Source organism: Streptomyces sp. NPDC006624 (assembly GCF_040611555.1).
GTDB lineage: Bacteria > Actinomycetota > Actinomycetes > Streptomycetales > Streptomycetaceae > Streptomyces.
Genome location: NZ_JBEXOM010000033.1, coordinates 15,159 through 62,785 on the forward strand (window position 1 = coordinate 15,159; position 47,627 = coordinate 62,785).

The following is a 47,627-nucleotide window of genomic DNA, read 5'->3' on the forward strand; positions in this document are numbered from 1 at the left end:
GGCCGGTACGCCTTCGCGCTGCTGCGCACGGAGGACGGCTGGCGGCTGAGCGAGGTCACCGTCCGGGAGAAGTGGCGGCGCCTTCCGTAGCGGCCGGTACGCCTTCGCGCTGCTGCGCACGGAGGACGGCTGGCGGCTGAGCGAGGTCACCGTCCGGGAGAAGTGGCGGCGCCTTCCGTAGCGGCCGGCGGCACCTGTGGTCCACTGACCCGGCGTCCCCTGTCCTAGATCGTCCGCAGGGCGCACACTGGAGGCACCGCGGGGTAGGAGGCGCCTATGAAGACGCTCGGCCACTGGCTCGCCTCCCCCTGGCGGCGTTCGGCCGCCGCCGCGGTCGCGGGCGCCCTCCCGGTCCTCGCCTTCCCCGCCCCCGCCCTGTGGTGGTGGGCCTACGTGGCCCTGGTGCCCTGGCTCCTGCTGCTGCGCACCGCTGCCACCGGCAGGCGCGCCCTGTACGACGGCTGGTGCGGCGGCTTCGGCTTCATGCTGGCCATGCACCACTGGCTGCTGCCGAGCCTGCACGTGTTCACGTTCGTCATCGCCGCCCTGCTCGGCGCGCTGTGGGCACCGTGGGGCTGGCTGGTGCGGCGCCTGCTGGGCGGCAGCCCCGCGCGCAGCCGGGTCGTGGTGGCGCTCCTGGTCCTGCCGTCGGGCTGGCTGGCCGCGGAGCTGGTCCGCTCCTGGCAGGGGCTCGGCGGCCCCTGGGGAATGCTGGGCAGCAGCCAGTGGCAGGTCGCACCGGCGCTGCGGCTCGCCTCGGTCGGCGGGGTGTGGCTGCTGAGCTTCCTGATCGTGGCCCTGAACGTCGCCGTCGCCGTCCTGATCGCGGTCCGCGAGGCGCGGGTGCCGGCCGTGGCCGGACTCGTCGCCACCGCCGCCGTCACCTCGGCCGTCTGGACCCTCGCGCCGCGCCCCGCGGTCGACGGCCGGGTGCGCATCGCGGTCGTCCAGCCGGGCGTCGTCGACGGCCCCCGCAGCGCGGAGCGCCGCTTCGCCCGCGAGGAGCAGCTCACCCGGCAACTCGCCGGGCAGGACCTCGACCTGATCGTCTGGGGCGAGAGCAGCGTGGGCTTCGACCTCGGGGACCGGCCCGACCTCGCCCGGCGGCTCGCGGACCTGTCCCGCGAGACGAACACCGGCATCCTGGTCAACGTGGACGCCCGGCGCTCCGACAAGCCCGGCATCTACAAGAGTTCCGTGCTGGTCGGGCCGGACGGCCTGACCGGCCAGCGCTACGACAAGATGCGGCTGGTGCCCTTCGGCGAGTACGTCCCGGCCCGCTCCCTGCTCGGCTGGGCCACCTCCGTCGGCAAGGCGGCCGGCGAGGACCGCAGGCGCGGCTCCCAGCCGGTCGTCATGGACGTGGGCGACGGCCTGCGCATCGGCCCGATGGTGTGCTTCGAGACCGCCTTCCCGGACATGACGCGCCACCTCACCGCGGAGGGCGCCGACGTGCTGGTCGGCCAGTCGGCGACCTCCACGTTCCAGCAGAGCTGGGCCCCCGCGCAGCACGCCACCCTCGCCGCCCTGCGCGCCGCCGAGACCGGCCGTCCCATGGTCCACTCGACGCTGACCGGCGTCTCGGCCGTCTACGGTCCGGACGGACGGCGCATCGGAGCGCCTCTCGGCACCGACGCCTCCGCCACGAGCGTCCACGAGATCCCCCTGGCCCACGGCACCACGCCCTACGTGCGGCTCGGCGACTGGACCGTGCACGCGGCCATGCTGATCCTCGCCGCCTGGGCCGCCGGGGAGGGCGTCCGGGCGCTGCGGCTCAGGCGTCCGGCTCCTGAATCGCCCGTACGACCCGCTCGCACAGGTCGTGGGTCTCCAGCGCGTCCCGGGCGCTGAGCACCCTGCCCGCGCGGACCGCGTCCAGGAACGTCAGCACCGCCTGCTCGATCCCGCGCTGCCGGGCCACCGGGACCCAGTCGCCGCGCCGCCGCACGGTCGGCTGGCCCTTGTGGTCGACGACCTCGGCGAGGTTCACGACCTGCCGCTTGGTGTCCTGCCCGGACACCTCCAGGATCTCCTCGGCCGAGCCGCTGAGCCGGTTCATGACGCCGAGCGCGGTGAAGCCGTCACCGGCGAGCTGGAGCACCACGTGGTGCAGCAGGCCGTCGCGGACCCGGGCGCGCACGGTCACGTCGTCGATCGGGCCGGGCGCCAGGAACCGCAGGGTGTCGACGACGTGGATGAAGTCGTCGAGGATCATCGAGCGCGGCTCCTCCGGCAGCCCGACGCGGTTCTTCTGCATCAGGATCAGCTCGCGCGGATGGTCGGCGCACTGGGTGTAGCCCGGGGCGTGACGCCGGTTGAAGCCCACGGCCAGGCTCACGCCCCGCTCCTCGGCGAGCTCCACCAGCCGCGTGGAGTCGTCGAGTGCGTAGGCGAGCGGCTTGTCGACGTAGGTCGGTACGCCCGCCTCCAGCAGCCGCGTCACGATCTCCGGGTGGGCGACCGTGGGCGCGTGCACGAAGGCGGCGTCGAGACCGGCCGCGAGCAGCGAGTCGAGGGTCGTGTGCCGCCGCTCCGGCGGGATGTGCAGCCCCTCGGCGACCCGGTCGAGCGTGGCGGGCGTACGGGTCTGCAGATGCAGCTCGACGCCCGGCTGGAAGGCGAGGACCGGGAGGTAGGCCTTCTGCGCGATGTCGCCGAGTCCGATGCAGCCGACCTTCACCTGGTGCTCTCCTCTAACGGTTGCCTGCCGTGGCCTGCCCGGAAGCATAGTGCGGCCGCGGGGGACGCCAGCCGGCGATGCCGTCGAAGCCGCGCAGGAACAGGTCGGGCGCGGCCTTGGAGAGCGCGGCCATGGCGCTGTCGCGTACGGCGATGCCCACCCGGCCGCTCATGAGGTTGAGGCGGGCGACCCGCACGGCCTGGCGTGCGACGGCCGTCGTGCGGGGCAGCCGGGCGGCCGTGTAGGCCGGGAGGTCGTCGCAGTGGTGGGCCAGGACCACCGCGTCCTCGATGGCCTGGTTGCCGCCCTGGCCCAGGGTCGGGGGCATGGCGTGCGCGGCGTCGCCGAGCAGGGCGACCCGGCCCCGGTGGAAGGCGGGCAGCGGGTCGGCGATGTGGTGCACGTCGTGGCGCAGGACGTCCTCGGGGCGGGCGGCGGCCAGGACGGCCGGGACGGGGTGGTGCCAGTCGCCGAAGCGCCGCAGCAGCTCCGCCCGCTCGTCGTCCGGCGCGTGCTCGCCGGCCGGGGTGACGGCGGCGGCGTAGGCGTAGACACGGCCGTCCTTGAGCGGGTGCGTGCCCCAGATGCGGCCCCGGCCCCAGGTCTCGTGCGAGGCGAACTCGGCGCCGGGGACGGGGATCACGAGCCGCCAGGTGGTGAAGCCGGAGTAGACGGGCCCCGGGTGGGCGGGGAAGAGCGCGTGGCGCACCGCGGAGCGGATGCCGTCGGCGCCCACCACCAGGTCGGCCTCAAGTTCCCCGTCCGCGGTGCGCACGCGGGCGGGCCGGCCGGCGTCACCGGGGTCGGCGAGGGTCGCGGCGGCGTCCGTGCGGACGGCGTCCGAGGGGAGCCGGGAGGCCAGGCTCGCGATGAGGGTGGCGCGGTGCAGCAGCACCAGCGGGCCGCCGAAGCGCTCGGCGACGGCGTCGGCGGAGGAGCGCGAGAGCCACCGGCCGCTCGGCGTGCGCACTCCGCCGTCGCCCGCCCAGGCGGCGAGGTCGCGGATCTCGTCGCCGAGGCCGATGACGTCCAGCGCGCGCAGGGAGTTGGGCGCCAGCGAGATGGCCGCGCCGACCGGCTCCAGTGAGCGGGCGCGCTCCAGCACGGTCACCTGCCAGCCCCGCGTCCGCAGCGCCGCCGCCGCGGTGAGCCCTCCGATCCCGCCGCCGATCACGACGGCCCGCCTCGACTCGGCCATGGCTCCTCCTCGACTGGTGACTACATCTGTAGTACGCCGTCGAGGCTACTACAGCCGTAGTGAGAGGGGTAGCGTGACGCCATGTCCGTACGCACCACCTCCGGCCCCTCCCGCTCGGACCTCGTCGCCGACGCCGCCCTCGCCCTGCTCGCCGAGCGCGGGATGCGCGGTCTCACCCACCGGGCGGTCGACGAGGCGGCCGGACTCCCCCAGGGCTCCACGTCGAACCTCGCGCGGACCCGGCAGGCCCTGCTGGAACTGACGGTGCGGCGGCTGGCCGACCGCGAGGCACGCGTCCTCGCCCTGCACGAGATGCCCGGCCCCCGCGCCGGGACCGACTCCCTCGTGAACGCCCTGGCGCTAGCGGCGCACCGGGCCCTGACCCGGCACCGGGCCCTCACCCTCGCCCGTTACGAACTGGCCCTGGAGGCCACGCGCCGCCCCGAGCTGCGGGCCTACTTCGACGCGGCGGGCGCCCGTTTCCGCGACCAGCTCACCGCGCTGGTCACCGGGATGGGCTCGCGGGACCCGGCCCGGCACACGCTGTCGCTGATCGCCTGGGCGGACGGGCTGATGTTCCAGTGCGTGGCGGGGTCGTTCAGCACCCGGACGCCGAGCCTGGAGGACGTGCGGGCCGGGCTGCGGGAGCTGCTGGACGGGATGCTCCGCGGCTGAAACCTGGTGGTGCGTCAGGGGGTGCTCGGACAGGATGTGTGCATGACCGACGAACGCCGCGTGCCCGCCACCACAGCCGACGAACGCACCATGCTGGAAGGGTGGCTGGACTTCCACCGGCGGACCCTCGCGTGGAAGTGCGATGGACTGACCGACGAGCAGCTCAGGTCCGCCGCGGTGCCCCCCTCGGACATGTCCCTGATGGGGCTGGTGCGGCACATGACGGACGTGGAGCGCCACTGGTTCCGCCGGGTGCTGGCCGACGAGGACGCCCCGCCGCTGCACTGGAGCGACGAGGACCCGGACGGCGATTTCCGGCTGGCCGGGACCGACACCTGGCAGGAGGCGTACGCGGCCTGGCAGTCGGAGATCGCCACCGCCCGGCGCCACTCGGCCCGCTTCGGCCTGGACGACATCTCCGAGGGCAGGCACCGGCGCACCGGCGAGCGGTTCAACCTGCGGTGGCTCTACACCCACATGATCGAGGAGTACGCCCGGCACAACGGCCACGCCGACCTGCTGCGCGAGCGCATCGACGGCGCGACCGGCGACTGACGTCAGCCGCCGCGGGCCGGCGCCCTCCCTGCGGGGCCGGACATCACCCGTGCGGGGCATCCTGCGCCCGTCCGCCGTCCGGTTGCGGGCCGGACGCAGCAGAGTTGCGCGGGTGCATCGAACGACCACCACAGCGACACTCCTGGTGACCGTGGCTGTCGCGGCCCTCTCCGGCTGTACGACGGTCCCGCGCCCCTCCGCACCCGGGCCGACGGCGGCCCCGTCCCGGCCGCCTGCGCCCCGGCCGGAGGGACAGGCGGAGACCCAGATCGTGCAGGCACCGGCCCGGGAGGCGCTGCAGCTCATCGAGGAGTCCCGCCGCCCGGAGCCGGACGCCCCGGCGTCCCGTCCGGCCGCGCCGCCTGCGGCCGCCCCACCGGAGCGGGGGCGACCGCCGACCGGCGCCCGCCCCCGCCCGGACCACCCCGCCCCCGCGCCACGCGCCCCCGGACGCCGGCGCACCGACCTGCCGGACCTCTCGAAGCCGATCCGCGAGGACGTCCAGCGGCAGGCCCCCGGCAGCTCCGACGTGTGCGCGCTGGGCAGACGCTACGGCGGCTGGCGGGCGGACAGCCCGGAGGCGACGATCTGCCGTGACACGTATGGGCGCTGAGCCCGGTCAGGGGTGGCCGAAGCGTCGGGGCCGTCGGGTTCGTGGCGTGAGAGCACGCCGGACGGCAGTGGCGTCAGGCCGCGCCGGACGGCAGTGGCGTGGGGACACGCTGGACGGCGGTGGCAGGCGGGGTGCGCTGCTGCGCGCTGCGGTGGGCGGGCGCCCCCGGGGGGGGACACGGGACCCGGGTTGCTCCGGTGTGCGCCGGACCGCAACAACACAGCGGGCTGCGGACCCCGGTGCCGGTTCCACAGCGGGACGTCGGACCGCTGCCACCCGGCTCGGCGCCAGCCAGCGGGGACACGCATGGACACCGAGGCACGGCCACGCGCGGGCTCGTCGGACCGCTGCCACCCGGCTCGGCGCCGGCCACCAGGGACACGCATGGACACCGAGGCACGGCCACGCACCGGCACGCCGGACAGCGCTGATCCCGGTGGACGCCGAACCGCCGCCCCCTCCCCAGGCGGGACGCCGACCCTCCGGTGCCTCAGGTGAGCGCCGGCAGCCCGCCCCGGGCGAGGACCAGACGCCGCGCCCGAGGCCCGAGGCCTGACCGCGGAGCCACCGGCCCCGCCCCGCGGCCGGGCGCCGTCAGGGCCGCTGCCGCGGCGGCGTCCGCATGCCACCGCCGCCTCCGCCCAGCCGGGACGCCAGCCGGCCGATGGCCGCCCGCACGCCCTGCCCGTAGCGGTCGTCGGGGAGGGCGGCAGCGGCCTCGCGGGCCCAGCGCAGATGGCTGCGGGCGGCGTCGCCGCGGCCGAGCCTGTCGTAGACGTCGGCCAGGTTCAGATGCAGGGACGGGTAGAACGCGCGGACCGCGAGTGCCCCCGTCCCGGCCTCCTCCGCCGCTGTCAGCGCCCGCAGGTCCCAGGCCAGTTCGTCCGCGGGTTCGTCCTGGGTGTCGGCCAGGTAGTGGGCGAGGGTGCAGCGGTGCAGGGGGTCGCCGTGCTCGCCGATCTCCGCCCACAGGTCGAGGAACCGGTGCCGGGCCTCCTCGCGGTCCCCCGCGTGGTGCAGCATCACGACCTGCCCGATCCGCGTCAGCACGGCGTCCGGCGCCGTCTGCCCCTGTCGCTCCGCCACCGCGCCCTCCGCACCCTCGCCGGCTGTCTCGCCGACGCTAGCCGCAGGAGGGGGCGATCCGGCTGAGGCCGCTCCGTACGTCCGCGGCCTCGCCGGAGGGGGCTCCGCACCTGCCGGTGCTCACCCCAGGTTCGGGATGGTCCAGTCGATGGGCTCGTGGCCCTGTGCCGCCACCGCCTCGTTGATCTGCGTGAACGGGCGGGAGCCGAAGAACTTCTTCGCCGACAGGGGCGAGGGGTGCGCCCCCTTGACCACGATGTGCCGCGACTCGTCGATCAGCGGGAGCTTCTTCTGCGCGTAGTTGCCCCACAGCACGAACACCGCCGGGTCGGGGCGCCCGGCCACCGCGCGGATGACCGCGTCGGTGAACTTCTCCCAGCCCCGGCCCTTGTGCGAGTTGGCCTCGCCGCCGCGGACCGTGAGCACCGCGTTGAGCAGCAGCACGCCCTGGCGGGCCCACGGCATCAGATAGCCGTTGTCCGGGATCGGGGTGCCCAGCTCCTCCTGCATCTCCTTGTAGATGTTGCGCAGGGACGGCGGGATGCGCACCCCGGGCCGGACCGAGAAGCACAGGCCGTGGCCCTGGCCCTCGCCGTGGTACGGGTCCTGACCGAGGATCAGGACCTTCACCTCGTCGAAGGGCGTGGCGTCCAGCGCGGCGAAGACCTCCTCGCGCGGCGGATGGACGGGACCCTTCGCCCGCTCGTCCTCGACGAACTCCGTCAGCTCCTTGAAGTAGGGCTGCTGCAGCTCGTCACCCAGAACCCCGCGCCAGGACTCGGGCAGCATGGCGATGTCGGTCACGTCAACGTCCTCACGATGTGTGGTCACTTGCAGGCCTCAGAACCTACAGGCGACCACTGACACCGTGCCCCGGGAAGCCGCTGCCCGCTCGCCTACCAGGCGGTCTTGCGGTGCAGCTCCCACAGCATCATGATCGTCGACGGATCCAGGGCCCGCTCGGCGCCCGAGATGTCCCGGCTGGCCGCCACGTACTGCCGGCCCTGCCACAGCGGCAGCAGCCGCGCGTCGTCCACGAGGATCCGCTGGGCCTCCTCGAACTCCTTCTCCACGTTCGCGCGGTCGCTCTCGCGGCGCGAGCGGGGCAGCAGGTCGCCGGTGATCTCGGGGGCCGGGTAGGGCGTACCGAGGGCGTTCTGCTCGCCGACGAACGGCGCGATGAAGTTCTCGGCGTCCGGGAAGTCCGGGAACCAGCCGCGCCCGAACACCGGGTACTCGCCCTTCTGGTAGCCCTCGACGTAGGTCTTCCAGGGGCGGCTCTTGAGGCTGATGGTGAACAGCTCGGAGGCCTCGAGCTGCCGCTTGAGCTCCTTGAACTCGGCGGCGGTCTCGGAGCCGTAGCGGTCGCTGGTGTACCAGAAGGTCAGCGGGACCTTCTGGTTGATGCCGGCCTCGGTGAGGATCTTGCGGGCCTTGGCCACGTCGGGGTCGCCGTAGTCGTCGAAGTAGCCCGTGGTGTGGCCGGTGAGGCCCTTGGGGACCATCGAGTACAGCGGGTCGACGGTGTCCTTGTAGACCTTGTGCGCGATCGCGGCCCGGTCGACGACCTGCGCGATGGCCTGGCGCACCGCCTTCTTGTTCGCCCAGCTGTCCTTGGGGTTGAACACCAGGTAGTTGATGTCGGTGCCGGTGCCCTCGACGAGCTGGATCTCCTCCTCATTGGAGGTCTTGCTCTGCAGGTCGACCACGTCACCGGCGGCCAGACCGCGGTAGGTCACGTCGATCCGCTTGTCGCGCAGCGCCTTCACCATGGTGGCGGAGTCCTGGAAGTAGCGGATGGTGACCGCGTCGTTCTGGCGCTTGGCGAATCCGGTGTAGGAGTCGTTGCGCTTCAGGACGGCTTCCTTGCCCTCCTCGTACGAGCCGAGGGAGTACGGCCCGGAGCCGACCACGTCGTTGTCCTCGCGCAGCGCGTCCGGGGGGTAGGCGTCCGGGGCCACGATCGACATGGCCGGGGTGGCCAGCACGAACGGGAAGGTGGCGTCGGGCTTGTTGAGGTGGAAGACCACCTCGCGGTCGTTCGGCGCCTGGACCCGCTCCAGGCTGCCCAGCAGACCGGCGGGGCCGCCGTTGACGTTGATCCTGCGGATCCGGTCGAAGGAGTGCTTGACGGCCCGGGCGTCGAGCGCGTCGCCGTTGGAGAACTTCAGCCCCTCGCGCAGCTCACAGCGGTACACCTGGTTCGAGGCGTCGCTGAAGCCGCACTTCTCGGCCGCGTCGGGCTGCGGCTCGGTCGCACCCGTGGGGTAACTGAGCAGCGTCTGGTAGATGTTGCGGAACAGTTCCCAGGAGCTGTCCCACGAGGCGGCAGGGTCGAGCGTGCTGGGAGAACTGGTGGTGCCCACGACGATCGGCCCCTCGTCGTCCGGGGTGTCGGACGACAGCACGCCGCACCCGGCGAGAAGGGTCGATATGGACGCGATGGCCGCCACCCGCCGCAGGCATCGGTTCCGGTTGAACACGCGCACGCTCCTCGATCTGCCATACCAAGGGTCGGCAGACCATACCGCAGTGCTGAGCCTGCTGACCCTCCCCGGTTCACGGTTCCTTGATCGATAAACATCTGACGACGTTGTCATGGCGCAATCGGCGGCTTTTGCACCGATACGGGCGCCCTCCTGCATAGCAGGGCGCCCGTACCCGACCGTGTGCGCGCCGCCGTCAGCCGGTGCCGGCGTTGAGGAAGATGCCGCCGTCCACGACGAGCGTCTGGCCGGTGACCCAGTCGGACTGCTCGGAGGTGAGGAACGCGGCCGCTCCGCCGATGTCGGAGGGCACGCCGAGGCGGCCGAGCGGGTAGGCCGCGGCGGCCTCCTCCTCGCGGCCCTCGTACAGCGCCTGGGCGAACTTGGTCTTCACGACGGCCGGGGCGATCGCGTTGACCCGCACCTTGGGCGCGAACTCGTGCGCGAGCTGCACCGTCAGGTTGATCATCGCCGCCTTGCTGACGCCGTAGGCACCGATGAACGGCGAGGGCGACAGGCCCGCGACGGAGGCGATGTTGACGATCGCGCCGCCGTTGTCCTTCTGCCAGGCGTGCCAGGCCCTCTGGGCGAAGCCGAGCGCGGAGACGACGTTGGTCTCGAAGACCTTGCGCGCGACGTTCAGGTCCAGGTCGGCGATCGGGCCGAACACCGGGTTGGTGCCGGCGTTGTTGATGAGGAAGTCGACGCGGCCGAAGACCTCCATCGCGCGCTCGACGGCGACGGCCTGGTGGGCCTCGTCGTGCGCCTTGCCGGCCACGTACACCGCGCGGTCGGCGCCGAGCTGCTCGACGGCCTCCTTGAGGGCGTCCTCGTTGCGGCCGGTGATGACGACCCGGTCGCCGCGTGCGACGAGCGCCTCGGCGACGCCGTAGCCGATGCCGCGGCTGGCGCCCGTGACCAGGGCGACCTTGCCGGAGAGTTCTGCGGAAGTCATGTCGTTCGTCCTCTAGTCGAGCGGTCCGCCGGCCACGTACAGCACCTGGCCGGAGACGAAGCCGGCCGCCTCGCCCGTGAAGAAGGCGATGGCGTTGGCGATGTCCTCCGGCTCGCCGACGCGGGCCACGGGGATCTGGGTGGCGGCGGCGGCCTTGAAGTCCTCGAAGCCCATGCCGACGCGGTCGGCGGTGGCCTTGGTCATCTCGGTGGCGATGAAGCCGGGGGCGACGGCGTTGGCGGTGACGCCGAACTTGCCCAGCTCCTTGGCGAGGGTCTTGGTGAAGCCCTGGAGTCCGGCCTTGGCGGCGGAGTAGTTGACCTGGCCGCGGTTGCCGAGCGCCGAGGACGACGAGAGGTTGACGATCCGCCCGAACCCGGCGTCCACCATGTGCTTCTGGCAGGCCTTGGACATCAGGAAGGCGCCGCGCAGGTGCACGTTCATGACGGTGTCCCAGTCGGAGACGCTCATCTTGAACAGCAGGTTGTCGCGCAGCACGCCCGCGTTGTTGACGAGGATCGTCGGGGCGCCGAGCTCCTCGGCGATCCGCGCGACGGCCGCCTCGACCTGCGCCTCGTCGGAGACGTCGCACCCGACCGCGATCGCCTTGCCGCCGGCCGCGGTGATCTTCTCCACGGTGTCCTTGCAGGCCGCCTCGTCGAGGTCGAGCACGGCGACCGCACGGCCTTCCGCGGCCAGCCGTACGGCAGTGGCGGCACCGATCCCGCGCGCGGCACCGGTCACGACGGCGACCCGCTGCTCAGTGGTGGACATGTCTCGTTCTCCTCAGGTGAGCGACCGCTTAGTACCTTCCGTGGAGGTGACGCTAGAAGCCCTGGCACCCGGTGTCAACGGCCGGAAGCGGCATGTGATCCATCACCCGCGCCCACCTGCCCGGCGGGGCCCTTCGCCACACCCGAACGGCCCACGCCCGCGGGTCGCCGCGTCCGGTGCCGCCATAGCGTCGGAGCGCGAGCCACCCGTGGCCGGAAAGGAGGCGCTCCATGCGCCGTCGCCGCCGTACCGGTGTCATCGGCACGCTGTTCGCGATCGCCGCGATCGTGCCCCTGTCCGCCCCCGCTCATGCCCAGCCCGACCGGGACTGCCGCGATTTCGCCTTCCAGGAGGACGCCCAGGCCGTGTTCGACGCGGATCCGAGCGACCCGTACCGGCTCGACGAGGACCAGGGCCCGGACGACGGCATCGCGTGCGAGGCGCTGCCCCGCCGCGACACGGGGATCATCTCCCCCACGACCTCCGCCCGCCCGACCGCCTCGGTGACGCCGACGCCCACCGCTACGGCGCCCGGCGCCACGGCCTCCGTCACCGCCACGGCGTCGCGGGGCGTGCGCGGCGGGATCGGAGGCGCGGTGGCCGCCGGCCCGAGCGACTGGGACATCGGCCTGGGCCTGACCTTCGCCGCGGGCGCCGCACTGATGGCCGCCTACGTCGTGAGACGCCGCCGGAGACGCTGACAGCCCCGCGCGCCCCCCGCCGCCGACAGCGCCGACAGCGCTGACAGCCCGGCGCGGCCCGCTCTCGCCGGCTACCGCACCAGCAGGTCCAGCAGCCGTTCCGTCTCCGCGGCCGGATTCACGGTCAGGCCCGTGTGGACGGGACCGGGCTGGACGATCGTGGAGCGGGGGGCGACGAGCCAGCGGAAGCGGCGGCCGGGGTCGTCGGCCGCCGCCTGGCCGGCGGCGGGGCCGCCCGCGCAGATGCCCTCCACGGCCCGCAGGGCGGCGCGCACGCCGGCCACGTCCGCCTGCGGGTCGAGGGCGAGCAGGCGTGCCTCGTCCAGGTGGGTGCGGGCACCCACGTAGGACTCGGCGCGGCAGTAGACCAGGACGCCGGCGTTGACGCACTCGCCGCGTTCGATGCGTGGGACGACGCGCAGCACGGCGTATTCGTAGATCTGGCGGTCCCGGGTGCCGCCCCTGATGATGTGCCGGTCGTTCACTTGATCCCCTGGATGCGTTCGTGGATGGCTCCGGCCCGGCTCAGCAGCGCTCGCGCGTAGGCCTGCCTGAGGTCGTCCGGGGTGGCGAAGCCGGGCTCGTCCGCCAGCCAGGCGTCCGGGATCTGGGCGGTGACGTCGGCGAGGAGGTCCCCGGTCACCCGGGGCGCCAGCGCGGCGGCCGCGGCGGCGACGTCCGGTGCGAAGGGCGCCAGGGCGTGGTCGGAGGCGTCGTAGGGGCGGGCCGCCGACGCCTGTGCACCCGGCCAGTTGTGGTGCCAGATCATGGTCGCCCCGTGGTCGATGAGCCACAACTCGCCCCGCCACATGAGCATGTTGGGGTTGCGCCAGGACCGGTCGACGTTGTTGACGAGCGCGTCGAACCAGACGATCCGCCCGGCCTCCTCGGGGTCCACCCGGAAGGCGAGCGGGTCGAAGCCCAGCGCCCCGGAGAGGAAGTCCATGCCGAGGTTGGTGCCCGCGCTGGACCGGAGCAGACCCTGCACCTGCTCGTCGGGCTCCCCCAGCCCCAGCTCGGCGTCGAGGTCCACGGTGACCAGCCGCGGCGCCCGCAGCCCCAGCCGGCGGGCGAGTTCCCCGCAGACCACCTCGGCGACCAGCGTCTTGCGGCCCTGTCCCGCGCCGGTGAACTTCAGGACGTACGTGCCGAGGTCGTCGGCCTCCACCAGTCCCGGCAGCGAACCGCCCTCGCGCAGCGGCGCGATGAAACGGGTCGCGATCACTTCCTTGAGCATCGCCCCAGGTTACTGACGCGGGCGGATCCTCCGGCGGCGGCCTCGCGGCGCGGGGGCCGGAACCCGACGGCGAACCGACAGCTCCGCTTTACCCACGTCCTCGCGTGCACGGGTCAGGATTCCGGCAGTGTCTGAACAGCCGGTACGCGAGGGCCGTACCTCTCGGCAGATCACGAATCCGCGGAAGGAACGTCAGCATGACCAGCGAATCAGTTCAGCCGTCGTCGGGACCGAACCGCCGTGCCGTCGTGGCGGCGGTGGGCGCGGCGGGGCTCACCGTGGCGCTGACGGCGTGCGGCTCGGACGACAAGGCCTCCGACGCGTCGACCGAACAGGGCGCCGCGGGCGGCGGCGCGACGAACGAAGGGGGTGGCTCGTCCGCGGGAGCGGGTGCGGGCGGCGCGGCACTCGCGAAGACCGCCGACATCCCGGAGGGCGGCGGCAAGGTCTTCAAGGACGAGAAGGTCGTGGTCTCGCAGCCGACCGCGGGCGACTACAAGGCCTTCTCCACGATCTGCACCCACCAGAACTGCCCGATGGTCGACCTCAAGGACGACATCCTCTCGTGCACCTGCCACGGCAGCCAGTTCTCGGTGCTCGACGGCAGTGTGAAGAAGGGGCCCGCGGTCAAGCCGCTGGAGGCGAAGAAGGTCACCGTGGACGGCGACTCCATCACGCTCGCCTGACCGGGCGCGCGTCTCAGGCCCGCCGGCACCTCGTCCGCGGTCGCGACGGCAGCGACCAGTGCGAGCGGGTGACGGGGCATCGCGGGGGTGTGGTCGGCCGGCACCCCCGCGACGGCATCCGCGGGCACGAGGGCGGCTTAGCCGTGGTTCGACGGCGGCGTAGCCGTGGTTCGACGGCGGCGTAGCCGTGGTTCGACGGCGGCGTAGCCGTGGTTCGACGGCGGCGCCGGACCCGGCGTTGGGGACCGCCGCGTCGGCCGAGACCCCGGTGACGATCAGCGGGCGGGGGCCGAGGGCGGGCAGCGGCGGGCCGACGCCGGTGCCGTGCAGCGGCGAGAGCCCGTGCGGCCGCCGCCGTACCGCGAGGTCCCCGCCGGTAACCTCGATCGGCGCGGCCACCCGCACCGCCGGTGTCCCGGAGCCATGCTTTTCTGACGTGATGTCAGAGGATCTCCTCTGACATCACGTGAGAGAAGGAAAGAGGGGGAGCATGACCGCCACGCAGCAGCGCAGAGGCCGGAAGATCATGATGACGCCGGGCGAGCTGGACGACTTCCTGACCGCCCAGCGCACCTGCCGGGTCGCCACGGTGTCCGCCGACGGCGCCCCGCACGTGAGCACCCTGTGGTTCGCCTGGGACGGCACCTCGATGTGGCTGTACTCGGTCGTGCGCAGCAAGCGGTGGGCGGATCTGCGGCGCGACCCGCGGGTGGCGATCGTCGTCGACACCGGCGAGGAGTACGACGAGCTGCGCGGCGCCGAGCTGTCGGGCACGGTCGAGTTCGTGGGCGAGATCCCGCGCACCGGCGAGCTGTGCGCCGAACTGGACGTGCCCGAGACGCTGTTCGCCCGGAAGAACTTCGGCATCGAGGAGATGCCGCACGACGGCCGGCACGCCTGGGTGCGGCTGACGCCGCAGAAGATCGTCTCCTGGGACTTCCGCAAGCTGGGGGCGCGGTAGGGCCGCGCTCAGCCGACGCTCTCCCCCGCCGCCCGCAGGGCCTCCACCGCGGCCCGGATCGACGGGCGGCGGTCGGCGTCCGCGCGCCAGACGACGTACACGTGGCGCCGGACCCGCTGCCGGACGGGGACGGTCACGACCCCTTCGGGCACGGGGTGGCGGCCGAGCAGCGGGGCGATGCAGACACCGAGGCCCGCGGCGACCAGCCCGAGCTGGGTGTGGGTCTCGGCGGCGCGGTGGCCGACGATCGGCTCGACGCCCTTGGAGCGGAGCGTGAACATCAGCCACTCGTGGCAGAACTCGCCGTCGCCCCAGGTGATCCACTCGTCGTCGGCGAACTCACCGAGGTCCACCTCGTCGCGCCCCGCGAGGCGGTGGTCCGCCGGCATGGCGACGTCGGCCGGGTCGTCCAGGATCGACGCCTTGACCAGGCCCTCGGGCAGCGCCATCGGCTTGTTGTACCAGTCGAGCACCACGGCGAGATCGAGGTCTCCGCGCACCACCCCGGCGATGCCCTGCTCCGGTTCCAGCTCGCTGGAGCGCAGCCGGAGCGCGGGGTGCCGCTCGCGCAGCGCGGACAGCGCGTGCGGGAACAGGCCGCGCGCGGCCGTCGGGAACGCCGCCAGCCTGAGCTCGCCCGCGACCTGGCCGCGCTGTGCCTCGAGGTCCGCCTGGGCGAGCTCGACCTGGGACAGGATGCGCTGGGCGTGCTCGGCGAGCAGCCGGCCCGCGTCGGTGAGCCGCACGCCCCGGCCGTTCTTGGCGAGGAGCCGCTGTCCGACTTCCCGCTCCAGCTTGGACATCTGCTGGGAGACGGCGGACGTCGTGATGTGCAACGCCTCGGCGGCGCCGCTGACCGAGCCGTGCCGGGCGAGGGCGTCGAGGGTGCGCAGGCGCTCCAGGTTCAACATGTAAGCGATGCTACGCAATACCGGGTGCGAAATCTCGATTGTGCTACGAGGTTTTCGTACCGCATCGTGGCTGTCATGACCACCGTCGCCACCACGCCCGGCCGGGCCGCCACCGCCCCGCCCGTACCGCCCCGCCCCCGTCTCGACTGGCGTCTGCGCTTCGCCGCCCTCTCGCTGATCTGGGGCTTCAGCTTCCTGCTCATCAAGGTGGGCACCGAGGGCTACGCGCCGTTCCAGGTGACCTTCGGCCGGCTGGTGTTCGGTACGGCGGTGCTGGCCGCCGCGATGGTGGTGCGTCGGGAGCGGCTGCCACGCGGGGCGCGCACCTGGGCGCATCTGACGGTCGCCGCGTTCCTGCTGAACGCCCTGCCGTTCTCGCTGTTCGCCTACGCGGAGCTGACGATCCCGTCGACGCTGGCGGGCATCTGCAACGCGACCTCGCCGCTGTGGGGCATGGCCCTGTCGCTCGTCGCCCTGTCGGAGGACCGCCCGACCCGGGTGCGGGTGGCGGGGCTCGGGCTCGGCTTCCTGGGCGTGCTGACGGTGCTGGGCGCCTGGCAGGGCTTCAGCGGCCTGGACGCGACCGGCACGGGCCTGGCCCTGCTGGGCTCCCTCAGCTACCCGGTCGGCTGGATCTACGTCCGGCGCACTCTGGCGGGCACCGGCCACTCGCACCTGTCGATGACCGGCGCGCAGCTGCTGCTCGCGACGGTGCAACTGGCCGTCGTGACACCGCTGTTCACGTCCCTGCCGACGAGTCTGCCGGTGGTGCCGCTGCTGGCGATCGCCGCGCTTGGCGCCCTGGGCACGGGCCTCGCCGTGCTCCTCCAGTACGGCCTGGTGGCCGAAGTCGGCCCGACGACGGCGCAGATGGTCACGTACTTCATCCCGGTGATCGCCACGGCCGCGGGCGTCGCCCTCCTCGGCGAGTCACTGACCTGGTCGACGCCGGTCGGCGCGGCGATCGTACTGACGGGCGCGGCACTGACGCAGGTGCGGCCGAAACCGCGGGCGTAGCGGCCGGGGCGGGAGTACGGGCGGGCACGCCCGGGATCCTGGCGGGCCCGGGATCCCGGCGGGCTCGGCCGTACGCGCAAGCCCGGGCGGGGCGGGCCGGGCGCGCAACTCCGGGCACGGCGGCCCAAGCGCGCAGCTCCGGGGCCGGCGGCCCGGACGCGCAGGGCACCCAGTCCGAGCCCCCGGTGCCCCTGGAACCGGCCCGGCCCGTAGAGCCGGGCGCCCTGAACACCTGAACCTCAGCTCACACATAACCCCGCACCGGCCCCGGCCCCACCGCCGAGGCGATCGCGTCGGCCAAGGGCCCGATCTCGGACTCCGCCAGCGTCGAGACGGAGACCCTGATCCCGGGCGGCGCGCTCATCCGGAAACGGGCACCCGGCGCGACCGCCCACCCGGCGTGCAGCAGCCGGGCGACGGCTCCGGTCTCGTCCGGCACCGGCACCCACACGTTCATCCCACTGCGTCCGTGCGCCGCCACACCGCGCCGGCCGAGCGCGTCGATCAGCGCGTTCCGGCGCCGCCCGTACGCCGCCGCCACCTCGCCCGCGTCCACCGCGCCGTCGGCCCACAGCCGCACCAGGGCGCGCTGCAGCAGCCGGCTGACCCAGCCGGGCCCGAGCCGCTGACGGCCGTGGACCCGGTCGACGGTGACCGCGTCCCCGGTGAGCACCGCGAGGCGCAGATCGGGTCCGTAGGCCTTGGCGGCGGAACGCACGAACGCCCAGTGCCGGGTGGCGCCGGCCAGGGGGCGGAGGGGCAGGTCGACGATGCCGTGGCCGTGGTCGTCCTCGACGATCAGCACCTCGGGGTGCTCCCGCAGCACCGAGCGCAGGGCACGCGCGCGTGCGGCGCTGACCGCGGCACCGGTCGGGTTCTGCGCCCGGCAGGTGACGATCAGGGCGCGGGCCCCGGCCTCCAGCGCCCGGCGCACGTCCGCGGCGCGCGGCCCTTCGTCGTCCACGCCGACGGGCACCGTGCGCAGCCCGAGTGCCGGGACCAGGTCGAGGGTGCGGCCCCAGCCGGGATCCTCGACGGCGACGGCGTCGCCGGGTTTGAGGTGGGCCGCCAGCACCCGTTCGACCCCGTCGAGCGCGCCGGAGACCACGGCGAGCGGCCCGTCCGGGACGCCGTCGGCGGCCAGGCCGGCCCGCGCGAGCCGCTCCAGCTCCGGCTCCACGGGGGCCTGCCCGTAGAGCACGGGCGCACGGTCGCCCTGCGCGGCCGCCGCCGCGAAGGCGTCCGCGAGCGGCGGCAGCAGCGCCGGATCCGGATTGCCGCTCGCCACGTCCCGCACGCCCTCCGGGACGTCCACCCGGATGTGATCGCGGCCGGTCGTGGCCGGCGCGGGCCGCACCCGGCTGCCCCGCCGGCCCGCGGTCTCGATGACCCCGCGCTCCCGCAGGGTGCGGTACGCGGCCGCGACCGTGTTCGGGTTCACCCCCAGCCGCTCCGCCAACTCCCTCATGGGAGGCAGCAGTTGACCCGGCCGCAGCTCACCGGCCCCCACCGCCCGCTCGATGCTCGCGGAAATCTCCGCTGCGCGGCGCCCACTGATCGGATACTCTCCTAGCACAAAACACAGTATGCACTAGTGCAATAAGGAGCGCACATGCAGGGGACCACGCCGCCGCAGCCGGCCACCGCCTACCCGCCGACCGACCGCACGGTCCCCACGCGCTCGCCGAAGCGGGCCTCCTACGACCGGGACCTGGTGCACGCGATACTCGACGGCGCCTACGTCTGCCACCTCGGCTTCGTCCGCGACGGCGCGCCCGTCGTGCTGCCCACGCTGTACGCCCGGGTCGGCGAGCGGCTGTACGTGCACGGCTCGACGGGCTCGCGCCCGCTGCGGGCGGCCGGCCAGGCCGACCCGGGACTGCCGGTCTGCCTGACCGTCACCCACGTCGACGGTCTGGTGCTGGCCCGCTCGGCCTTCCACCACTCGATCAACTACCGCTCGGTGGTGGTGCACGGCGTCGCCCGCGACGTCACGGACCCCGAGGAGAAGCGCCGGGCCCTGGACGCCCTGGTCGACCACGTCGTGCCCGGCCGCTCGGCCGACTCCCGGCCGGCCAACCCCAAGGAGCTGGCCGCCACCGCCGTGATCCGCCTTGACCTGGAGGAGGTCTCCGCGAAGCTGCGCACCGGCGGCGTCAACGACGAACCGGAAGACCTCGCCCTCCCGCACTGGGCCGGAGTCGTCCCGGTGCACCAGACCTACGGCGCCCCGGTCCCCGACCCGGCCCTGGCAGCGGACACGGACCTGCCCGACTACCTGCGCGGCAGGTGAGCTACGGGGCCGTCGTCACCGGCACCGCCCGCCGCCCGGGCGACCGCAGCTCCCCCGCCGCGAGCCCCGCGACCGCCCCCAGCATCAGCAGCGTTCCGGCCACCGTCGCCATCGTCAGCCGCTCGCCGAGCAGGGCGACGGCGAGCACCGCCGCACTCACCGGCTCCAGCAGCATGATCACGGAGACGGTGGCCGACCGCACGACGGCCGCACCGGCGAAGTACAGCCCGTACGCGAGGGCCGTGGGCACGGCGGCGACGTACGCCAGCAGGACCAGCAGCCGCGAGGGGTCCCCGGTGTGCGGCACCAGTCCCTCGGCGGCCGCGAACGGCAGCAGGCACAGGCTCGTGACGGCGAACGCGCCGACGGTGGTCCGGGAGGCGTCGGCCGCGCCGTCCCGCCCCCACCGCCGGGTGAGCAGCGTCATCACGCTGTACCCGGCCGCGGACACCAGCGCCAGCAGCACGCCCCAGGGACGCACGGCCGTGTCCCCGCCGCCGAGGACGAGGACCGCGAGCCCGGTGAGCGCGCCCACGACGGCCACGGCGCCGCCGCGTCCGAGCCGCTCGGCCAGGAACACCCGGGCGCCGAGCGCGATGAGCACGGGCCCCGCGCCCAGGGTGACGACGGTGGCGACGGCGAGCCCGGTGGCGGACACGGCCGCGAAGTAGGCCGTCTGGAACACCGCGAGCCCCAGCCCGGTCACCCCGGCCCGCCGTACCCGGCGCGGAAGCGGCTCGGTGACGGCCGCTCCGCCGGACGGCGCCACCAGGCGGACGGCGAGCAGCAGCACCAGTCCTGCGGCACAGCGCCAGAACGACAGGGCGACGGGCCCCATGTCACTGGCCCGGTAGACCAGGGAGGCGGCCGCGCCCGCGGTGCCCCACGCGACACCGGCGACGATCAGATAGAGCAGGCCTCGCCCGACGGGCAGGCCGAAGGAAGTGTTCGACACGAGTTCTCTCCGCAGAGGCGCACGGCTCGCACGCTCGGGAAGCGGCGGCGGGTGCGCGGAAGTTCGGGAAGGGCCCCGGATCAGGTGTGATCAGCGGGGTCCGCGGACTTCGTCTGCGGGCAGCACCGTCCGGCCCGGCGGTGAGATCGCCGGGCACGGTGTCCGGAGGGCCCGCCTCAGGCGGCCGGAGGCGGAAGGACGAGCGCGTCGGAAGGCATGATCGGCACCTTAGGCCGCGGTCCCCCGCCGGGACAACTCCCTTTCCGGGCCTCCGCTCGCCACCGGGTCCCCGGAGCCCTTCGCGGGCGTCGAGGACTGCGCGATGAACGCGCCGGCCAGCACGACCACGCCCCCGGCGATCTGCGGCGCCGACAGATGCTCGCCGAGCAGGACCCAGGCCAGGACGGTGGCGATGACCGCTTCGAGGCAGGCCACGACCCCGGCGACCTGCGGGGAGAGCCGGCGCACGGCGACGATGCCGGTGATGTACGCGACGACCGTGGCGACGAGGATGATCCAGGCCAGCAGCACGAACGCGGCGACGGGCGTGCCGTCCATGCGCGCGGTGCCCGCGAGCACGGACCAGTCCATGCTCCACGGCCGGGCCACGACGGTGAGCACGGCCGCCCCGACGAGCAGGCCGTAGGCGATGACACCGAGCGGGTCGGGCGCCTCCTCACCGGCGTCGCCGCCGTGGTCGGACAGGACGAAGTAGCCGACCTGGCAGCAGGCCGCGCCGAGCGCGAGCAGCAGTCCCAGGGCGTCGAAGCCGAGCCCCGACCACACCTCGACGACACAGGCGAGTCCGCCGACCGCGAGGACGACTCCGACCGCGGCGGCCCGTGTCACCGGCCGCCGCTGCACGAACCGCACCCAGCCCAGCACCAGCGCGGGCGCCAGGTACTCGATGAGCAGCGCCACTCCGACGGGGATGCGCGAGAGCGCGGCGAAGTAGCAGGCCTGGACACCGGCGACGGCCAGCAGGCCGAAGCCGGCGAGCAGTCCGGGGCGGCGGCGCAGCAGGGCGCGGTGGCGCACCGCGAGCGGCAGCATCACCAGGGCCGCCCCCGCCACCCGGAGCCACACCACGTGCAGCGGGTCGAGGCCCGCCTCGATCAGCGGCTTGGCCGCGACACCGGATCCGCCGAAGGCGACCGCGGACCCGAGCGCGAGACCCAGACCGACGCCCCTGCCGTGCCCGCTCGGGCTGCTGTCAGACGTAAGCACCGGCACATGATGACAGGCCATGACAGGAGCGTCACCCCTCATGGCACCTGTCTCACTGCCTGGACGGCGCGGATCCGGTCAGTGCGCCGCCTCGCCGCCCCCCACGCACTCCGGAGGCCAAGGGGTCCCGTCGGCCAGCCGGACCCGCACCTCGCCCGGGTCTATCCCGGCGCGCTGGAGGACCTCGACCGCGCGGGCCTGCGGGTCGACGAGGATCGCGTCGAGCAGGTCGACGCCGCGCGCCGCGCGGCACCGCTCGGCGGCACGCGCGCAGGCGCGTTCCATCGCGGCGGCGGCCAGCGGCGAGAAGCCCGCGCTCCCCGTCACCACGGGCCCGGCGCCGGAGTCCTCGACGCCGCTCTGCCAGCGCAGTCCGTAGCCGATGCTGCGCTGGACGAGGTAGCCGAGCAGCCGGGCGAGGGGCGGTCCGTCGCCGAACACGGCCCGCGCTTCGGGGCCGGACTCCAGGAGCGAGTGCAGCAGATGGGCCGTGTCGATCTGCCGGTCTCCGTCCCGGACCGCCCGGCGGCGGGCGCCACCGACCACCGAGGCCAGTTCGTCGCTGAGCCTGGCATCGTTGTCCACGCGCTGAGTGCCGTGCTCATGGGCCGACTGGCGGGGGATCTGGGGTTGCACGTGCCCACCCCATCAGCCCCCCGGGGTCCGGGTCATCCTCGGCGGGAAGCATCTTCGCGTCCCACGGAGAGTGGACATCCCCCGCCGCAATCTCCTCCTTGCGGAGGACATCAAGCCGCAGGGACCCCGAGACGGACCCGCGCCGACCCGTCGTCAGTATCGAACACGTGTGGGCGAAGCCCACCCGGAAGGCGCCCCCGGATCGCTCCGGGGGCGCCCCCTGCGAGCCGGTCAGTCCTCGTCGGCGAGGATCAGATACAGCTTCTTGCGCGCGTCGTTGATGACGCCGAGCGCCTTCTCGCGCTGCTCCTTGCTGCCGGTCTTCCAGACCTGGCCGAAGGCCTCCATCAGACCGAACCCGGCCTGGCGGATCTCGCCGAGGGCCTCCCAGTCGACCCCGCGGGAGGCCTCCTCCCAGGGCGCCTCGGGCCCTTCCTCGGCGGCGGCGCGGCCCGCCTCGGTGAGCGAGAACAGCTTCTTGCCGCCCTCGGACGCACTGACGATCAGCCCTTCGTCCTCCAGCAACTGGAGCGTGGGGTACACCGAGCCGGGGCTGGGCTTCCACGCCCCGCCGCTGCGCTCGGCGATCTCCTGGATCATCTCGTAGCCGTGCATCGGGCGGTCCTTGAGCAGGGCCAGGATCGAGGCCCGTACGTCACCGCGCCGGGCCCTTCCCCTCGGCCCGCCCCGCCCGCGGCCGCCCCAGGGACCGGGGCCGAAGCCCGGACCACCGGGCCCTCCCCAGCCGGGACCACCGGGGCCGCCCGGCCCGAAGGGACCGAACGCGGCCCGCAGGCCCTCGAAGCCGCCCCGGCCGTGCCGCGGTCCGTGTCCGTGCTCGAAACCGTGGGTACGCATCGCAACCACTCTCCATTCCATCGTTGATCTGTCGCGATGCCTCAACGATATATCGGAACAGCTCGCTCGACAAGACCCTGCCGCGTGCGGAGGAGCGTTGGGAGCAGCGGCAACCGCCCGGCCTGCGACGGTCCCGTGTTCCCAGCGGCACGCCGCACCTGCTCGGACGCGGTAGCGTGGCGATCATGGGGGTCTGGGAGATCCGGCCGGCGTCGTCGTCCGACGTGGAGGCGGTGGCCGAGTTGCGTGCGAGGGTGCTGCGGGCGGATCTGGACCGGCTCGGGCGGTACGACGCGCAGCGGGTGCGGCAGCGGCTGCGCGACGGATTCGACCCGGCCCACACCTGGGTGATCGAGGTGGGCGGTGCGTTCGCCGGCTGCGTGGCACTGCGCCCGGCGGAGGACTGCCACTGGCTGGAGCACTTCTACCTGGCCCCACACCTCCAGGGCAGCGGCATCGGCTCGGGCGTGCTGCGCGGGCTGCTGGAGCGGTGTGACCGCGGCGGCGTCCTCGTCCGGCTGAACGTGTTGCAGGGCAGTCCGGCCCGACGGCTGTACGCACGTCACGGGTTCACCGTCGAGACCGAGGATCCGGTGGACGTGTTCATGGTGCGCGAGCCCTCCGTGAGCGCCGGAGTCGCCAGCCCGCTCGCTCAGTCACGTCCCCGCCCCGGCGGTCGGCTTCCGTGACGATCGGCCGAGGTTCGCCGGCACGGGACACCGGCGCCCCGGCCGGAGGGACAGGCGGAGACCCAGATCGTGCAGGCACCGGCCCGCAGCCCCGGCCGGCGGAACCGGGCCAGGACTCGCCGATTGGCCTTGGCCTGCGGCTTCACCGTGCCTCTAGCGTCGGGGCATGCGGATCCGAATCGTCGACGCCTTCACCGATCGCCCCTTCTCCGGAAACCCGGCCGGGGTCCTGCTCCTGCCCGGCGCGGACGCCTTCCCGGAGGACTCCTGGCTGCGCGATGTCGCCATGGAGGTCAACCACGCCGAGACGGCCTTCGCCCACCCCCTCCCCGAGGGCGGCGAGGCCGACTGGGCGCTGCGCTGGTTCACCCCGGTCACCGAGGTCGCGATGTGCGGCCACGCGACCCTGGCCACCGCCCACGTCCTGCGCGGGACCGGCGCGCACCGGGGCCCGGTGCGGTTCGCGACCCGCAGCGGCGTGCTGGTCGCCACCGCGCGGGACGACGGCTCCGTGACGCTGGACTTCCCGACGGCCCCGCTCACCCCGGTCGATCCGCCCGGCGGTCTCGCCGAGGCCCTGGGCGCCGAGCCGCTCACGGTCCGGTACACCGGCCCGAACGTCGGCGACCTGCTCGTGGAGGTGGCCGACGAGAAGACCGTGCACGGCCTGCGCCCCGACTTCAAAGCCCTCGCCGCCCTGTCCGACCGCGGCGTCATCGCCACGGCCCGCGCGCAGGACCCGGACGAGGGCTACGACTTCGTCTCGCGCTGCTTCTTCCCGAACGTCGGCATCGACGAGGACCCGGTGACGGGCAGCGCCCACACCGCGCTCGCCCCGTACTGGTCCCACCGCCTGGGCCGCGCCGCCCTCACCGGCCTCCAGGCCTCCCCCCGCTCGGGCCGCGTCCGCACGGAGCTGCGCGGCGACCGCACCCTGCTGACCGGCCGGGCGGTCACCGTCATCGACGGCGAGCTGCTGGCCTGAGGCCGATCGCCGCCGGGCCCGGGACAGCCGGAGGGGCGTACGACACCGTCGTACGCCCCCGCATCGCGCTCCGGCTCGTCAGGCGGTCGGCAGCCAGCCCACCTTGCCGGCGAGCAGCCCGTAGCCGACGAACGCCCCGATGTCGAGCAGCGAGTGGGCGACCACCAGCGGGCCCACACGCCCCCAGCGGCGGTAGAGGTAGACGAAGACGACGCCCATGACCATGTTGCCGATGAAGCCGCCGATGCCCTGGTAGAGGTGGTAGGAGCCGCGCAGCAGCGAGCTTCCGGCCAGCGCGGCCGTCGGGGTCCAGCCCAGCCGGTCGAGGCGGCGCAGCAGGTAGCCGACGACGATGACCTCCTCCAGGACCGCGTTCTGGATCGCGGCGAGGATCAGCACCGGGTACTTCCACCACACCTCGGGCAGCGCCTCGGGGACCACCGTGAGGTTGAAGCCGAGGCCGCGGGCCGCCAGGTAGAAGGCGATGCCGGTGCTGCCGATGACCGCGGCGATCGCGGCGCCGCGGCCGAGGTCGGGCCAGGGGCGGGTGCGGTCGAAGCCGATCGTGCGCAGGCTCGCGCCCTCGCGCAGCAGGAAGTGCGCGACGAGCGCGACCGGCACGAGCGCGGTGGTGATCCCGAAGAGCTGCCAGGCCAGGTCGAGCCAGGGCCGCCCGGGTGCGGCCGAGGCGTTCATCGTGGCCGCCTGGTCCTTGAGCCCGCCCGGTTCGGTGACGGAGCCGATGAAGCTGATCAGCGCGGACACCGCGCTCGCCCCCAGCGACAGCGCGAGGACGAGCAGCGTCTCGTTGCGGAGCATCCGCCGTGAGAGCCCCTGCTGGGGAATGGAATCGCCCACCGGGCTCGCCTCCGCCTGCACTGCTGCCTCCCCTTCACCGACGTGTCGGATCAGTATGGCGGCAGCGGGTCGCGGGCCCGCGGGCGCGTCAGCCGAGCGGCGGCAGCGGCTCGGGCAGCCCCACCGGCCAGCTGTGCACCGGGTCCCCCTTGTGCATCAGCTCGCGGTAGCGCCGGGTCGTGGCGGCCAGGGCCTCCTGCCGGGAGAGTCCGGTGTCGAGGGCCTGGCGGAAGGTCGCGGCCTGCCAGCTCGCCCCGTTCACCCGGCGCCGGCAGCGCTCCTCGATCACGCCCAGGTACAGGTCGCGGTCGGCCGGCTCGACACCCCAGGCGTCCAGCCCGGCCTCGGCGAGCGGCAGCAGCTCGTCCCGGACCAGGCTCACCGCGTCGACCTCGGTGGTGCCGCCGTACCGGCCGCGCCGGGGCCAGGTGAAGCGCGCGTCGATGCCGTCCTTGCACGCGGCGTCGAAGTTGGCGGCGGCCGCCTCGAACGGCAGCCGGGTCCACACCGGCCGGGTCTCCTCGGCCAGGGCTCGGACGAGGCCGTAGTAGAACGCCGCGTTGGCGACGACGTCGATCACGGTGGGCCCGGCGGGCAGGACGCGGTTCTCCACGCGCAGGTGCGGGACGCCGTCGGCGACGCCGTAGACCGGGCGGTTCCAGCGGTAGATCGTGCCGTTGTGCAGGACCAGCTCCGCGAGCGAGGGGGTGCCGCCCCGGTCGATCACCTCCAGCGGGTCCTCGTCGTCGCAGATCGGCAGCAGGGCCGGGTAGTAGCGCAGGTTTTCCTCGAAGAGGTCGTACGCCGAGTCCACCCAGCGCTCGCCGAACCAGGTGCGCGGGCGGACGCCCTGGGCCTGGAGTTCGGGCGGGCGGGTGTCGGTGGACTGCTGGAACAGCGGGGGACGCGACTCGCGCCAGAGCTCGCGGCCGAACAGGAACGGCGAGTTGGCGCCGACGGCGATCTGCGCGGCGGCGACCGCCTGGGCCGCGTTCCACACGTCGGCGAACCGGGCCGGGGTGACCTGCAGGTGCAGTTGCACGGAGGTGCAGGCGGCCTCCGGGGCGATGGACTTGGAGGTGCAGCTCAGGTGCTCCACGCCGTCGATGTCGAGGGTGAACTCCTCGCCGCGGGCGGCCACGATCTGGTCGTTGAGAAGGGTGTAGCGATCGGCGTCGGAGAGGTTCGACGAGACCAGGTCGTCGCGGTCGAGGGTCGGCAGAATGCCGATCATCACGATTCCCGCGTCGACTTCTCCGGCTTTTCGGTCGGCATATGCCAGCGACGTACGGAGTTCCTCGGCGAGCCGGTCGAAAACCCGGTCCCCCAGACGGTGTGGGGGGATGTTCACTTCCAGGTTGAACATGGCGAGTTCTGTTTGGAAATCGCGACTGGCGATGCGTTCGAGGACTTGCCCGTTCAACATTTTCGGCATGCCGTCGGCGCCCGCGAGATTCAATTCGATCTCCAGCCCCATCAGGTTCTTCGGGCGGTCGAACCGCTTCTCCGCCAGAAGCCGCTCCAAGCCCGTCAGACACTGACGCAGCTTGTCGCGGTAGCGCTGGCGATCGGACAGGTCGAATCCGCCTGCCGCGACCTTCTCGCCCATTGAAGCGTCCCTCCTCGGATGCTGCCGGCCGAGCACCCGGCGGCCGGGTCCCGGTCAGGTGGAGGATGCCCAGCGAAAGCGATCGATAACGTCCCCGGACGGGTCCGCCGGCCGCTACGCTGGTTCCGTGTGACCGGTGGCACATTCATCCGGCATGACGCGCAGTACCGCTTTCGGGTCCCAAAACTCGTGAAAAACGCCGACGAGAACGGGCCGACCGGTTCGCGGACATTCGCCGAGGTCACCCTTGCGGAGCACCGTCTGGAATCGGGATATCATTCGCGTATCGCCGACCGAATGTGCTCTTGTTCTACTCACCGGAAACGGCTAGCCGAAACACAGTCTGAACCCGTGTCGTATAAACTCCGCGAACAAGGCACAAGGCTGGCGCCCACGGTCGATGGGTCCGGTCGTCGACGCGCTGTTCGGCGGACCCCACCCCCCTCTCGTTCAGACCCCGGCCCCTGCCCTGCTGCCCCTTCCGTGAGCTGACAGCGCCGTCCGCCCCCGCCCTCGCGCCACCGTGCCTTCGAATGAGAGGCGACCCACCATGCCGCTGCATGTCCCCCAGGCTCCCGCGCCCGCACTCCGTTCCGTCCTGACTGCGCTCTCCTCCCCGACCGCGGTCCGCGAGGCCCGAACTCCCTCTCTGCTCCGCGCCCAGGGACCGACCACGCCCGAGCTTCCGCTGCCGGTGCACCACCTCGACCGGGTCACGACCGAGGGCGTGCCGGTCACGCGGCTGGCCGGGTGGCGTTTCCTGATCCGCAGCGGCGAGCGCGCCGTGGCCGCGGCGGAGACCATGCTGACCCCGGACGGCTGGGCCTTCTCCCACTTCTTCGAGGGCCCGTACATCACCTCGACCGAGCGCGCCCTCCGCCTGGCCGAGACGATGCCGCAGCCGTACCAGCCCCGCCTGCTGTCCGTGCCGGGCCTGTACATGCTGACGCTCTGGCTCCACGAGGACTGCGCCGCGGACGGCGCCGCCGGCCACCCCGCCGCCACCGACCTGCTCGTCCCGCTGGCCCCCGCGCCTCCCGGCATCGCGGCCCACCGCCCGCACCGCGTCGCCGAGCTGCTCCCGGTGCTGACCCACCGGGCCAGCCCCACACGGCTGCTCGACTCACCCGCCTGAAACGCCACACCGCACGGGCCCCGTCACCGCGTTCCGGTGGCGGGGCCCGCCCCGTTTTCCGCTCCTCTGACGGCTGCACCGCTCACACGATCGCTCGTACGAGCATCGAATGGCACGTACGAGCCGGTCGGCCGCCGACCCGAGCGGACTAGCCCCATCCGGCCACTGCGAACCACCCGAAGGGACGGTGGAGTTGGGATGAACCGCCCGCGCGGGTGATGCGTCATGAACCTGTGAGAAGCGGTGCCGCGAAATCCCTGCGGATCGACGCCCGTGGGGCAACACTGGGTTCCGACGACTTATCACACGGGGGGCGGCCATGAGCGACAGTTCCAGCCGCGGAACACACACGACAACCGACTCGACCAGTCCCGTCACATCGTCCCTTACGACAGAGCGAAAGATCCCACCCATGTGCCAGCACCAGACACCGTGCCCGTCCGCCGACTCCGCCGACCGGGACTCCGCCCGGCTCGTCGCGCACCACCCGGAGCAGGGGTGGAGCCTGCTGTGCAACGGAGTGGTGCTCTTCGAGGACACCGGTGAGCTGCTGCCGGACGGCCGGGTCATCGCCCCGCACCGCCCGCTCGCGGGCAGCCAGGTGGTCACGGCCGCCTGAAGGCCGGCGGGCGGGTGAGACCCGCCCGCGGACATGAGGGGCCGGACGCAGGACACGCTGCGCACCGGCCCCGACGCGTGTCCGGGGCCCGTCACCGCCTGTCACCGCCGGCAGCACCACGGTCATCGCCCGGACGCCTTCCCGGTTCGGCCCGCTTCCAGAGGACGCCGGGAGGTTCCGCGATCACCCTTCAGTTCTCCCCGAGCGCTCCCCGCAGCGCGAAGTACGCCGGCTTCGGGCGCAGGTCCTCGTCCCACGGCAGGGCCGCGCCCTCGCCCGGGAAGAACCCCGGGATCCACGAGTACCGGTCGGTGTAGTCCCAGAGGGTGATGCCCACGCAGCGCCGGACCGCGAGGCAGGCGGCGGTCAGGTCCCGGTACCACTCGGCCTGCAGGGCCAGCTTCTCCTCGGTCGCGGGCAGTTGCATCCGTACGTCGACCTCGGTGAGCGCGGTGTCGAGACCGAGCCGGGCGAAGCGGCGGAGGTTGTCCTCCAGGGTCGCCGGATAGCCGTACTGGAGGGCCAGGTGCGCCTGGAGGCCGATGCCGTGCAGCGGGACGCGCTGGGCCTTCAGTTCCTTGGCGAGCCGGTGGTAGGCGTCGCTCTTGGGGCCGATCCCCTCGATGTTGTAGTCGTTGAGGTAGAGCTTGACGTGCGGATCGGCCTGGTGGGCCCAGCGCAGGGTGTCGGCGATGTACCCCGGGCCGAGCGTCCTGTAGAAGATCGTCTCCCGATAGGTGCCGTCCTCGTTGAACGCCTCGTTGACGACGTCCCAGGCGAACACCTTGCCCCGGTAGTGCCGCACCACCGTCTGCACGTGCTTCTTCAGCACGGCCCTCAGCTCCGGGGCCGTCCACTCGCGCGCGGTGAGCCACTCGGGCAGCTGGCTGTGCCAGACGAGCGTGTGGCCGCGCACCTTCTGCCGGTTGGCGCGGGCGAGGTCCACGATCTCGTCGCCCTGGGAGAAGTCGAACACGCCCTGCTGGGGCTCGGTCGCGTACCACTTCATGCCGTTGCCGGGCGTGATCTGGTCGAACTCGCTGCCGAGCAGGGCCGTGTAGGGCGCGTCGACGAGTTCGGGGTTGTCGGTGGCGCTGCCGAAGTAGCGGCCGTGGCGCTGGGCGAGCTCGGCGAGTGTCCGCTCCTCGCCGTGCCGCTCGTCCGCCTGTGCCGCCGGGCCCGTCGCGATGCCCCCGAGTAGCAGCGCGGCGGCGACCGCCCCGGCGAGTGCGAGGCGTGGTCGGGTTCTGGGCATGGTGCGACTCCTCACGGTCGGGTGGTTGGAGAGCCGTACGTCCCGCGGTGCGCTCAGCCCTTCGTGGCGCCCGCGGTGAGGCCGCCGACGAGCTGGCGCTCGGCGACCGAGTAGAAGGCCAGGGCCGGCACCATGGCGAGCACCAGATAGGCGAACACCTTGGCGTAGTCCGCCGAGTACTGCCCCTGGAACTGCTGGACGCCGATCGGCAGCGTCCACCACTGCGCGTCGGTGAACACCAGCAGCGGCAGGAAGAAGTTGTTCCAGCTGGTGACGACGGCGAGCACCGACACCGTGCCGAGCGCGGGCCGCGCCATGGGCAGCAGCACCCGCCAGAAGAAGCCGAAGGAGGTGCAGCCGTCGAGCGTGGCCGCCTCCTCCAGTTCACCGGGGATCTGCCGGAAGAAGCCGCGCAGGATGATGATGGTCATCGGCAGCCCGAACGCGGCCTGCGGCAGGATCACGCCGAGCGGGTTGTCCAGCAGGCCCAGCGACCGCAGCAGCAGGAACAGGGGCAGGGCCGCCACCGCGAACGGGAACATCAGCCCCATCGTGAACAGGGTGAACAGCACCTCACGGCCGCGGAAGGCGAACCGCGCGAAGGAGAACGCCGACAGGGCGGAGACCGCGACGACCAGGACGGTCGTGCCCACGGCGATGAGCGTGCTGTTGCCGATCAGCCGCCAGAAGTCGCCCGAGCCGAGGATCCCCGTGTAGTTGGAGGTGATCCACGACTCGGGCAGTCCGACCGGGTTGCGGGACAGCTCGTCGGTGGACTTGAAGCCGGACAGGGCGGCGTACAGCAGGGGGACGGCCATGACGGCACCGACGACGACCAGGACGAGGTGCAGTCCCCAGGTCCCGCCGCCCCCGCGGCTCTTCCGACGAGACGTCACTTTCCGTCACCCCGCATGGTCGTGGTGGCCCCTTCCAGGTCGCGCCGGAGCACGAACCGCTGGTAGGTGAGGGCGAAGACGAGACTGATGGCGAACATGACCACGCTGATCGCGCTGGCGTAGCCCACTTGGTAGCGCTTGAAGCCGTACTGGAACATGGTCACGGCCATGGTCTCGGAGTGGTGGTCGGGGCCGCCCGCGGTGGTCACCCACACCAGGTCGAAGAGCTGGATGGCCCCGATGACCGACAGGAACACGCTGATGCGCAGGGTCGGTGCGAGCAGCGGCAGCGTCACGTTGCGGAAGCGCTGCCAGGGCCCGGCCCCGTCGATGAGCGCCGCCTCGGTCAGCTCCCGGGGGACGGCCTGCAGTCCGGCCAGGTAGAGCATCATGTGGAAGCCGAAGTACTTCCAGGTCATGACCAGGAACAGGGTCGCCATGACCGTGGACGGATCGGCGAACCACTCCCCGCCCAGCCCGTCCAGCCCGACCTTGCCGAGGATCTGGTCGGCGAAGCCGTCGTCCGGGGCGAAGATCATGCCGAAGAGGATTCCGGTGATCGCCTCGGACAGGACGTACGGGGCGAAGAACAGCATCCGATACACCGCCCGGCCCCGCATCCGCTGGTTCAGCAGGACGGCCATGGCGAGCGCGAACGGCAGTTGCAGGGCGAGCGACAGCACCACCAGCACCAGGCAGCGCCACAGGTCGCCGAGGAAGACGTCGTCCTGGAAGAGCCGGCTGAAGTTCTCGCCGCCGACGTAGTCGGAGGGCATGCCGAAGCCGCCCCAGCGGAAGAACGCGGCGTACAGGGCGAACAGCATCGGCAGCAGCACGAGCCCGATGAACAGCACCAGGGCGGGCAGTTGGAAGCCGGCCGCGGTCAGCCAGTGCAGCGTGCGCCGCCGGGCCCGTCCCCGGGTGCGCTCCGGGGAGGGGGGCGGCGGGCCGGCGCCGGGGCCGGTCCTCTGGTCCGGCAGGAACGTGGAGGTCATCGCCGGTTACTGCTCTTCCTTCGCGGTCCTGGTGATCGACTGGGCGACCTGTCCGGGCGACTGGGATCCGGAGATGAGCGCGGCGACGCTGTCGTTGACCTCCTGGCCGACGGCGGGCGCGTACGCCTGGTCGAGGTAGAGCTGGAAGCCGGTGGCCTTCTTCAGCTCCGCCTGGACGGCCTTGATGTTGGGGTCGGTGAGGGCGCTCTCGGCCGCCGGCACGACCGGCAGGACACCGGTCTTCTTCACCAGCTCCCGGTCGGTGGCCTCGGAGGCGAAGAACTCGAGGAAGTCGACGGCGGCCTGCGGCGCGCCCCGCCGCAGGGCGTGCCCGCCGCCTCCGCCGAACACCTCGGTGATGGCGCCCTTGCCGCCCTCGACGGCGGGGAAGGGGAAGAACCCGAGGTCCTTGCCGAGCCCCTTGCCCGCGTCGGCCTGCACCACGGGCGCCCACTGGCCCATGAGTTCCATGGCCGCCTTGCCGTTGCCGACGGTGGCCGCCTGGCCGGTGGGGCTGGAGTAGGCGGCGCCCAGGAAGCCCTTCTGGAACGGCTTCAGGCGCACGAGGTCCTGCAGGTGCTCGCCCGCCTCGACGAACGGGGCACCGGTGAAGTCCTTGTCGTCGTAGGCCTTCTGCAGGGCCTCGGCGCCGGCGGTGCGCATCGCCAGGTAGGCCCAGTAGTACATGCCGGGCCACTTCTCCTTGCCGGCCAGGGCGAGGGGCGTGACGTCCTCGGACTGCAGCTTGCGGACGGCGTCGAGGAAGGCGCTCCAGGTGGTGGGGGGCGCGCTGATGCCGGCCTTCGCGAAGAGCGCCTTGTTGTACCAGAACCCGATCATGCCGATGTCGAAGGGGATGCCGTAGACCCGGTCGTCGATCAGGTACGGCTCCTTGGCGACGGGGAGCAGGCCGTCGCCCCAGGGGGCGGTGCGGTCGGTGAGGTCCTCGACAAGCCCGGCGTCGACCTGCTGCCTGAGCACGCCGCCGCCCCAGGTGTGGAAGATGTCGGGCAGCTTCCCGGAGGAGGTCAGGGCCGTCATCTTGGACTTGTAGGCGTCGTTCTCCAACTGGACGATCTTCACCTTGACCTTGGGGTTCTGCGCCTCGAACTTCCGGGCCAGAGCGGCCCAGACACTCTTGGTCGGCTCGGTGGTGGAGATGTTCCACCACTCGATCGTGGTCGTCCCGGACGACCCTCCGTCCGAGTCCCCGCCGCAAGCGGTCAGTGCGGTCATCCCCAGACCGGTCGCGGCGGAGGCCGCCAGGAAGCCGCGGCGGGACAGTGCCGGGTCGCCCATCATGAGCTCCTCGAAAGTTTCGAATGAGATCCAGAAAGCTGCGTTGATGCCGCACCCTAGAGACATCGGCCAAAGGGTGACAACCCCTCGAACGCAGGGAATCTCAAGTCAGCATGGGGACTTGACCCAGAACGAAACATTCGACTGAAAGGGCGAACGTTACGGAGTCGTGCCGCCCGCGATCACACAGGGTGTCCACCGCGAAGGGATCGGCAAGGCCGCCTCACAACGGCCCGGCGACCGCCGCACGGCTCTCAGCTCGCCTTTCACGCGTCGACCGCCGCCACCTGGCGTGCCCGCGCCGCCAGGACGCGGCATCACGGTCCGCACACAGGCCTGAGGGCGCGCGGGTGCGATCACGGCGCCGGTGAAGTCGAGCCGTTGCCCCCCAAGCATGACGAGAGGGGCCCCGCATCGCGGAGCCCCTCCCTCGAACCAGCCCGGTCGATCAGTCCTCGTACGCGTCCAGCGGCGGGCACGAGCAGACCAGGTTCCGGTCACCGAAGGCCTGGTCGATGCGGCGCACCGGCGGCCAGTACTTGTCGGCGACCGAGACACCGCCCGGGAAGACGGCCTCCTCGCGGCTGTAGGCGTGCTCCCACTCCCCGGCGAGCGCGCCGGCGGTGTGCGGGGCGCCGCGCAGCGGGTTGTCCTCCGCGTGCCACTCGCCGGAGCCGACCTTCTCGATCTCCGCGCGGATGGCGATCATCGCCTCGCAGAAGCGGTCCAGCTCGGCCAGGTCCTCCGACTCGGTCGGCTCGATCATCAGCGTGCCGGCCACCGGGAACGACATCGTCGGCGCGTGGAAGCCGTAGTCGATCAGCCGCTTGGCCACGTCGTCGACGCTCACCCCGGTCGCCTTGGTCAATGGCCGCAGGTCGATGATGCACTCGTGCGCGACCAGCCCGCCCGGCCCGGTGTAGAGCACCGGGTAGTGCGGCTCCAGCCGCTTGGCGATGTAGTTGGCGCTCAGCACGGCCACCTGCGTGGCCCGCTTCAGCCCTTCACCGCCCATGAGGCGGACGTACGCCCAGGAGATGGGCAGGATGCCCGCGGAGCCCCAGGGCGCGGCGGAGATGGGCCCCACGCCCGTCTCGGGTCCGGCCTCGGGCTGCAGCGGGTGGTTCGGCAGGTACGGCGCGAGGTGCTCGCGCACCGCCACCGGGCCGACGCCCGGGCCGCCGCCGCCGTGCGGGATGCAGAAGGTCTTGTGCAGGTTCAGGTGCGAGACGTCACCGCCGAAGTGGCCCGGCTTGGCGAGCCCCACGAGGGCGTTGAGGTTGGCGCCGTCGACGTAGACCTGGCCGCCCGCCTCGTGCACCTGCGCGCAGATCTCGGAGACGTGCTCCTCGAACACACCGTGCGTGGACGGGTAGGTGATCATCAGCACGGCGAGCTGGTCGCGGTGCTGCTCGATCTTCGCCCGCAGGTCCTCGACGTCGATCTCGCCGTCGTCGGCGGTCTTCACGACGACGACCTTCATGCCGGCCATCACGGCGCTCGCGGCGTTGGTGCCGTGCGCGGAGGACGGGATGAGGCACACGGTCCGCTGCTCGTCGCCGTTGGCCCGGTGGTACCCGCGGACGGCGAGCAGACCGGCCAGCTCGCCCTGCGAGCCGGCGTTCGGCTGGAGGGAGACCTTGTCGTACCCGGTGACCTCGGCGAGGCGGTCCTCCAGCTCACGGATGAGCGTGAGGTAGCCGGCCGCCTGCTCGGCGGGCGCGAAGGGGTGCAGCTGCCCGAACTCGGGCCAGGTGACCGGCTCCATCTCCGTGGTCGCGTTGAGCTTCATGGTGCAGGAGCCCAGCGGGATCATGCCGCGGTCGAGCGCGTAGTCGCGGTCGGCGAGCCGGCGCAGGTAGCGCAGCATGGACGTCTCGGAGCGGTACTGGTGGAAGACCGGGTGGGTCAGGTACTCGTCGGTGCGCAGCAGGGCGGCCGGGAGGCCGTCCTCCGTGGACGCGTCCAGCGCCTCGACGACGCCCTCGACGCCGAAGGCGGCCCAGACGGCCCGCAGCTGGGACCGGGTGGTGGTCTCGTCGCAGGCGATCGAGACGTGGTCGGCGTCGACCATGCGCAGGTTGACCCCGTTGTCCCGCGCGGCGGCCACGACCTCGGCGGCCCGGCCCGCGACGCGCACGGTCAGGGTGTCGAAGTAGGAGCCGTGCACGACCTCGACCCCGCCGTTGGCGAGCCCGGCGGCGAGGACCGTGGCGTAGCGGTGGGTGCGCCGCGCGATGCCCTTGAGGCCCTCCGGCCCGTGGTACACGGCGTACATGCCGGCCATGACGGCGAGCAGCACCTGCGCGGTGCAGATGTTGCTGGTCGCCTTCTCGCGGCGGATGTGCTGCTCACGGGTCTGCAGGGCGAGGCGGTAGGCCTTGTTGCCGTCGGCGTCCACGGAGACGCCCACGAGCCGCCCGGGCAGGCTGCGGGCCATCTTCTCCTGGACCGCCATGTAGCCGGCGTGCGGCCCGCCGAAGCCCATCGGCACGCCGAAGCGCTGCGTGGTGCCGACGGCGATGTCCGCGCCGAGTTCACCGGGCGACTTCAGCAGCGTCAGCGCGAGCAGGTCGGCGGCGACGGTGACCAGCGCGCCGAGTTCGTGCGCCTGGTCGATGACGGGCTTGATGTCGCGGACGGCCCCGGAGGCGCCCGGGTACTGGATCAGCAGGCCGTTGATCTCGCGCTCGGCGATCTCGGCCGGGATGCCCTCCGCGAGGTCGGCGACGACGACCTCCACACCGGCCGGCTCGGCCCGGGTCCGGATCACGGCGATGGTCTGCGGCAGCGCGTCCGCGTCGACCAGGAACAGGCCCTTCTTGTTCTTGCCCATGCGCCGGGACAGCGCCATGGCCTCGGCGGCCGCGGTGCCCTCGTCGAGCAGGGAGGCGCCGGACGTCGGCAGCCCGGTGAGGTCGGCGACCACGGTCTGGAAGTTCAGCAGGGCTTCCAGGCGGCCCTGGGAGATCTCCGGCTGGTACGGCGTGTAGGCCGTGTACCAGGCGGGGTTCTCCATGACGTTGCGCATGATGACCGGCGGCGTGAACGTGCCGTAGTAGCCGAGCCCGATCATGGAGCCGAGGACCTGGTTGCGGTCGGCGAGGGAGCGCAGCTCGGCGAGCACCTCGGCCTCGCTGCGGGCACCCGGAAGGTCGAGCGCCTCGGCACTCTTGATCACGGCCGGGACCGCGGCGGCCGTGAGCTCGTCCAGCGAGCCGTAGCCGACCTGCGCGAGCATCTTGGCGCGGGCCTCGTGGTCGGGGCCGATGTGGCGCTGCTCGAAGGGAACTGCCTCTTCGAGTTCGGAGAGCGGAATGCGATGGGCGGTCATTGCGGAGGCCTCCTGGTCTGACACGACCTTCGAGGGGCACCACGGCGCGGGTACCCGAACGGCCTCCCCCTCTGTCATCTCAACCTGAGAGCTTCACCGGACGGCCCGAGGGCCGCCGGTTTTCACCGTCGGTGAGAGCGGAAGCCGTCGACACCCGCCCTGCTTTCCAGAGTGACCTCGTCCGTGCGGTACGTGTGCCTGAGAGATTCCGGGGAGGATTTGCTCCTTCGGCGCCTCCGGTGGTGTCCGGAGGACTCTCCCGCACGGGGTCAGCAGCCGCTGCCAGCGTACCAGCGAGGGCCACGCACGAACCTTCGAGTGGCCACCTCCCCCGTTGTGCCGTTTTGTAGTGTTTACGGATGAGTTGCGACCACGTGGAGGGCCCGTGCGTACCGAGATCGATCCGCGCAACCTGATCGGCCGCAAGGCATTCGACCGCAACGGAACCAGGATCGGCACGATCGACGAGGTCTACCTCGACGACGCCACCGGCGAACCGGAGTGGGCGGCCATACGGACCGGCCTGTTCAGCAGGGACGCGTTCGTCCCCCTCGAGCCCAGCGAACTGATCGACGGCGCCCTGCACGTCCCCTTCGAACGCGCCCTCATCAAGGACGCCCCCGACTTCGGCGTGGGCCGCCACCTCTCCCCCGAGCAGGAACTGCAGCTCTACCACCACTACGGCCTCGACGTCGCCGCCCCTCCCCCGCTCGCGGAGCGCGACCACGACTTCGGCAAGCTGGCGGACAGGGACGAGACGACGACCTGATCCCGGGCCCTCCCCCGGCCGTGACGCCCGGCCGCAAGGCGACGCCTATCCCGGCGAGGCCTCGGACAGGCCCACCCGCGGCCCGGCCGTCCCGTCCTGCCCCGACGCCCCCGCGGCACCGGCGGCACCCGCGCCGCGCTTCTCCCCGGGTCTTCGTAACACCAGCGGCAGCGGATCCGCGGGCTCCAGCGCGGGGTCGTCGACCCGGAAGGTCCGCACCCGGCCCGGCGTCGAACCGGGCGTCTCGAACCGCACGGTCACCCGCCCCAGGCCGCTCCCCTGCACCCACCCGTGCCCGAACTCGGCGTGCCGCACATCGTGCCCCGCGGGCCAGCGCCGCTCGGCCGGCGCCTGCTGCTCCTCGGCAGGCGCGGCGGCATGCTCCTCGACCGGCCCGTCGGCCACCGTCCGCTCCCCGGCCGCCTGCGCGAACAGGTCCTCCTGGGTGTAGTCCGCGAGACCGCTGACCCCCACTCCGAGCAGCCGCACCCCGCCCGTGGTGTCCACCGAGTCCAGCAACCGGGCGGCCGCCTCACGGATCACCGCGGGGTCGTCGGTGGGCCCGCGCAGCGTCTCGGACCGGGTGAGCGTCGAGAAGTCGTACCGCCGCACCTTCAGCACGATGGTCCGCCCCGACAGCCCGGCCCCGCGCAGCCTGCGCACGCACCGGTCGGCGAGCCGCTGCACCTCCATCCCCACCCGCAGCCGGTCGTGGATGTCCACGTCGTAGGTGTCCTCCACGGACACCGACTTCGCCTCGCGCTCCGCCACCACGGGCCGGTCGTCCCGCGCCAGCGCCATCGCGTACAGCCCGTGCCCGTGCGCCTTCCCCAGCAGCCGGACCAGCTCGTCCTCGCCGGCCTCGACGATCTCCCCGACCGTGGTGATCCCGGCCCGCCGCAGATGGTCACCCGTCGCGGGGCCGACCCCCGGCAGTGTCCGCACCGACATCGGCGCGAGCAGCGCCCGCTCGGTGCCCGGCTCGATGACCACCAGCCCGTCGGGCTTGGCCTGTTCCGAAGCGATCTTCGCGAGCATCTTGGACGCGGCGAGCCCCACCGACCCCGTGAGTCCCGTGGCCGCCCGTATGTCCGCGCGCAGCCGCGCCCCGACCAGCCGGGCCGACGCCTCGTCGCGGGCCACTCCCCCGGCTTCCAGGTCCACGAACGCCTCGTCCAGGCTCAGCGGCTCCACCAGCGGCGACAGCGCCCGCAGCAGCTCCATCACCCGCTCGCTGATCGACTTGTAGAGCTGGAAGCGCGGCACCAGATACGCGGCGTGGGGCGCGAGCCGCCGGGCCTGCCCCATGGGCATCGCCGAATGCACACCGAAGACCCGCGCCTCGTACGACGCCGTGGCGACCACGCCCCGCGGTCCCAGGCCGCCCACGACCACGGCCTTCCCCCGCAGGCTCGGCTTGGACGCCTGCTCCACCGAGGCGAAGAAGGCGTCCATGTCGAGATGCAGGATCGTGGGCGCGGTTCTCACATCTCCGATGCTGCCCTACGCCACTGACAACGCCCCGGCGGCCACCCTGACCGCCCGGGGAAACCGCATGCGAGCCGCCCGAGGGCACCTGAGGAGTCGCTCGCGCCTGGACGAGGAAACGTCCCTGCGCCCGGGCACAACGCCGTGGGATCCGCCTCAGACGGCCCGGTTGCGCCGCCGCGCGAGCTCGTCCGCCGGGTTGGGCCCGACCAGGGTCTCGCCGGTGTCGATCCGCTCCCCGTGCAGCTGCGACAGCGCGCTCTCCACGTCCCGCCACACCACGCCCACGGCGATCCCGAAAACGCCCTGACCGCCCTGGAGGAGGGCGTGCACCTCGTCCGGCGAGGTGCACTCGTAGACCGTCGCACCGTCGCTCATCAGCGTCATCCGCTCCAGGTCGCTGAAACCGCGTTCCCTGAGGTGCTGGACCGCCGTGCGGATGTTCTGCAGCGACACCCCGGTGTCGAGGAACCGCTTGACGATCTTCAGAACCACGACGTCCCGGAAGCTGTACAGCCGCTGCGTCCCCGACCCGTGGGCGGAACGCACACTCGGCTCGACGAGCCCGGTGCGGGCCCAGTAGTCCAACTGGCGGTAGGTGATGCCGGCGGCCGCACACGCCGTCGGGCCGCGATAGCCGATCTGCTCGGACGCCATGGACGTCGTCCCTCCGCTGCTCGGCACCGCCGTCGGTCGCTGCGGAGCGTGATCTGCCGCGCCGTCTGGCCGGGGACATCCGCCCCCGCTCGAACGGAGCCGTGAGCCGGTGGGAGGGTACGGACCGCTCGCCCTGAGACTGCGCTCGGGGCCACCCCCAGCCGTACCGCCGCCGCTGCTTCTCACGCCGACCTCCGTCCTTGACCTGCCTTCTCGACGGTAGGCAGTCACCAGGGGTGCGTCAACGATCGCCACACTCGCCACGCCGAGTGATAATCACCCTAAGAGTGGTTTCCCGTGCCCCACCGCGGGGAAAGGCTAGCCGAATGTGCTCGGCGCGGGCCGTGAGACGCTCTCACTCGCCTTCGGCACATGCGGGCATTTCACCCCTCGGCACACGTCGGGCGGCCCCGCCGCGGACCACCTCGTCCGCCGGACCGCCCTCACACCCCGTCCTCAGGACCGGACCACAGCTCACTGACTGCTCGTACCGAAGTCCTCGGGAGAGATCTGGTCGAGGAACTCGCGGAACTTCTCCACCTCGTCCTCCTGCTCGTCCGGGATCGCGATACCGGCGTCGTCGAGCACCGTGTCGCTGCCGTAGATCGGCGTCCCGGTGCGCAGGGCGAGCGCTATGGCGTCGGACGGGCGGGCACTCACCTCGACGCCGCTGGCGAAGACCAGCTCCGCGTAGAAGACGCCTTCCCGCAGGTCCGTGATGCGCACTTCCGTGAGCTCCTGGCCCACGGCCTCCAGCACGTCCTTGAACAGGTCGTGGGTCAGCGGCCGCGCGGGAGCCATGCCCTGCTGGGCGAAGGCGATCGCCGTCGCCTCCCCCGGACCGATCCAGATGGGAAGGTAACGGTCGCCTCCCACTTCACGCAGCAGCACGATCGGTTGGTTGGAGGGCATTTCCACCCGGACACCTACGACATCGAGCTCGTTCACACAGCAACCCTAGGCCGTGCTCGGGACGTTTGGGTAGTCGGGCAGGGCTCGCGCGCCCGATCCGGCCCCTCCCACGCCCGCCCACTCAGGGCAGACGCACCCCGAGCGCCGTCTGCACCAGCGCGGCGTGCAGCTTCACCGTCAGCCCCGCCAGCTCCTTCGCGCGGGCCTGCGCATGCGCCCTGGTCTGGGGGTTGCGATGCCGCTTGAGCGGGGCCACGACCTGCTCCACCAGCCCGGCCTCACGGTCGGCGGCGGCCTTCATCATCCGCAGGTGCCGCGGCTCGATCCCGAACCGCCCCAGCTCGGTGACCAGCGCCGCCACGGTGACCGCCTCGGCGTCGTACACCCCGTCCTCCAGTGGAGTGACGAGCCCGTACGACTCCCACTCCGCGAGCTCGGCCTCGTCCACGCCGGCGGCGGCCAGCAGCTCCGCGCGCCCGATCCTGACGGCCGTGGGCCCCTCGGCAGGCTCCGGGGCGGCCTCTCCGTCACGCGGACGGCCCACAGCGGGCAGCGGGGCCGCCTCGCCGCGCTCCATGGCCTCCAGATGCTCCCGGATCACCTTCAGGGGCAAATAGTGGTCCCGTTGCATCCGCAGGACGTGGCCGAGCCGCTCGACGTCATGCGCGCTGAACTTGCGGTACCCCGAGGGGGTCCGCTGCGGCTCGATGAGCCCTTCCGACTCCAGAAAACGGATCTTGGAGATCGTGACTTCGGGGAACTCGTCGCGCAGCACGTTGAGCACGGTGCCGATGCTCATCAGCCTGTCCGTGGCGGCGGTGCCGTGTCCGGCACCGCCGCTCGGTGTTCGAAGCATGGGCCTTCCCTGACGGATGGACCTTCGCCGGGGTCTGTCCGGACGGAATCCGGGTCAGTAACCCCGCTGGCTCGCGTAGAAGACGAGCCGGTACTTGCCGATCTGCACCTCGTCACCGTTGTTCAGGGCGACCTGGTCGATCCGCTCGCGGTTCACGTACGTGCCGTTCAGGCTGCCCACGTCGGCCACCGTGAACGAGCCGTCCTGACCGCGGCGGAACTCCACGTGCCGCCGGGAGACCGTCACGTCGTCCAGGAAGATGTCGCTCTGCGGATGACGCCCGGCCGTGGTCAGGTCACCGTCGAGCAGGAAGCGACTGCCCGAGTTCGGCCCGCGGCGCACGACCAGGAGGGCGGAGCCCAGCGGCAGCGCGTCCACGGCGGCCTGCGCCTCGGGGGACAGCGTCGGCATCGGCGTCTGGCCGGTGGTCTCGCTGTCGTAGGCCTCGAGACCGGAGATGGAGATCGTGGAGGTCGTCTCGGACGGACGCTCCGGGGCCGCCCCCGGCCGCAGCGGCGCGCCGCAGTTGGAGCAGAAGCGGCTGTTCTCCGCGTTGCGGTTACCGCACCTCGTACACACCAGGGCCGACATCGGATCCTCCTGCCGCGGCTGCCCACCAGGGGCATGGGACGCGTACGGGTCGGAGCCTGCACCCGCACCCGAGGCTGACGGTTGGCCGAAACCTATGCCGCCGGCCTGTGCAGGGTCAACCGACGGCGCGCCCTGACCACCGGAAACGTCACCACCGGGGCCCCCGACCTGGTCACGGAAGAGCGGCCGCTGGCCTTCCGCGTCAGGCTGTGCGCGATGACGAGCGGTGGCGTTGTCGCTACCCTCTCGCGCGCTCTTGCCGAACAACTTCGCAAACAACTTCACGGGCGATTCCCCTTGACCGAAACAGACCCGCCCGTGGGGCAGGACGAACCCTGACTGAACACTCTGGCCGACCCGGACATCCTGACAACGTCCGTCTGCACCAGACAGTTTCCACCACGCACCACCCATTCGGTGCGCCGACCCCCCGCAACCTCATGCCCTCGCCGAACACCGCCCATGCGCCCCCCGCTCACTGCGAGGACGACCGAGCGTAGTCAGGCCGCTTCACCGCTCGCAAGGCGTCCACGACGATCTTGCCCGACCGCTCGATCGCGACCGTGGCCTGTTCCTTCTCGAGAGTCTGCACCACGCCTCCGGGGATGTTGAGCGCCGGCTCGAGGTCCTGCGGCTTGCCGATGACCTTGAAACGATAGGGCGCGTTGATCTTGTTCCCGTCGACGCTCACGCCCTTGCCCGGATCGGTGAGATACGTGCCGGCGACGACGCGCACGCCGTTCACCTGTATCGCCTCGGCACCCGCCGCACGCAGCTCCTGGATCGCGTCGAGCAGCATGTCCGCCTCGACCGTCCCCTTCGTGTCCTGGATCGTCATGGTGATGCCGGGCCCCTGCGCGGCCACCGTGCCCGCCAGGATGCCGAGTTGCCGCTCCTTCTCGATCGTCTGCCTCCGAGCCTCCTCGGCCTGGTCCGAGCTGTTCTCCAGCTCGTCGCGCTGCTGCTCCAGACCCCGCTTCTCGTCCTCAAGACGTTGCGTACGGTCATCCAGTTCATCGAGGATGCGAACGAGATCTTCCTGCCGCGCCCCGCGCAGGGCACTGTCGCCGTCGCTGTTCGACGCCACCTGCACCGCCAGCCCGAACCCGAGGCCGAACAGCAGCAACGCCACGATGAGTTGGGCGCGGGTGACCCGCGGCGGCCACAGCCCCTGCACCAGGCGCTGCCGCCCGGTCAGCCCCGGCTCGGGCGCAACAGCCGGCTCGGGGTCCGCCTCCGGCGCGTGCCCCTGCTCGGGGACGACCGGGGCGGCGGGCGCCGTCGCGGCCGGCACCTCCTGGGGCAGCGCCTTGCGCAGCCCGTTCCCGGACTCACCGCTGTCCTCGCGCCGCTCGGCGCGCGTGCCGCCCTGGTCCTCGGTGCGCTTCTCGTCCTGTCCGCTCATCGGTCTCACGCCCGGAACACGTGCCGGCGGATGGCCGCGGCGTTGGAGAAGATCCGGATGCCGAGCACGACCACCACTCCCGTCGACAGCTGGGCGCCCACGCCCAGCTTGTCGCCCAGGAAGACGATCAGTGCGGCCACCACCACGTTCGACAGGAACGACACCACGAACACCTTGTCGTCGAAGATGCCGTCGAGCATGGCCCGCAGCCCTCCGAAGACGGCGTCCAGAGCCGCCACGACGGCGATCGGCAGATAAGGCTCGACCACTGCCGGAACCTCCGGCCGGACCAAGAGGCCGGCCACGACTCCCACGATGAGGCCCAGTACGGCGATCACGATGTGCCCTTCTCGCTCTTCTCGGTGCTCGGCAGTGCTGTACGTACGATCAGGCTCGGCGCGGCAGGCAGCCGGAGGTCGTCCTCCGCGGAGATGCCTGTCCTGATGCCGTAGCTCTCCTGCAGCGCGTCGAGGTACAGCCCGTCCGCGCTGTTCTGGAACCGCGTGCTCAGCCGCTGCCCGTCCCCCACCGCGAGCACCGTGTACGGCGGCACCAGCGGTTTGTTGTCGACCAGTATCGCGTCTCCCGCGGCCCTGATCGCGGACAGGGCCGTCAGCCGCTGCCCGTTGATGGAGATCGCCTCGGCCCCCGACTCCCAAAGCCCGTTGACCACGCGCTGCATGTCCCGGTCACGCACCCGGCCGGTGTCGGAGAACCCGGAGCTGCCACGAGGGCCGCCGTCACCCCCGGTCCCGGCCTCCTTGGCGTCGTTCACCACGAGCTTCACCCCGGGCCCGTGCACCGGGACGGAACCGGACCAGATCCCCACCAGCTCGGACGCGGCGCTGCCACCGCTGTGCTTCAGCGCCTCGCGCTGCCGCGCGCTGACGTCCTCGCGCAGCTCGTCGACGGAGTCCTCCAGCTCGTCGGCCGCGTCGGACTCCTGGTCGATCCGGTCGACCAGTTCCTCCCGCTCCTTGGCCACCACCGGAGCGGCGACCCGGGCCTGGGCCGCGCCGACGGTCACGACGAGGGCCGCGAGCACAAGGCCGGCCGCGAGACCCAGCTTCGCCCGGAGGGTCTTCGGCATGCCGCCGTCGCCCGCGGCCTTCTTCCGCTCGGCGGCCTCGGCGTATCCGTCGTCGAGGCTGTGGTCCATGACGTTGGTGAGCAACGACATGGACGCGTCCGGGCGCCGGGGCCGCGCGGGTGTGCTCCGAATGGGGGGTTGCTGCGGCATGCCGCACATCGTCGCACGTCGCGGGCGCTACCTCCGAACGGGGCCACCGGCGTGCCGGACAGGCCCCGTTGGGGACACTTGTCCGGCACGCACGCGTGCAGCCCGTTCTACCGGCCGGCGCTGTCCACGACCGCCGACCACTCGTCGAGCAGGGCCTGCGCGGAGGCGTCGTCCGGACCCTCGGCCCACAGGTGGGTGACGGCCTCGGCCGGGTCGGGCAGCACCATCACCCAGCGGCCGTCGGTCTCCACCACACGCACCCCGTCCGTGGTGTCCACGAAGCGGTCTCCGGCCGCCTCGACGACACGCCGCATCACGAGCCCCTTGACGGCCCACGGGGTCGCCAGGTCGCGCTTCAGGACGTGCGCCCGCGGAATCCGCGCGTCGATCTGGCTGAGCGTGAGCTGCGTCCGCGCCACCAGCCCGATGAGCCGCACGAAGGCCGCCGTGGCGTCGTAGACGCTGCTGAACTCGGGGACGATGAAGCCGCCCTTGCCGTCTCCGCCGAAGATCGTCCCTTCCTCGCCGCCGACCCGCGTCAGGTCGTCCGGCGAGGTGGTCGTCCATTCGACCTGGGTCCCGTGGTACGCCGCCACCTGCTCGGCGATCCGGGTGGTGGTGACCGGGAGCGCGACCCGGCCGCTGCGCCGCTCGGCGGCGACGAGGTCCAGCATGACCAGCAGCGCCCGGTCGTCCTCGATGATCCGCCCCTTCTCGTCGACGAGCGACAGCCGCTCGCCGACGGGGTCGAACCGCACGCCGAACGCGGCCCCCGAGGACGCCACGATCTCCCCGAGCCGCACCATCCCGGACCGGCGCATGTCGCCCGTCTCGGTCGGCCGGGACTCGTCGAGACCGGGGTTGATCGTCAGCGAGTCGACCCCCAGCTTCCCGAGCAGGCTCGGCAGCACGAGGCCGGCACTGCCGTTGGACGCGTCGACGACCACCTTGAGCCCGGAGTCCGCGATCCCGGTCGTGTCGACGTTCCGCAGCAGCGACCCGGTGTACGAGTCGAAGACGCTGGCGGGGAAGTGCAGGTCACCGATCTCGCCGGGGAAGGCCCGCCGGTACTCCTGCCGCGCGAACACCCGGTCCAGCTTGCGCTGGCTGCCCTGCGAGAGGTCGGCGCCCTGCCCGTCGAAGAACATGATGTCGACGGAGTCCGGCACCCCGGGAGACGTACGGATCATGATGCCGCCCGCGCTGCCTCGCGCGGTCTGCTGCCGGGCCACCGGCAGCGGCACGTTCTCCAGGTCCCGGACGTCGATGGCACTGGCCTGCAGCGCCGAGATCACCGCCCGCTTCAGCGCACGGGCACCACGTGAGTGGTCGCGGGCCGTGGTGACGGTCGAGCCCTTCTTCAGGGTCGTCGCATACGCACCCGCGAGACGCACGGCGAGCTCCGGCGTGATCTCCACGTTCAGGATCCCGGACACACCGCGCGCCCCGAAGAGGTGCGCCTGCCCTCTGGATTCCCAGATCACCGAGGTGTTGACGAAGGCACCGGCCTCGATGGTCTTGAACGGGTAGACCCGCACGTTGCCCTGAACGATCGATTCTTCACCGATCAGGCACTCATCACCGATGACCGCCCCGTCCTCGATACGCGCCGCGCGCATGATGTCGGTGTTCTTGCCGACCACGCAGCCGCGCAGATTGCTGTGCGGCCCCACGTAGACGTTGTCGTGGACAACGGCCTTGTGCAGAAAGGCACCGCTCTTGACCACGACGTTGGAGCCCACGACGGTGTGCTCACGGATTTCGGCGCCGGCCTCGACCTTGGCGTAGTCGCCGATGTACACGGGCCCGCGGAGTACGGCGTCGGGGTGCACCTCGGCTCCCTCGGCCACCCACACGCCCGGCGAGATCTCGAACCCGTCGATGTCTACGTCGACCTTGCCTTCGAGCACGTCGGCCTGGGCCTTCACATAGCTCTCGTGGGTGCCGACGTCCTCCCAGTAGCCCTCGGCGACGTAGCCGTAGACCGGCTTGCCTTCCTTCATCAGCTGCGGGAAGACATCGCCGGACCAGTCGACGGGCACATCGGCCTCGACGTAGTCGAAGACCTCGGGCTCCATCACGTAGATGCCGGTGTTCACCGTGTCGGAGAAGACCTGGCCCCAGGTGGGCTTCTCGAGGAAGCGCTCCACCTTGCCTTCTTCGTCGACGATGGTGATTCCGAATTCCAGGGGGTTGGGCACACGTGTCAGGCAGACCGTGACCAGCGCACCCTTTTCCTTGTGGAAATTGATCAGCTCGGTGAGGTCGAAATCCGTCAGAGCATCGCCGGAGATCACGAGGAAGGCGTCGTCCTTCAACGCCTCTTCCGCGTTCTTCACGCTTCCGGCGGTACCGAGTGGCTTCTCCTCATTGGCATAGGTGAGCTCCATTCCGAGCTCCTCGCCGTCACCGAAGTAGTTCTTGACGAGCGAGGCCAGGAACTGGACAGTCACGACTGTTTCGTTGAGCCCATGCCTTTTGAGCAGCCTCAGCACATGCTCCATGATCGGGCGGTTGGCCACAGGCAGGAGCGGCTTGGGCATGCTTGAGGTCATGGGACGAAGGCGCGTGCCTTCGCCTCCGGCCATCACGACGGCCTTCATGTCGGAAGCGTCCTCCTCAAAGAGACGACGGTCTAGCCGACTTCCCCCGCGAGGATTGTCCCGCACTTTTCGACAACGGGCCATCGCACCGCGCAGGCCGGGTCAACCGCGAGTTCAATCGGCCATGGCGTCCGCACGAACCAGACGGCGGACTTGTACCACGTAGAGGACTCCTGCCCACCAGTACAGTGTTGTACCCCATCCGGCGAACGCCCATCCGAAAATAGCAGCGAGTGACGAGATCCAACCAGTTCCGTCACTGAGCAGGAGCAAGGGGAAGGCATACATCAGGTTGAAGGTGGCGGCCTTGCCGAGGAAGTTCACCTGGGGCGGCGGATAGCCGTGCCGGCGGAGGATGCCCACCATCACCAGGAGAACCAGCTCCCGGGCAAGGAGTACGGCGGTCAGCCACAGCGGCAGAATCTCGCGCCAGGTGAGACCGACCAGCGTCGAAAGAATGTAGAGCCGGTCGGCCGCGGGGTCGAGAAGCCGGCCGAGGCTGCTGACCTGGTTCCAGCGTCGCGCCAGCTTGCCGTCCAGGTAGTCGCTGACACCGCTCAGAGCCAGTACCAGGAGGGCCCAGCCGTCACTCTTGGGCCCACCGAACTCAGGCCGCAGAATCAGCCACAGGAAGAGCGGCACGCCGACCAGACGAGCCATGCTGAGGATGTTCGGGATGGTGAGCACACGGTCCGTCTGGACGCGAGTCTCCTGAACCTCCACCCGGGTGCCTCCTGTGGGAAACGTTCGAACGATGCCCCCTGACCTTACCTCAACGCAAAAAAGCTCTGGCTCTCGGGCTGTGATGCCCAAGAGCCAGAGCTCTAAAAGGAGTTCGGCGGCGTCCTACTCTCCCACAGGGTCCCCCCTGCAGTACCATCGGCGCTGTAAGGCTTAGCTTCCGGGTTCGGAATGTAACCGGGCGTTT

Annotated in this window: 46 protein-coding genes, 1 rRNA gene, 3 pseudogenes and 1 riboswitch; of the genes and pseudogenes, 16 read left to right on the forward strand and 34 right to left on the reverse strand. The window is 72.1% G+C overall.

The window, feature by feature from the left end:
* The 3 genes and pseudogenes from ABZY20_RS35035 to lnt form a co-directional block, all read left to right on the forward strand.
* Positions 1–90: pseudogene (locus ABZY20_RS35035) on the forward strand (nuclear transport factor 2 family protein); the annotation flags it as partial.
* A gap of 1 nt (position 91) precedes the next feature.
* Positions 92–181: pseudogene (locus tag ABZY20_RS35040) on the forward strand (nuclear transport factor 2 family protein); the annotation flags it as partial.
* 95 nt (positions 182–276) lie between these two features.
* Entirely contained in the window at positions 277–1,851 is a 1,575-nt protein-coding gene (gene lnt / locus ABZY20_RS35045; protein WP_356447218.1) for an apolipoprotein N-acyltransferase, read from the forward strand.
* Here lnt and ABZY20_RS35050 read toward each other — a convergent pair.
* Positions 1,775–2,680, reverse strand: coding sequence for a Gfo/Idh/MocA family oxidoreductase (locus ABZY20_RS35050; protein WP_356447220.1), 906 nt, complete (start codon positions 2,678–2,680; stop codon positions 1,775–1,777). The genes lnt and ABZY20_RS35050 overlap by 77 nt on opposite strands.
* Positions 2,681–2,693: 13 nt before the next feature.
* Positions 2,694–3,878, reverse strand: a complete 1,185-nt coding sequence (locus tag ABZY20_RS35055; protein ID WP_356447221.1) for an FAD-dependent monooxygenase — start codon at positions 3,876–3,878, stop codon at positions 2,694–2,696.
* Between the two features lie 81 nt (positions 3,879–3,959).
* On the opposite strand from ABZY20_RS35055, the gene ABZY20_RS35060 reads away from it, so the two are divergent.
* The 3 genes from ABZY20_RS35060 to ABZY20_RS35070 all read left to right on the forward strand — a co-directional run bounded on the left by ABZY20_RS35060 (position 3,960) and on the right by ABZY20_RS35070 (position 5,721).
* Positions 3,960–4,553, forward strand: coding sequence for a TetR/AcrR family transcriptional regulator (locus tag ABZY20_RS35060; RefSeq protein ID WP_356447223.1), 594 nt, complete (start codon positions 3,960–3,962; stop codon positions 4,551–4,553).
* A 42-nt stretch (positions 4,554–4,595) separates the two neighbouring features.
* On the forward strand, positions 4,596–5,108 hold the full coding sequence (locus ABZY20_RS35065) for a DinB family protein (protein ID WP_356447225.1): 513 nt from the start codon (positions 4,596–4,598) through the stop codon (positions 5,106–5,108).
* 151 nt (positions 5,109–5,259) lie between these two features.
* A complete protein-coding gene (locus ABZY20_RS35070; RefSeq protein ID WP_356447226.1) occupies positions 5,260–5,721 on the forward strand; it encodes a hypothetical protein in 462 nt (153 codons plus the stop codon).
* Between the two features lie 594 nt (positions 5,722–6,315).
* On the opposite strand, the gene ABZY20_RS35075 is transcribed toward ABZY20_RS35070, so the two are convergent.
* From ABZY20_RS35075 to fabG, 5 genes are all read right to left on the reverse strand, one after another.
* Positions 6,316–6,807: a hypothetical protein gene (locus ABZY20_RS35075; RefSeq protein WP_356447228.1), complete on the reverse strand. Its 492-nt coding sequence runs from the start codon at positions 6,805–6,807 to the stop codon at positions 6,316–6,318.
* A 120-nt stretch (positions 6,808–6,927) separates the two neighbouring features.
* Entirely contained in the window at positions 6,928–7,611 is a 684-nt protein-coding gene (locus ABZY20_RS35080) for a uracil-DNA glycosylase (protein ID WP_356447230.1), read from the reverse strand.
* Between the two features lie 92 nt (positions 7,612–7,703).
* The gene (locus tag ABZY20_RS35085; protein WP_356447231.1) at positions 7,704–9,290 is read right to left on the reverse strand and encodes an ABC transporter substrate-binding protein; all 1,587 of its coding nucleotides are present in this window, start codon (positions 9,288–9,290) and stop codon (positions 7,704–7,706) included.
* Positions 9,291–9,489: 199 nt separating this feature from the next.
* The gene (locus tag ABZY20_RS35090; RefSeq protein WP_356447233.1) at positions 9,490–10,248 is read right to left on the reverse strand and encodes an SDR family oxidoreductase; all 759 of its coding nucleotides are present in this window, start codon (positions 10,246–10,248) and stop codon (positions 9,490–9,492) included.
* A gap of 12 nt (positions 10,249–10,260) precedes the next feature.
* A complete protein-coding gene (gene fabG, locus ABZY20_RS35095; protein ID WP_059418653.1) occupies positions 10,261–11,022 on the reverse strand; it encodes a 3-oxoacyl-ACP reductase FabG in 762 nt (253 codons plus the stop codon).
* A gap of 230 nt (positions 11,023–11,252) precedes the next feature.
* Here fabG and ABZY20_RS35100 point away from each other — a divergent pair, with 230 nt between their 5' ends.
* Positions 11,253–11,723, forward strand: coding sequence for an excalibur calcium-binding protein (locus ABZY20_RS35100; RefSeq protein ID WP_356447235.1), 471 nt, complete (start codon positions 11,253–11,255; stop codon positions 11,721–11,723).
* Positions 11,724–11,794: 71 nt separating this feature from the next.
* Here the strand turns inward: ABZY20_RS35100 and ABZY20_RS35105 are convergent, their stop codons facing one another.
* Positions 11,795–12,208, reverse strand: coding sequence for a DUF3037 domain-containing protein (locus tag ABZY20_RS35105; protein ID WP_356447237.1), 414 nt, complete (start codon positions 12,206–12,208; stop codon positions 11,795–11,797).
* The gene (locus tag ABZY20_RS35110) at positions 12,205–12,960 is read right to left on the reverse strand and encodes a HipA family kinase (RefSeq protein ID WP_356447239.1); all 756 of its coding nucleotides are present in this window, start codon (positions 12,958–12,960) and stop codon (positions 12,205–12,207) included. The genes ABZY20_RS35105 and ABZY20_RS35110 overlap by 4 nt, the downstream gene beginning before the upstream one ends.
* 197 nt (positions 12,961–13,157) lie before the next feature.
* On the opposite strand from ABZY20_RS35110, the gene ABZY20_RS35115 reads away from it, so the two are divergent.
* Positions 13,158–13,646, forward strand: a complete 489-nt coding sequence (locus ABZY20_RS35115) for a Rieske (2Fe-2S) protein (RefSeq protein ID WP_356447241.1) — start codon at positions 13,158–13,160, stop codon at positions 13,644–13,646.
* A gap of 8 nt (positions 13,647–13,654) precedes the next feature.
* Here ABZY20_RS35115 and ABZY20_RS35120 read toward each other — a convergent pair.
* Positions 13,655–14,066, reverse strand: a pseudogene (locus tag ABZY20_RS35120) (hypothetical protein); the annotation flags it as partial.
* 70 nt (positions 14,067–14,136) lie between these two features.
* Between ABZY20_RS35120 and ABZY20_RS35125 the strand changes: the two are divergent.
* Positions 14,137–14,607, forward strand: coding sequence for a pyridoxamine 5'-phosphate oxidase family protein (locus ABZY20_RS35125; protein ID WP_356447243.1), 471 nt, complete (start codon positions 14,137–14,139; stop codon positions 14,605–14,607).
* An 8-nt stretch (positions 14,608–14,615) separates the two neighbouring features.
* On the opposite strand, the gene ABZY20_RS35130 is transcribed toward ABZY20_RS35125, so the two are convergent.
* Positions 14,616–15,518: a LysR family transcriptional regulator gene (locus ABZY20_RS35130; protein WP_356447245.1), complete on the reverse strand. Its 903-nt coding sequence runs from the start codon at positions 15,516–15,518 to the stop codon at positions 14,616–14,618.
* Positions 15,519–15,593: 75 nt separating this feature from the next.
* On the opposite strand from ABZY20_RS35130, the gene ABZY20_RS35135 reads away from it, so the two are divergent.
* Positions 15,594–16,535, forward strand: coding sequence for a DMT family transporter (locus ABZY20_RS35135; protein ID WP_356447247.1), 942 nt, complete (start codon positions 15,594–15,596; stop codon positions 16,533–16,535).
* Between the two features lie 244 nt (positions 16,536–16,779).
* Here the strand turns inward: ABZY20_RS35135 and ABZY20_RS35140 are convergent, their stop codons facing one another.
* Complete coding sequence (locus ABZY20_RS35140) at positions 16,780–18,111, reverse strand: aminotransferase class I/II-fold pyridoxal phosphate-dependent enzyme (RefSeq protein WP_356447249.1); 1,332 nt, start codon at positions 18,109–18,111, stop codon at positions 16,780–16,782.
* Between the two features lie 36 nt (positions 18,112–18,147).
* Here ABZY20_RS35140 and ABZY20_RS35145 point away from each other — a divergent pair, with 36 nt between their 5' ends.
* Positions 18,148–18,828 carry a pyridoxamine 5'-phosphate oxidase family protein gene (locus tag ABZY20_RS35145; protein ID WP_356447251.1) on the forward strand — a complete coding sequence of 227 codons (681 nt, stop codon included), beginning with the start codon at positions 18,148–18,150 and terminating at the stop codon, positions 18,826–18,828.
* A gap of 1 nt (position 18,829) precedes the next feature.
* Here the strand turns inward: ABZY20_RS35145 and ABZY20_RS35150 are convergent, their stop codons facing one another.
* The 4 genes from ABZY20_RS35150 to ABZY20_RS35165 form a co-directional block, all read right to left on the reverse strand.
* Positions 18,830–19,783, reverse strand: a complete 954-nt coding sequence (locus tag ABZY20_RS35150) for an EamA family transporter (protein WP_356447253.1) — start codon at positions 19,781–19,783, stop codon at positions 18,830–18,832.
* Between the two features lie 228 nt (positions 19,784–20,011).
* Positions 20,012–21,016 (reverse strand): EamA family transporter, encoded by a 1,005-nt coding sequence (locus tag ABZY20_RS35155; RefSeq protein ID WP_356447292.1) that lies wholly within the window; start codon positions 21,014–21,016, stop codon positions 20,012–20,014.
* A 72-nt stretch (positions 21,017–21,088) separates the two neighbouring features.
* Complete coding sequence (locus tag ABZY20_RS35160; protein ID WP_356447254.1) at positions 21,089–21,646, reverse strand: Clp protease N-terminal domain-containing protein; 558 nt, start codon at positions 21,644–21,646, stop codon at positions 21,089–21,091.
* 231 nt (positions 21,647–21,877) lie between these two features.
* Positions 21,878–22,504, reverse strand: coding sequence for a PadR family transcriptional regulator (locus tag ABZY20_RS35165; RefSeq protein ID WP_356447256.1), 627 nt, complete (start codon positions 22,502–22,504; stop codon positions 21,878–21,880).
* 185 nt (positions 22,505–22,689) lie between these two features.
* On the opposite strand from ABZY20_RS35165, the gene ABZY20_RS35170 reads away from it, so the two are divergent.
* On the forward strand, positions 22,690–23,193 hold the full coding sequence (locus ABZY20_RS35170) for a GNAT family N-acetyltransferase (RefSeq protein WP_356447258.1): 504 nt from the start codon (positions 22,690–22,692) through the stop codon (positions 23,191–23,193).
* A gap of 166 nt (positions 23,194–23,359) precedes the next feature.
* Positions 23,360–24,178, forward strand: a complete 819-nt coding sequence (locus ABZY20_RS35175) for a PhzF family phenazine biosynthesis protein (RefSeq protein ID WP_356447260.1) — start codon at positions 23,360–23,362, stop codon at positions 24,176–24,178.
* A gap of 78 nt (positions 24,179–24,256) precedes the next feature.
* Here ABZY20_RS35175 and ABZY20_RS35180 read toward each other — a convergent pair whose 3' ends face one another.
* Both ABZY20_RS35180 and ABZY20_RS35185 read right to left on the reverse strand, forming a co-directional pair.
* Positions 24,257–25,057, reverse strand: a complete 801-nt coding sequence (locus tag ABZY20_RS35180) for a type II CAAX endopeptidase family protein (RefSeq protein ID WP_356447262.1) — start codon at positions 25,055–25,057, stop codon at positions 24,257–24,259.
* A gap of 67 nt (positions 25,058–25,124) precedes the next feature.
* On the reverse strand, positions 25,125–26,645 hold the full coding sequence (locus ABZY20_RS35185) for a glutamate--cysteine ligase (protein ID WP_356447264.1): 1,521 nt from the start codon (positions 26,643–26,645) through the stop codon (positions 25,125–25,127).
* Between the two features lie 550 nt (positions 26,646–27,195).
* Here ABZY20_RS35185 and ABZY20_RS35190 point away from each other — a divergent pair.
* Entirely contained in the window at positions 27,196–27,780 is a 585-nt protein-coding gene (locus ABZY20_RS35190) for a hypothetical protein (RefSeq protein WP_356447266.1), read from the forward strand.
* A 412-nt stretch (positions 27,781–28,192) separates the two neighbouring features.
* Entirely contained in the window at positions 28,193–28,399 is a 207-nt protein-coding gene (locus ABZY20_RS35195) for a DUF5999 family protein (protein ID WP_356447267.1), read from the forward strand.
* Positions 28,400–28,589: 190 nt separating this feature from the next.
* Here the strand turns inward: ABZY20_RS35195 and ABZY20_RS35200 are convergent, their stop codons facing one another.
* The 5 genes from ABZY20_RS35200 to gcvP all read right to left on the reverse strand — a co-directional run bounded on the left by ABZY20_RS35200 (position 28,590) and on the right by gcvP (position 36,178).
* A complete protein-coding gene (locus ABZY20_RS35200) occupies positions 28,590–29,654 on the reverse strand; it encodes an endo-1,4-beta-xylanase (RefSeq protein WP_356447269.1) in 1,065 nt (354 codons plus the stop codon).
* 53 nt (positions 29,655–29,707) lie between these two features.
* On the reverse strand, positions 29,708–30,472 hold the full coding sequence (locus ABZY20_RS35205) for a carbohydrate ABC transporter permease (protein ID WP_356447294.1): 765 nt from the start codon (positions 30,470–30,472) through the stop codon (positions 29,708–29,710).
* Positions 30,473–30,546: 74 nt separating this feature from the next.
* Positions 30,547–31,545, reverse strand: a complete 999-nt coding sequence (locus ABZY20_RS35210) for a sugar ABC transporter permease (RefSeq protein ID WP_356447271.1) — start codon at positions 31,543–31,545, stop codon at positions 30,547–30,549.
* Positions 31,546–31,551: 6 nt separating this feature from the next.
* Positions 31,552–32,844 (reverse strand): extracellular solute-binding protein, encoded by a 1,293-nt coding sequence (locus ABZY20_RS35215; protein ID WP_356447273.1) that lies wholly within the window; start codon positions 32,842–32,844, stop codon positions 31,552–31,554.
* A gap of 448 nt (positions 32,845–33,292) precedes the next feature.
* A complete protein-coding gene (gene gcvP, locus ABZY20_RS35220) occupies positions 33,293–36,178 on the reverse strand; it encodes an aminomethyl-transferring glycine dehydrogenase (RefSeq protein WP_356447275.1) in 2,886 nt (961 codons plus the stop codon).
* Positions 36,179–36,354: 176 nt separating this feature from the next.
* Positions 36,355–36,450, reverse strand: a riboswitch (glycine riboswitch).
* A 113-nt stretch (positions 36,451–36,563) separates the two neighbouring features.
* On the opposite strand from gcvP, the gene ABZY20_RS35225 reads away from it, so the two are divergent.
* On the forward strand, positions 36,564–36,947 hold the full coding sequence (locus ABZY20_RS35225; protein WP_356447277.1) for a PRC-barrel domain-containing protein: 384 nt from the start codon (positions 36,564–36,566) through the stop codon (positions 36,945–36,947).
* A 45-nt stretch (positions 36,948–36,992) separates the two neighbouring features.
* Here ABZY20_RS35225 and ABZY20_RS35230 read toward each other — a convergent pair whose 3' ends face one another.
* From ABZY20_RS35230 to rrf, 11 genes are all read right to left on the reverse strand, one after another.
* Positions 36,993–38,435 (reverse strand): DNA polymerase IV, encoded by a 1,443-nt coding sequence (locus ABZY20_RS35230; RefSeq protein WP_356447278.1) that lies wholly within the window; start codon positions 38,433–38,435, stop codon positions 36,993–36,995.
* Positions 38,436–38,591: 156 nt separating this feature from the next.
* Complete coding sequence (locus tag ABZY20_RS35235) at positions 38,592–39,092, reverse strand: MerR family transcriptional regulator (RefSeq protein ID WP_356447279.1); 501 nt, start codon at positions 39,090–39,092, stop codon at positions 38,592–38,594.
* A gap of 474 nt (positions 39,093–39,566) precedes the next feature.
* Complete coding sequence (locus tag ABZY20_RS35240; protein WP_026253112.1) at positions 39,567–40,040, reverse strand: bifunctional nuclease family protein; 474 nt, start codon at positions 40,038–40,040, stop codon at positions 39,567–39,569.
* A gap of 85 nt (positions 40,041–40,125) precedes the next feature.
* Entirely contained in the window at positions 40,126–40,860 is a 735-nt protein-coding gene (locus tag ABZY20_RS35245) for a MerR family transcriptional regulator (protein ID WP_356447280.1), read from the reverse strand.
* 54 nt (positions 40,861–40,914) lie between these two features.
* On the reverse strand, positions 40,915–41,865 hold the full coding sequence (locus ABZY20_RS35250; RefSeq protein ID WP_356447281.1) for an FHA domain-containing protein: 951 nt from the start codon (positions 41,863–41,865) through the stop codon (positions 40,915–40,917).
* A gap of 61 nt (positions 41,866–41,926) precedes the next feature.
* Complete coding sequence (locus tag ABZY20_RS35255) at positions 41,927–42,856, reverse strand: DUF881 domain-containing protein (protein ID WP_356447283.1); 930 nt, start codon at positions 42,854–42,856, stop codon at positions 41,927–41,929.
* A 5-nt stretch (positions 42,857–42,861) separates the two neighbouring features.
* Positions 42,862–43,194 (reverse strand): small basic family protein, encoded by a 333-nt coding sequence (locus ABZY20_RS35260; RefSeq protein WP_006134295.1) that lies wholly within the window; start codon positions 43,192–43,194, stop codon positions 42,862–42,864.
* The gene (locus ABZY20_RS35265) at positions 43,191–44,105 is read right to left on the reverse strand and encodes a DUF881 domain-containing protein (protein WP_356447285.1); all 915 of its coding nucleotides are present in this window, start codon (positions 44,103–44,105) and stop codon (positions 43,191–43,193) included. The genes ABZY20_RS35260 and ABZY20_RS35265 overlap by 4 nt, the downstream gene beginning before the upstream one ends.
* Positions 44,106–44,203: 98 nt before the next feature.
* Entirely contained in the window at positions 44,204–46,699 is a 2,496-nt protein-coding gene (locus ABZY20_RS35270; RefSeq protein WP_356447286.1) for a mannose-1-phosphate guanyltransferase, read from the reverse strand.
* A 114-nt stretch (positions 46,700–46,813) separates the two neighbouring features.
* A complete protein-coding gene (locus tag ABZY20_RS35275; protein WP_356447288.1) occupies positions 46,814–47,422 on the reverse strand; it encodes a CDP-alcohol phosphatidyltransferase family protein in 609 nt (202 codons plus the stop codon).
* A 110-nt stretch (positions 47,423–47,532) separates the two neighbouring features.
* Positions 47,533–47,627: ribosomal RNA gene (rrf, locus tag ABZY20_RS35280) — 5S ribosomal RNA — on the reverse strand; the annotation flags it as partial.

Bases quoted from the DNA above. Each gene is read 5' to 3' on its own strand.
- ABZY20_RS35190 (WP_356447266.1), top strand. From the start codon at position 27,196: ATGCCGCTGCATGTCCCCCAGGCTCCCGCGCCCGCACTCCGTTCCGTC.
- ABZY20_RS35270 (WP_356447286.1), bottom strand. From the start codon at position 46,699: ATGAAGGCCGTCGTGATGGCCGGAGGCGAAGGCACGCGCCTTCGTCCC.
- ABZY20_RS35060 (WP_356447223.1), top strand. From the start codon at position 3,960: ATGTCCGTACGCACCACCTCCGGCCCCTCCCGCTCGGACCTCGTCGCC.
- ABZY20_RS35195 (WP_356447267.1), top strand. From the start codon at position 28,193: ATGTGCCAGCACCAGACACCGTGCCCGTCCGCCGACTCCGCCGACCGG.
- ABZY20_RS35175 (WP_356447260.1), top strand. From the start codon at position 23,360: ATGCGGATCCGAATCGTCGACGCCTTCACCGATCGCCCCTTCTCCGGA.
- ABZY20_RS35255 (WP_356447283.1), bottom strand. From the start codon at position 42,856: ATGAGCGGACAGGACGAGAAGCGCACCGAGGACCAGGGCGGCACGCGC.
- ABZY20_RS35235 (WP_356447279.1), bottom strand. From the start codon at position 39,092: ATGGCGTCCGAGCAGATCGGCTATCGCGGCCCGACGGCGTGTGCGGCC.
- ABZY20_RS35135 (WP_356447247.1), top strand. From the start codon at position 15,594: ATGACCACCGTCGCCACCACGCCCGGCCGGGCCGCCACCGCCCCGCCC.
- ABZY20_RS35200 (WP_356447269.1), bottom strand. From the start codon at position 29,654: ATGCCCAGAACCCGACCACGCCTCGCACTCGCCGGGGCGGTCGCCGCC.
- ABZY20_RS35165 (WP_356447256.1), bottom strand. From the start codon at position 22,504: ATGCGTACCCACGGTTTCGAGCACGGACACGGACCGCGGCACGGCCGG.
- ABZY20_RS35130 (WP_356447245.1), bottom strand. From the start codon at position 15,518: ATGTTGAACCTGGAGCGCCTGCGCACCCTCGACGCCCTCGCCCGGCAC.
- ABZY20_RS35170 (WP_356447258.1), top strand. From the start codon at position 22,690: ATGGGGGTCTGGGAGATCCGGCCGGCGTCGTCGTCCGACGTGGAGGCG.
- ABZY20_RS35065 (WP_356447225.1), top strand. From the start codon at position 4,596: ATGACCGACGAACGCCGCGTGCCCGCCACCACAGCCGACGAACGCACC.
- ABZY20_RS35215 (WP_356447273.1), bottom strand. From the start codon at position 32,844: ATGGGCGACCCGGCACTGTCCCGCCGCGGCTTCCTGGCGGCCTCCGCC.
- ABZY20_RS35145 (WP_356447251.1), top strand. From the start codon at position 18,148: ATGCAGGGGACCACGCCGCCGCAGCCGGCCACCGCCTACCCGCCGACC.
- lnt (WP_356447218.1), top strand. From the start codon at position 277: ATGAAGACGCTCGGCCACTGGCTCGCCTCCCCCTGGCGGCGTTCGGCC.
- ABZY20_RS35125 (WP_356447243.1), top strand. From the start codon at position 14,137: ATGACCGCCACGCAGCAGCGCAGAGGCCGGAAGATCATGATGACGCCG.
- ABZY20_RS35185 (WP_356447264.1), bottom strand. From the start codon at position 26,645: ATGGGCGAGAAGGTCGCGGCAGGCGGATTCGACCTGTCCGATCGCCAG.
- ABZY20_RS35100 (WP_356447235.1), top strand. From the start codon at position 11,253: ATGCGCCGTCGCCGCCGTACCGGTGTCATCGGCACGCTGTTCGCGATC.
- ABZY20_RS35110 (WP_356447239.1), bottom strand. From the start codon at position 12,960: ATGCTCAAGGAAGTGATCGCGACCCGTTTCATCGCGCCGCTGCGCGAG.
- ABZY20_RS35210 (WP_356447271.1), bottom strand. From the start codon at position 31,545: ATGACCTCCACGTTCCTGCCGGACCAGAGGACCGGCCCCGGCGCCGGC.
- gcvP (WP_356447275.1), bottom strand. From the start codon at position 36,178: ATGACCGCCCATCGCATTCCGCTCTCCGAACTCGAAGAGGCAGTTCCC.
- ABZY20_RS35055 (WP_356447221.1), bottom strand. From the start codon at position 3,878: ATGGCCGAGTCGAGGCGGGCCGTCGTGATCGGCGGCGGGATCGGAGGG.
- ABZY20_RS35245 (WP_356447280.1), bottom strand. From the start codon at position 40,860: ATGCTTCGAACACCGAGCGGCGGTGCCGGACACGGCACCGCCGCCACG.
- ABZY20_RS35265 (WP_356447285.1), bottom strand. From the start codon at position 44,105: ATGTGCGGCATGCCGCAGCAACCCCCCATTCGGAGCACACCCGCGCGG.
- ABZY20_RS35250 (WP_356447281.1), bottom strand. From the start codon at position 41,865: ATGGGTGGTGCGTGGTGGAAACTGTCTGGTGCAGACGGACGTTGTCAG.
- fabG (WP_059418653.1), bottom strand. From the start codon at position 11,022: ATGTCCACCACTGAGCAGCGGGTCGCCGTCGTGACCGGTGCCGCGCGC.
- ABZY20_RS35205 (WP_356447294.1), bottom strand. From the start codon at position 30,472: ATGGCCGTCCCCCTGCTGTACGCCGCCCTGTCCGGCTTCAAGTCCACC.
- ABZY20_RS35115 (WP_356447241.1), top strand. From the start codon at position 13,158: ATGACCAGCGAATCAGTTCAGCCGTCGTCGGGACCGAACCGCCGTGCC.
- ABZY20_RS35090 (WP_356447233.1), bottom strand. From the start codon at position 10,248: ATGACTTCCGCAGAACTCTCCGGCAAGGTCGCCCTGGTCACGGGCGCC.